Here is a 57,671-nt window from a genome sequence, read left to right on the forward strand (position 1 = left end):
CGCTGATGACCCCGAGCACTCGCCCCTAGAAGAGCTTGAGCATGACCTACATAGTACGGTTGCCTTTGCAATTTTACCGTTATTTGCTTTTGCAAATGCAGGCATATCATTAAAAGGGGCGGGTTTCGAGCAGTTGCTGCACCCTGTACCTTTTGGTATAACGGCAGGATTGTTCGTCGGTAAACAGATAGGCATTATGCTGATGTGTTGGCTAATTATTAAAATAGGTTTGGCACAGCTGCCTAATGGGACAAACCTTAAACAGATCTATGGTGTGTCGTTATTATGCGGCGTTGGATTTACGATGAGCTTATTTATCAGTGGACTTGCCTTCGGTGGTTCAACCGAAGGATTTGATCCTCGCTTAGGTATTATATTAGGCTCAATTATATCTGGTGTCGCAGGTTACCTATTATTAAAAGCTACTTTGAAGGAGGATGTGAATACTGCGACTTTAGATTTAACTAAGTCATAGGTCATACTCAGTTTTCATATTATGGATATAAAATTTACATAACTTAATAAAAATATTGAACTTGCTCTCAAACTCATGACAAGTCATAACAATCTAATAAAAGTATATTATTTATAATATTAAGTATTCAATAAAGTTTCTATTACAGTTTGTAGATCATGAAATTTAAACATAATTGATATCTATTAAGTTTTGTACCTATTCGTATGTATTATTTCTTTTAATGAGATTTAATTTTTTATGAGCTGTATAAATAAAATTAATTGTTAGATATAAATAAAACACTTTTAATAATTCAAATAATTTATTTGTTTACTAATTATAAGGACTCGATATGAAAAAGTTATTAGTAGGTTTACCTTTAACATTAATGTTAGCAGCGTGTGCAACTGATCCTGCGGCTACTCACGTCACAACTAATAAAGCGTACGATCGCATGGCTCCTGAGCAATTTATCTGTGAAGATAACTCAAAGGTTTATGCCAAATATTCATTAGATGGTACTGAAGCGATGTTGACCGTAGATTTGCCAAAAGCAGATTGGACGAACCAAAGTATCACTATGGATGCCGCCCAAGCTGCTTCGGGCTCACGCTTTGTTAATAACGATAGCAGCAATGTCACTTATGAATGGCATGCTAAAAATGATTTTGGACTAATGAATGTTATGTGGGCTGATGGTAAGGAATATATGGTTAAGTGCAAACGCCGTTAAAACCCTATTTTAGTCTATAGATATTAAAAGACAGCAATATGATAATTGCTGTCTTTGTTGTTTTGAAATCTATTAAGCGTTATACAATGGGCTAATTATTAGCGCTTGTATGTTTTATATTAGAGATTTCTAAAGACTTAAAGAGCAATCATCAAAAATGGACTTTTAAATATAGTTGTGACGTAAATAAATAATAAGGTGCATACCTTAATTGACCAAAGTTAATTTTCAGACACATTTATAACACTATAAAAAATATAAGATTCTTCAATCTATTTAAATTACTTCTGTTATAATACGCAGCTTGGTAAACCAGACGATCGCCGTTTTGAATAAAACCTTGCGTTTTAGGATAAAGGGAGGAAAGTCCGGGCTACATAAGGCAGCGTGCCAGCTAACTGCTGGGCGGGGTAACCCGACGACAAGTGCAGCAGAGAGAAGACCGCTTTATTAGATTTTATCTAATAGAGTAAGGGTGAAACGGTGTGGTAAGAGCACACCGCATGATTGGTAACAATTCATGGCAAGGTAAACTCCACGCGTAGCAAGACCAAATAGGTGTCCATTTTTTGTCGCCTGCAAAGGACACGGGTAGGTTGCTTGAGTGCACTGGCAACGGTGTACCTAGATGAATGATCGTTCACGACAGAACCCGGCTTATCGGTTTACCAATTTATTTTTTTTGATCTAGGGGTTGACGTCTTTATTATTATTTAGCATAATACCGCCCTCAAATGGCAATGTAGCTCAGCTGGTTAGAGCGCACGACTCATAATCGTGAGGTCGGGAGTTCAAGTCTCCCCATCGCCACCAAATTTGATAGTCAGTGCTATTCTAAAACCGATTACTTTGCTTATCACGCCAAGTAGTCGGTTTTTTTTTGCTAGTATTATCCTATTCGATGTTTAACAGCCCCAATTCAATCAACTCAATTTCATTAAATTTATACCGCTTACAAGACAGCTGAAAGCTGTTAGAATAGCTATAAGTACTATTTTAGATAAGTAATATTTCAGATAAGTACTATTTCAGATAAGTACTATTTTATATAGGTAAGATTTCAGATAAATACAATATCAGATTTTCTTTTAATTTATTTAATAACCTAGGTAGCTGCAAGACGTGACCGCATTATCAAACATTAGAAACTTTTCAATCATTGCCCATATTGATCATGGCAAATCAACTTTGGCTGATCGCTTTATCCAGACTTGTGGTGCTCTTCAAGATAGAGAGATGCAGGCGCAAGTTCTAGATTCAATGGATATTGAGCGTGAACGTGGAATAACTATTAAAGCGCAATCTGTGACTTTATATTATGATCATCCAAATGGCGAGCGTTATCAGCTGAACTTTATTGACACGCCAGGGCACGTTGATTTCTCCTATGAAGTGTCACGATCTCTTGCAGCTTGTGAAGGCGCACTATTGGTTGTTGATGCGGCGCAAGGTGTCGAAGCTCAGTCGGTTGCAAACTGTTATACCGCTGTCGATCTAGGGCTTGAAGTATTGCCCGTACTTAATAAAATTGACTTGCCGCAAGTAGAGCCTGAGCGGGTTATTCAAGAGATTGAAGACATCATCGGTATTGAAGCGATTGAGGCGCCGCGTGTCTCAGCAAAATCTGGTTTGGGTGTAGATGAGCTATTAGAAGCGTTGGTTGAAAATATACCTGCACCAACTGGCGATCGTGAAGCGCCATTACAAGCACTGATAATTGACTCTTGGTTTGATAATTATTTAGGTGTTGTCTCTTTGGTACGTGTCCGTCAAGGCACGCTTAATAAGGGTGAGAAAATACTGATTAAATCAACTATGGACTCGCATCTGGTTTCTTCAATAGGGGTGTTTAGTCCTAAGCCCGTTGAAACAGGTAAACTTGAAGCTGGGGAAGTGGGTTTCGTGATTGCAGGTATCAAAGACATTCACGGTGCACCAGTTGGTGACACAATTACGCATGAAAAAACACCTGATGTCGATCTAATCCCTGGATTTAAGCAGATAACCCCGCAGGTTTATGCAGGATTGTTCCCTGTTGATTCAAATGATTTTGAGAAGTTTCGTGAAGCATTACAAAAGCTTCAAATTAACGACTCTGCGCTATTTTTTGAGCCAGATACTTCTGACGCACTTGGGTTTGGTTTTCGTTGTGGTTTTTTAGGTATGCTGCATATGGAAATTATTCAAGAGCGTTTAGAGCGCGAATATAATTTAGATTTAATTACGACTGCGCCCTCTGTTATTTACGAGATTAAGCGCAAAGATGGGGAGACTTTATTAGTCGATAACCCATCAAAACTTCCTGACCCTGGCTTTATCGATGAGTTTCGTGAGCCAATAGCACGTTGCCAAATACTTGTACCTCAAGACTATCTGGGTAATGTAATTACGTTATGTATGGAGCGCCGCGGTGTTCAAGTTGATATGCGTTTTATGGGCAAACAAGTTCAACTCGTTTTTGATATACCACTGGGTGAAGTCGTCATGGACTTTTTTGATCGTCTAAAGTCAGTCTCACGCGGGTTTGCCTCTCTAGATTATGAATTTGATCGTTATGAAGCAGACAAATTGGTTAAAGTTGATGTCTTAATTAATGGTGATAAAGTAGATGCCTTGGCAATGATTTGCCATCAAGAACAAGCACGCTATCGTGGCAACCAATTGGTTGAAAAGATGAAAGAATTGATCCCGCGTCAGATGTTTGATGTGGCTATTCAAGCTGCAATTGGCAGTCAGATTATTGCTAGAAGTACAGTCAAAGCCATGCGTAAAGATGTTCTTGCCAAATGCTATGGTGGTGATGTCTCACGTAAGAAAAAACTACTTTCTAAGCAAAAAGAAGGCAAAAAACGCATGAAGCAAGTGGGCAATGTTGAAATACCTCAAGAGGCTTTCTTAGCGGTTTTACAAGTCGATAATCAGTAAACACACAATAATAACGTGTTGATACCAATCATCAAGCGCTGAAGGCAGCTATATGGATTTTGATTTTAACGTAATATTAGTTCCCATAACCTTATTCTTAGGGCTTATTTGGTTATTGGATAAAGTATGGTTCAAGCAGCATAAGCGTCAAACGGCGTCATCTTCTAAAGAGGTGCAAGCAGCACATGAGAATTTAGCTGCAAAAAAAGACGCGTATATTTCGGCGCTATCCAAATATGATATGAAGCATATCAATCCAGATGAGCTTCTAGACCCTACAGCTCTGAGCACTGCACCTATTGAAGTTAAGCAGACAGAACGTGAGTATCGAGAGGCCAATCGTCACTACCGTATTGCCACAACGGAACCTTCAACTCAATCCTCAAATGAGCATTTTCTAATTCGCTGGGCGCACGATTACTTTCCAGTACTGGCAGTGGTATTAGTGGTTAGGTCATTTATTATTGAACCTTTTAATATTCCATCTTCTTCAATGGTTCCTGCATTGTATACAGGAGATTTTGTTGCGGTCAATAAGTACGCATATGGTATCCGATTGCCATTAACTTACAATAAGGTAATGGATAACGGCAGTCCTGAACATGGGGATGTGGCTGTATTCCGTTTTCCTGAAAATCCTAAAATATACTATATCAAACGAGTGATCGGCTTGCCTGGTGACACCGTTAGTTTTAATAATGGTCAGCTATACGTCAATGGTGAGGCTATACCTACTGAGCAGGTGGACTTTTCTGCAGATAAAGCATTGGTTGAACGACTCTATACACCAGTAAAAGGAAGTGATCCAAGTCGTGAATGGGATTTATCGCCCGAACAGGCAGTACAAAATGCTTTCAAAGAAGAATCAGCGGCCAGTTATTATCGTGAAACGCTAGGTGAACATGATTATCTACGTCGCTACTTAGCTCCAAATCTACAACACGCTGCCTATTCAGAATTTTTGGATCAACCTATCTCGCACGCTAGCAACTGGGAGGTATACGTTCCTAAAGATAGCTATTTTGTTATGGGTGACAATTCAGATCGTAGTGAAGATAGCCGTTTTTGGGGGTTTGTTCCAGACAGTCATTTGGCGGGCAAGGCAGTCTACGTATGGATGCATAAAAAACCAGGTTTGAATTTACCGACATTTAGCTACAACCGATCCATTGATTAAACTCGTTGCTTGTCTAAATATGTAGTGATATAAGAGTAGTTTTTGATACATATATAATAAAATAGTTATAATCTTTTGCTATAAACGCTTTGCAGTCAACCTGTGAGGACACGGCCTAATTTGATTTTTAACGTCTTATTTTTAGACGTCTTATTCAAAGAATGATTATTTAATAGAATAACTGCTAAATATATAAATGGTGTCTCATTCAATATTTTGAGACGTGAAAATATTTCAATGAAGTAAAATGTAATGCCTAATAAGTTACCACCCCAACAGAGATATACTAAATTTGAGCAAGGTCTTTTAGTGCTCGAAAATAATCTTGGGTATAAATTTAAAGATACCAGTTTAGCGAAACTTGCCTTAACGCATCGATCATATGATGGCAAAATAAATTACGAGCGTTTAGAGTTCTTAGGAGATGCTTTACTAGGAATGATAATAGGTGAAGCTTTATATTATCAATATCCTAATCAAAATGAAGGTCGTTTAACCCGTATGCGGGCGACTTTAGTACGTCAAGAATCACTCGTTATTGTGGCTCAAAAGCTATATTTATCCTCGCATTTAATACTGGGCGTGGGTGAACGTAAGGGAGGTGGACGTGAACGTGCTTCTATTTTAGCCGATGCTGTTGAATCTTTGATTGGGGCAATTTATTTAGACAGCCAAAGCATAGATACGGTAAAGGAATGTGTTTTAGAGTGGTTCTCTGAATTAATTGATAATGTGAATGATCAACGTGTTCTTAAAGATGCTAAGAGCCGTTTACAAGAATGGCTACAAGGTTATAAATTTGAGCTACCTAACTATGCGTTGTTAGAAACGCAGGGTAATGCGCCTAATCAAATATTCGTGGTGCGCTGCGAGGTAGAAGTGCCGCACAGTACGCCTATCATTGAGTCTGGCGAAAGTAGACGTATTGCTGAGCAGAAAACGGCGGAGAAGATGATTAACCAATTAAATAAGTTGGTTAGCGAGCGAATTGTTAAAATCAAGCCTTAATACCTTATTAGATTTAGAAGGGTAGATTACAACAATTATATTAAGACGCATATATCGTATTTTCTATATAATCTCATTTCTTAAATTTTACACTTATAACTCGTTTATTATTACTTATAACTTATCTATTATTAACAGACACTGAATAACAGTCACTTTTACTTCTCCGATTGTCTTGTACTACTTTAATTGTAGAATAAAGTTTAAGTGAACTCACGACACGAATTTTGTTCTTTTCAGCGTCTATATTCATATGAATATCAATATTAAATATCGGATTAAATGGTTTATGAATAACACTTCAAATGATCAGGATCTAAAACAAGATACAGAATCAACTATTGATAGTTTTTTTGATAGTACACCTTTAGTAGAGGATTACCGCGCAGGTTATGTAGCAATAGTAGGGCGGCCAAATGTAGGCAAATCCACATTGATGAACCATCTACTGGGTCAAAAGCTTTCTATTACTTCGCGTAAACCACAAACGACACGCCACCGTATACATGGCATTTTATCTACCACTGACATGCAAGCTGTATTTGTCGACACCCCAGGTATTCATCGCAATGAGGTACGCCTTATCAATGAACGCATGAATAAAGCGGCTATATCTTCATTAATCGATGTTGATTTAGTGCTGTTTGTCGTCGATGGTGAGCAGTGGCGTGAAGATGATTTACTAACCCTCGATAAAATTGGAGAAACTAAGACCCCCGTCGTATTGGTTATTAATAAAGCTGATACTATCAAGGACAAAGGGTCTATTCTACCCCTTATAGAAACTTATCATGAAAGCTTTGATTTTGCTGATATCGTGCCAGTTTCAGCGCTTAAAAACCAAAACTTGGAGCGTCTGCAATCGGTGATTAGGTCACATCTTCCTCAAGGTGATCCTATTTATGACACCGAACAAATTACAGATCGAAGTGAGCGTTTCTTAGCCAGTGAGATCATACGCGAAAAAATTATGCGTCAAGCAGGGGAAGAAGTCCCATACGATTTAACCGTTCAAATAGATGAGTTTAAAGACGAGCATGCGCATGTTGATCCAAAAACAGGACGTAAACGAAAGGCAATGACATTTATAGATGCCACTATCTTTGTTGAGCGCAATGGTCAAAAAGCGATTGTTATTGGAGATAAAGGCTCAAGAATAAAGCAGGTCGGGATTGCCGCACGTGAGGACATGGAAGCTTTATTTGAACGTAAAATTATGCTAAATCTTTGGGTTAAAGTAAAACAAGGGTGGTCAGATGATGCCCGTGCATTGAATAGCTTAGGGTATTAAGTGATTGTCTATTAATAAATACTGATTTAACAACTATTGACCGAAAACACAGAGGGGTCGCTGATGCGTAATGAGCCAATACATGCTTATAGTTTACATCAACGGCCTTTTCAAGAAAAACGAACCATTTATTATTTATTAACCAAGGAATACGGGATATTACATGGCATCGCTCAAAAAGGTATCCCGCAATTTGTTCCACTTACCTTATTTGCAACAGGTAAAAAGTCCTTAAAAACCTTTCAGCAGATTACTATTGATCAAGCGGCGCTTAAAGCAAGTGCTCAAACAGCATCTCATACAAACGTCCAATCTTCACTTGCTAAGCATTCTACGAGCTATCAATCAGCTGAGCATGAGTCAGTAAATAAACCGCACGCTCATCAGACTACGATTAGTTTAGTAGGCCAGCAGCAATATGCAGCTTTATATCTGAACGAAATCACCATCAAGCTGCTTCCTGTAGAAGATAGTGTTCCTAGTGTATATGAACAGTACCAACACACCATTGCTCAATTGCATCAATCCTTATCCATGACTGAGTTGAAGCTTATTTTACGTAATTACGAAACCGTGCTTTTTCACGAGCTAGGTTATGCAATTGATCTTGATCAAGACAATCAGCAGGACACTATCCATCCCACTAATTGGTACCGATACACCCCAGATAGTGGTTGGCAGGTACTTGATGTAAATGACATTGATGTAAATAACGTTAAAGCGGGCAATTTAGGTAATTCAGACATAAAAACGCTAGCTATCAAGCCAATATCAGGGAAAGAAATAATAAATATGCGTGAAGGCGTTAGCTTGCAAACACTAAGTAGCTGGTCTATTTTACATCGTCAGCTTATAGATGCTTTGTTTGATTATCAGCCTCTGCATAGCCGGGTACTTTGGCAGCAGTTTAACCGTTATCAATAGTTGATTGTAGGAACTTAAGCGGTGGTCATTGTTTAGTGATAATGTACTTTGATTAACTATGTATGGTTTGTACGTCAAGTACGATTAAGGACAGTCAGTTTTTTTAAAGGCATAAGGTTTGTAGCGAAATAAACCCTGCTGATTTATAGAGATTTGATACATATCTGTTGTTTTGCCAGAGGTAGGGCAATACTTAATGTGTCCAAAATGCCCACGTGGTGAACCAGAATCACCATAAAATTTAATATAATTTCTTCTACCCGCTCTAAGATAGATGCTGCCATAATCTAAATTTAGCAGCTGCTTTGATATAATTTTATTAAGGCGTTTATCAAATTTATTATTACCATCGTTGTCACTAAATATTAAAATAGCATGATTAGCGTTTTTATCGCATACGTTATCTATGGTTGCTGGACATAATATAATATTTTGACTCTGAATAAGACTTTCTGATTTTGCAATTCTGTATGATTGAATAATGTAACTTCTAATCTTTTTTGATTCCCAGCTATGCAGGGTCGAATATAAATTGGGTATGGCAATAGTTAGTAATATAGCTATGATAGAGATTGTAAATATTAATTCAAAAAGGGTAATGCCCTTTATTGTTTTAATTAATGGTGTGTTTTTTGATATACTTTTACGCTTAATTGCTATACCTTTAATGCTCTTCAAAAATATACCTCGTTCATATATAGCGTCTTAATATTGTCGGTCGATACATAGCCATTAAATGGTGATTTAATATTCCGGACTATATTATTAGCTTATATAAATTTAAAAATTAGGTATACTAATCTATTTAAGTGCGCATATCTACTTATCTATCATATTTAATGAATATATAATGGCACATATATTCTGTAAACTATATTTATTAGAACGATAGACTTAAATTGATTTATATTTTAATGTCAAATTTTGTTACATTTGGTGAAAACTTAATGTAAATGATAGAACATTTGCAGGCCTTGTAATAAAATAGTCCGCAGAGAGTTATAGACACTTTTATTAACTTTAGTGTGTTTATAATGAAACTTTAAATATTTCTTATTTAACTTTATATTAACTTTTTATTAAGCTTTTGAGTATAGCAGTGATTATATTTGTACATGATTAGGTAGTTTGTTCACAAAAACTTGTTGTAAACTATTTTAATTGTATATAAGCTATCATATGAATGTTTAAATAGTATCTAAACCTATGCTAAATTGGGTGTGATGCTGCAAATTAGTGGTATATAAAGTTTATTCATACAATAATTGTCCTTTGGAGGAAGTTTATGAAACTTAATAAAATGACCTTAGCTATAATTGCTGCAGCTACTGCACCAATGATCGCTTCAGCTGGTGTAACCGTTAGTCCATTATTACTAGGTTATCATTATACCGATAACGGTGATACTGTAGAAGAAATGGAAAAAAAGCTTGGCTTCTCTGAAGAAAGCGATCTGTATACAGGTGCTGCTCTTGGTATTGAATTAACACCTTCTACTCAATTCCAAGTTGAATATGGTGTTTCTGATTCTGACGCTACTACTAACGATGGCGATGTAAAAATTGGTAAATCAGAGCATGAAATGATCTCTGGTAACTTCTTAGTAGGTTTTGATCAGTTTTACGGTTATAACGACAGCCCATTTCGTCCATACGGTTTGATTGGTGCTGGTCAGTCTAAAATTGAACTTACAAAAGATTCAGGTGCAACTGCCTCTACTAAAGATACTATTGGTAACCTAGGTTTAGGAGCTATGTATCGTGTCAATGATGCTTTAAGCTTACGTGGTGAAGCGCGTGCAATCCATAACTTCGACCATGATTGGTGGGAAGGTATGGCTTTAGCAGGTCTTGAAGTCGTTCTTGGTGGTCACTTAGCACCAGCTGTTGCAGCACCTGTACCACTTGTTGAACCTACACAACCTGTATTCGTTATTGAACCTGATAAAGACTCTGACGGTGATGGGGTGTTTGATTCTAAAGATCAGTGCCCTAATACACCACCTAACGTTGTGGTTGATAGCGTAGGTTGCCCAGTTCAAGAACAATTGATTGATGAACTGAAAATGGAACTACGTGTATTCTTCGATAACGACAAATCTGTAATCAAACAGCAGTATATGCCTGAGATTGCTAAAGTTGCTGAGAAGATGCGTGAATATCCTAACTCTTCAGCTAGAATTGAAGGTCATGCTTCAAAAACTGGTCCATCAGCTAGTTATAACCAACGCTTATCTGAAGCACGCGCTATTGCTGTTAAAGGTGCTTTAACTAATCAGTTTGGTGTTGCACCAAACCGCTTAAGCACAATTGGTTATGGTTATGAGCGCCCAATCGCGCCTAACGATACTGAAGAAGGTCGTGCTATGAACCGCCGTGTATATGCTGTTATCACTGGTAACAAAACAATGACTGTTGATAAAACTATAAACTAAAATTATTAGTAATTTCCTAATTATTTAATAATGATTTGTTTAGTTTCAAAAAAAGTCACCAACTTGGTGGCTTTTTTTAATGCTCTAGATTTAATAGTTAGCAACTCATGTCAACACATATTTAAAACTAATTATTAACTGTCATATATTAGTGTTATACTGCACCCCTTAAAAAGTAGTTATTTATTACCCGCAAAATATTGAGTCTTTAAAATTATGTCAAATGAAATAGAAAATTTACGCAATATCGCTATTATAGCTCACGTTGATCACGGTAAAACCACTCTTGTTGATAAACTATTACATCAATCAGGTACGTTCGATGATCGTGCAAATATTGCAGAACGCGCAATGGATTCAGGCGCAATTGAGCAAGAACGAGGCATTACGATTCTTGCAAAGAACACAGCCATCAAATGGCAACATCCTGATAGAGATACAGAATACCGAATTAATATTGTAGATACTCCAGGTCACGCCGACTTCGGTGGTGAAGTTGAACGTGTCATGTCGATGGTAGACTGCGTTTTACTTGTAGTTGATGCTATAGATGGCCCTATGCCACAAACGAGATTTGTTACCCAGAAAGCTTTTGAACAGGGTTTAAAACCTATTGTTGTTATTAATAAGATTGATCGCCCTGGTGCTCGCCCTGACTGGGTTATGGATCAAATCTTTGATTTGTTTGATAATTTAGGTGCTAGTGATGATCAGTTAGACTTCCATATTGTCTATGCTTCGGCCTTAAATGGGGTCGCAGGTTTAGACGCGGACAATCTTGCAGATGACATGACGCCACTATTTGAAACCATAGTAGATGTTGTTGAACCACCACAAGTAGATGCTGATGCACCGTTTCGTATGCAAATCTCTAGCCTTGACTACAACAACTTTGTTGGGGTTATCGGTATAGGACGTATTGAACGTGGTCGTGTAAAAACAAACACACCAGTAACGGTTATTGATAAAGATGGTAAAACACGTAATGGCCGTATTCTAAAGATTATGGGCTATCATGGTCTTGAACGTATTGAAGTTGATAACGCTCAAGCGGGTGATATTGTATGTATCACAGGTATTGATCAACTTAATATTTCAGACACCATATGTGATCCTGATCATGTCGAAGCGTTACCGCCTCTAACAGTCGATGAACCTACGGTTTCAATGACGTTCCAGGTTAACAATTCGCCTTTTGCTGGTCGCGAAGGGAAATTTGTCACCTCACGTAATATTCGTGAACGTCTAGATCGTGAACTTATTCATAACGTTGCATTACGCGTAGAAGATACTGATTCAGCAGAGAAATTTAAAGTTTCAGGTCGTGGTGAGCTTCATTTGTCAGTACTAATCGAGAACATGCGCCGTGAAGGTTATGAATTGGCTGTATCTCGTCCTGAGGTTATCGTAAAAGAGGTAGATGGCAAACTTCAAGAGCCTTATGAAAATGTTATATTTGATGTTGAAGAAGAGCATCAAGGCGCTATTATGGAACAAGTTGGGTTGCGTAAAGGTGAAATGTCAGACATGCAGCTTGACGGTAAGGGTCGTATTCGTATTGAAGCGACGATGCCAGCACGAGGCTTAATTGGATTTCGTTCTGAGTTTCTAACTTTGACCTCGGGCTCTGGTATTTTAACCTCAAGCTTCTCACACTATGGTCCGCAGAAAGCTGGTGAAGTTGGTGGTCGTACAAATGGTGTATTAATTTCTATGGCTAATGGCGTTTGTTTAGGTTACGCATTATTTAACTTACAGAAGCGTGGTAAGCTCTTCGCTGAGCCTCAGCTTGAAGTTTATGAAGGTATGATTGTTGGTATTAATTCACGTAGCGATGACATGGTGGTTAATCCAACTACAGCTAAGCAGCTGACTAACGTACGGGCGAGTGGTACTGATGAAGCCTTAACATTAGTTCCGGCGATTAAGCTGACATTAGAGCAAGCGCTTGAGTTTATCGAAGATGATGAATTGGTTGAAGTGACACCTAAGTCTATCCGTCTTCGCAAGCGTTATTTGACAGAAAGTGAGCGTAAGCGCCACGGCCGTAAGAAAGAGAAGTAATGGATAGTGAGTATTATTAAGTTGTTGATATATTTAATATTAATTTAGCTTACAAATTAAATACAGTAACGCTTATATCTCAAGGGTTAACATAGCACACTTATGTTAACCCTTATTTTTATAAATTTTATTTGGAGAACAGTTTATGAGTATGATGTCAGAATTTAAAGAATTTGCCTTGAAAGGTAACGTCATGGATCTTGCGGTAGGTGTTATCATTGGTGGCGCATTTGCTACCATTACGACTTCATTGGTCGAAGATATCATCATGCCAATAGTGGCGTTTATATTTGGCGGAGAATTAAACTTCGAAAATATGTTTGTTATTTTAGGAGACAAGCCAGAAGGCGTAATGATGTCATATGAAGCTTTAAAAGAAGCAGGTGTACCTGTTTTAGCTTACGGTAACTTTATTACTGTACTTATAAACTTCTTAATCTTAGCATTTATTATTTTTATGATGATCAAAGGAATGAACTCACTTCGCCGTAAAGAAGAAGCACAAGAAGATGCGCCTGAACCATCAGAAGAGGCTTTATTGTTACGTGAGATTAGTAGCAAGTTGAATAAATAGATAAATAGATAAATAGATAGATAGATAAATAGATAGATAAATAAATAGTTTGTATATAATTATTTAGATATTTGCGCTTCGTAATATACTTAACGAAATCTAATGCTATAAATGATATTTGGAAGCGTTGAAACTCAAATTTATAGTCAAACTAAAGGGGTGAACATTATTGACATGTTCACCCCTTATATTTTTATTAGTTAGTTCTATTGAGCGATACACATAGCTTATATAAACTATTCAGGTAGTACGATCACATTATCATTGGTATTAATTAAAATCTCTGAAGGCTGATCTACAATAATTCTAATCTGATTGTCAGTTTCTACCTGTGATTTATAATAATTATCTTCAGCGACGGTACATCCTAAACATCGATTCATGGCCTCCCAAGGCTCTGCGACCATTTTCTGCGCTGCCATATCACTGTTACCGCCCGCAATAGAGAAAGGAAGGCTTACGACATAAGCGGCCGTCCCAACGATGGCATTGACCAGTTGTAGGGGTTTACTAACCACCGTATCTACAACCATAGTTTCATAGGAGGGGCCGAAGTCCTGTTCATCAATCTCTATGGCAGCAAGACTTGGCGTCGCTATCGTTAATGCTAATCCAAGTGCGGCAATGGTACTAAATTTACTGTTTTTAAATTTAATGGTGCTGGATTTAAATGACATGTTATATCCTTAAGAGAAACTCAAGTTAATAATTCTTGGATTCGTCAACAAACTCTAGGCTTTGAAATTTGTATAAAAGTTTATTAAAGCAAGTTGTGTCTTCTTAATCAAGCGATGAATCAATTAATTCAAAACTAAATAAATATGAGGATCAGTTAAACATTCAAATATGGACTGGCGGTGACTATTTGTATTCAATAAGTAGAGAAATTTTGGACACTTAGTCTTTCTAAGATATAAAATTCATCAATGCAGTGGAATAAAGTAGTCCTAATATATGAATGTTTAACAGACCCTAGTTCAACCTTATACTAATTTAAATGCTGACAGTTAGGACAATAAGTACTTGATCGTCCTGAGATAACGGTCTTTTCTATAGTGGTGTCACAATTGGGACAAGGTTTATTAGGTTTGCCATAAATATTTAACGTTTGTTGAAAGTATCCAGTTGTACCTGCAGCAACTGTAAAATCACGTAGCGTTGTACCACCCTTTGTGATTGCACGTTTAAGAATTTCTTGTATATGAAAGGCAAGCTCATCCAGTTGTTGTTTATTTAATGTATGCGCAGGCGTACTAGGATGTATCTTAGCAAAAAACAAACTTTCAGTTGCGTATATATTCCCAACACCAACGACAAATGTTTTATCCATAATAACCGATTTAATTGGGCGTTTGATAGGCTGTAAAAGACGCTTTGAGCTCTTTTTAGACAACGTGTTTTGAGTAATACGGTGAATACGATCATAAAGGTAGTCACCCGTAAATGCATCGCTTAATGGCTCCGCGCCTAGATGATCAAATAGTTTATTAGCATAGTCATCAAACCACAATACTGCCCCAAATCGGCGAGGATCATGATAATGAAGCTGAACTAGGGGCTGATTGATCGCGTCTGGTTGATGTAGATTCAGCTGAAACTCAATTATTAGATGATCGTGTTTACGTTTTTCAGTGCCAGCTTCAAATTGCTGCAAGCTACCAGACATACCTAGATGAATGATCATCTTTTTAGTATATATTAAATGATCTAACTTATTACAATCTTTGAACGTGGGTTCATCTTTAGTAAAAGTTAAAATTAGATATTTCGCTCGACGTTCAACATGTGTTAGTACATAGCCTTTAAGTGAATCTAAGTCGCTAGGTATCGGCCAGCGTAATTTTGGTTGAAAGATTTGGATATTTTGAACTTGTGCGCCTAATAAGGGATCAAGGCTTGATTTGGTAGTTTCAACTTCAGGAAGTTCAGGCATAACGATGGTGCTCATCAAAACAACAGCTTTGTACTTACTGTTTACTTATTAGAAGATATGGGGTTTAAATAACTTTAGGTAATGAAGCAATAGTTTCTGTAATAAATAATATTTGATAGCATAAAGCTTCTCGAACCATATACTTAAATTTATACAGCGCGTCTTGCATGTAGAATACCGGGCTGCTGTTCGAGCTTAGCCAAAAGCTTGGACAATTGAGATAAGCCTGTCACTTCAAGTTTAAACTTTAAATGAGCGACATTATCATCATCACTATTGGTATCAACCCCTCTGATATTGATGTTCTCTTTATCAATTACTTGAGTTAAATCTCGTAGTAAGCCTCGTCTATCATAAGCTTCTACAATTATCTCGACAGGTTGGAAACTGGTTTGCTGAGAAACCCATGAGGCAGGGATCTGGCGTTCAGGCTCTCGCTCAATCAGTCGAGCGTACTCAGCACAGCCACGGTTATGAATTGATACGCCACTACTCAAGGTGATAAAGCCAGCAATTGGTTCCCCATAAATAGGCTGACAACAGTTAGCAAAACGCACCTGTATATTATCTAATCCATCTATATTAATTTTATAAGCATCTAAAGTGCCGGTTACTTTTGGATGGACACTTGGCGTATATTCTTTTTCTTCTTTGTCAGAAACTAAGTCAAGCTCACGAGATATGTGACCGGTTAGCTGATGCAGGCCAATATCACCAGTAACCAGCGCCACTAAGATATCATCAGGATTATTAACGTTAAAATGCTTGACGTAATCTTTAAGGTTGATGCTGTTCGGATGTAGAGACAAACGCGTCAGCTCTTTGGTAAGCATTTGTTTACCAATTTCTAAGTTTTTATCACGGTCTTGTTTATTAAACCATTGGCGTAATTTGGCGCGCGCCCGCGTCGTATGAATGTAACCAAGAGAGGGTACCAACCAATCCCGGTTAGGTTCACGCGAAGATTTGGTTATAATTTCTACCTGCTCACCTGTTTTCAATTGATAAGTAAGGGGAACATAGCGCTGGTTTACACGGGCAGCTTGCGCACTATTACCAACTTGCGTATGGACATAATAAGCAAAGTCCAATACGGTTGCGCCTTTTGGCAATTCAGTGATATCTCCGTCTCGACTAAAGACATAAATATGTTCAAGCTCGCCAAAGTCATCTAGGGGCTCTTCATCTTCATCATTATCAAAGTCATCAATGAGTTCACTGGGTAGGTTTTTATTGGTGGTATCACTACCCGCTAGCAATAGCTGACGTAAAGAATTTATTTTTTGATTCAGATAAGTATCTTGTTTGGTTTTGCCACCTTCTTTGTAATTAACATGCGCACACATGCCAAGCTCTGCTTCAAAATGCATTTGATGTGTGCGAATTTGAATCTCTAAGGATTTATGATCAGCAATAACCGCCGTATGCAGTGAACGGTAACCATTGGCTTTAGGATTAGTGATATAGTCATCAAATTGATCGGGAATATGACGCCACATGCCATGTACCAAACCTAGAGCGTGATAACATTCTGCTTGGGTATCTACTAGGACTCGTAGGGCCCGTATATCATAGAGCTGATGAAAAGACAGGCCTTTGAGCTTCATCTTGCGGTAGATTGAATAAATATGTTTCACACGCCCAGATACCTCAGCCTTGATACTAGCATCTGCTAAAACTTTTTCGAGCGCGTCTTGTACCTGTTCGATATAAGTTTCACGCTCACTACGCTTTTCGGACAATAGCTTAGCAATTTCTTTATAACGCTCTGGCGCAAGATATCGAAAGGCAAGATCTTCTAATTCCCATTTAATTTGAGCAATGCCCAACCTGTGTGCTAATGGCGCATAAATAGTCATGACTTCGCGGGCCACACGTTGGCGACGTTCTTCGCTAGCATAAGACAGCTCTCGCATCGCAAACGTACGTTCTGCAAGTTTAATGAGTACGACACGCACATCATTGGTCATGGTAATCAGCATGCTATAAATATTTGATAATTGCTCACGCTGATTTTTAGCAAAATGATCTTCTAAACGTTTATTACTCTCAATCGTATCAGAGAGCTGACCCATTGCGAGTGCATCTTTAACCAGCGTTGCAACTTCACTACCAAACTCTTCTTTAATACGTTCGCTTGAAATAAGTTTGGTACGTGCTGCACGATACAGCATTGCCGCTGTGAGGGCATCTTCATCTTGATAAAGATAGGTCAAAATATCTGTCATACCAATACCCGTCATATATGCAGTAGAGCGCTTTCCAGCTTCTGCCTGACTTGATTTGGTACCTATAATTTCGCATGCTCTAGCCAAATCAGGTAAATCCTGAATATCGACACGCTCAGAGACAGCCTTTAGCCACGCTGGTAAGTCAATAATAGTATTAATGGCTAAGGTGTCATCTTTGGCAGGCTCATCAGTAAAGTTGCATTTAGCCTCAGACTCTAAGGACATTGACTCTGAATATGCGGGGTCTTTATCATTATGAGAGTAGGTGAGACTATCAAACTTAACCCTTTCAATTAAGTTTGCATCGTTTAGGGGAAGATAGTCTGCTTGAATAGAGCGATCCATAGCGGTCGTCAGCTTAGAGGTAGCCAACTGCTTTTTTAGGTCTTCGTTCAATAGATTAAAGGAGGTGCGTGAACCTGGTTTATAGTATCCATGTTGTTGCTGTGCAATCATCTGTGCAGCTAGGGAAGCACTGTCTTCTGTAGTTGTCTGACCATCTATTAATGGCAATCCATCACGAACCTTTACCAAACCTTCCTCCCTAAACATAGATTTATAGCAAGCCACACAGCTAAGCTTTATTCTATTAACAATTTATATCCAAAATACTTTATAACTTATCGTTTTATAATTAATCGCTTTATACCCATTTCGATTCAGCCCCATATGATGTAGATCCAGTCGCTCTTAAACTGAAATTAGGGTCTGTTTAACCATCAATAGTTATATCTAACCATCAAAAATAACATTTCTGAAAATTAGAATATTAACCACTCATATAATTAAATTTCAACACGATAAGAGAGGAATAAGACTATAAAGCTCTATTATTAAAACTTGATGTTATGGTACCACTCAATTATCTCTAATATGCCTTAAAATTCAATACGAGCTATGTTAGCGGCTGTCATACGCCAGTAACAATACTAACCTTTACTAACCTTTTCAAAACGTGCAATTGATTCCACATGGCCGGTGTGACAGAACATATCCATGACGCCTGCATGAGTTAAACGATAGCCTTGTTCGATTAGCGCTTTAGTATCGCGAGCAAGCGTTGCAGGATTACATGACACATAGACTATACGCTGTGCATCAAAACGAGGAAGATATTGCATCATCTCCCATGCTCCCGAACGAGGAGGATCTATTAAGATGGCATCAAAGCCTTGCTGGGCCCACGGTTGGTCACTAAAATCCTGCGTAAGATCTTGATTGTAAAATTCAGTATTAGTAATCCCGTTTCGTTTGGCGTTGTCTGATGCGCGCGCAGTCATGGCATCAGAACCTTCAACACCAATTGCCAGACCTTGCTTACCATCGGCGCCGCCAACTAGACGAGCTAAAGGCAAGCTGAAGTTACCCAAACCACTAAATAAATCTAAGACACGTTCACCAGGTTGTAACTCAAGCAAATCACATGCCAGTTTGGTCATTTTGCGATTAACCGATAGGTTAACTTGAGTAAAATCAGTTGGTATGAACTCATAGGTTAAATCAAACTCAGGTAGCTGGTAGTACAAACGCCCAAATTGCTGCGTGGTATCATCTTGATCATGTAAGGCGATGCGCTCAATGCTATCGGGTCCTTTAGGTTGCAAATAAAGCTGCCAGTTACGTGCTTTAAAAAAAGCTTTGAGCTTATCAATGTCTTGTGAGTCTAAGGGCTTGAGGTTTCTTAAAATGAGCGCGACTGGTTGAGTACCATCTGGTAGTTGTGATTGAGTTTCACCCATCGCAAGTTCAATTTGCGCAATATTTGAGCGGGCGTCAAGAGAGCTTATTAGTGCCTTTAGGTTTTCAATTTCAAACCCTATACGCTCATCTAAAATATGACATTCATTTAATTCTGCTAAGAAGTTGCTATTACGTTCCCTAAACCCTACTAATGCCGTTTCTTTTTTAGGGACATAACGCACACCCATACGCGCCTTAGTGCGATATCCTAAGCGGTCACCAATGACAGGCGCAAGCCAATTATCAGGTTGCACACCCGCTTGATGCTCTAGCAGTTCGGCCAATACCGTCTGTTTGAATGCAATTTGTCCGTCTGGTTGCCAGTGCTGAAGGCTACACCCGCCACATACGCCAAAATGTGGACAAGGCGGTGTTTGACGCTCAAGATGGGCGTTATCAATCAGTGCTACCGCATCGCCTTCCTCAAAACTTTTACGGCTATTGGTTAAGCGTACTTGTACGCTTTCATTGGGTAACGCAAAGCTTACGAACACTTTTTTACCGTGTTTATCTTCAATATGACCATCATCAGTGCCGTATTCATTACCGTAAATAGCTACGCCGCGACCATCGTGGGACAGCCCATCTATCTTAAAGGGAAGTGGGGGTGCATCTTTTAATCGCCGACGCACTCTTGAGCTTGGTTTAGATAGCTTTTTGCTTGGGGCGTCAGCAATAATTTGTTTTTTAGATGTGTTTCTTGAGGGATTATCTTGCATCGTATCAGTATCGGTGGGCTGCATAGACCTGCCTTTAGGTTTGAAAGTACTTATAAGAAATGTTCAACAGACCCTAAACTACATGAATGTATCAAGGATAAGTATTTAAAACAGTTATATATAGAATTATCTGTCTTGTAATTGAGTAAAATGAATAAACAGATAGGTTGTAAATTACTAATAGGTTGTGAGTTACTAATAATATATGGAGATGATTTTAACACATTAATAGCAGAGTGAATGAACTGCGCTAGGAGACTAATGTAAAATAAAGGGGACAAAGAAAATTTAGTTTACTTAAAGCCAGTTGTCCAAGAAACTTTGATGACGCACATCGCCGTTTTCTTCAAGTTTTGAGGATAAATAAGAACGGGTTTGCGACTCCCATGCGATATAGTCATCATTGCTAATCTTACCAGATAAGCGTTGCCAACGAAGATAGATGAGCCATGTATTTAATACATCAGATTCACAATAAACAGCAACAGAATCTAGTTTATTATCGCGAACCAGATCGCCCACCATACTGCCTTCAATGTCTGTCTTTCCAGGAAAGCCATACAGACTTGCAACCACATCCATTGCCTCACGTCGGCTAGCTCCATATTGACTAAACCTGTCCATCAAATCTAAATGGCGAGTATGGAAGCGATTTACATAATTATCAAAGCGCATGTTTTGGAGTCTATCGCCTTGTTCGAACAATAAGGGAGCCGATATTTCATATTGCATGGCACGATAGATAAGTACGGGAATATCAAACCCCGAACCGTTCCAGCTGACGAGTTGTGGCAAGCTAGTAACGTCTTTAAAGGCGCGAAAGAACTTTTCGATAATTTGCCGCTCGCTCATAGTTTCAACTGTCAAAGAGAACAGCGACAAATTGCCGTCTTTGATATATAACGCGGATATACAGACTATACGCTGTAGAGGCAAACGCATAAATTCATGTCCAGCTTCTTGAACACGTAGGCTCGTTAGCGCCGTTAGGGTTTCTTCATCATTGAGTGACGCAAGCTCAGGATACACACGTCTTGCCCCATCAATATCAGCAATTGTCTCGATATCAAATACCATTAGTGGTGAGCTTAGGAATGGCGAGCTTGAGGACGGCGAGCTTTGGAATTCCGAGCTGGGATAAGACGAGTGGGAGAATTTGTTTGCCATTAGTAGACCTTAATGCAATCAATGAATGAAATGACCTTCAAAGTTTTTTGAAAGTTATTCAGCGGTGAATAACCCCGTTGATAAATAGCGATCACCGCGATCGCAAACGATAAATACGATAACAGCCTCTGGCTGAGTGTCTTTAATTTCTTTTGCAACTTCAAGAGCGGCCCATGCGGCCGCTCCAGAGGAGACGCCAGCAAGTATGCCCTCAGTACGAGCAAGTTTGCGCATATAGACTTCGGCAGTATATTGATTGATATCGATAACGCGGTCTACCACACTAGCGTCATAAATTTCTGGACGATATGCCTCTGGCCAGCGGCGGATGCCAGCGATTGAAGACTCATCATCAGGCTGAAGCCCTATTATTTGGATATCTGAGTTTTGCTCTTTGAGGTATTTTCCAGTTCCAGATATGGTGCCTGTTGTTCCCATAGAGCTTATAAAATGGGTGATGCGCCCCCCAGTTTGCTCCCAAAGCTCTGGGCCCGTTGAGTAGTAATGTGACGCACTATTATCAGGGTTTGAAAATTGATTAAGTAGAACGCCCTTACCTTGTGCTTGTAGTTGTAATGCTTGATCACGAGCCGCTTCAATACCCTCATCCACTTCAATAAGCGTGGCACCATAGGCTGCCATCGCATCTTTTCGCTCTTGGGTGGAATTGGTTGGCATCAATAGCACCATCTTATAACCGCGCATAGCAGCCACCATGGCGAGTGCAATACCTGTATTACCACTTGTTGCTTCAATTAACGTATCGCCAGGAGCAATATCACCACGCTTTTCAGCTTGTAATATCATATTAAGTGCAGGACGATCTTTGACGGAACTGGCAGGATTATTACCTTCAAGTTTAGCCAAAACTTGTACATGCTCATTCGCACCTTCAAGTTTGGGCAGCCGCTGTAGTGCGACTAAAGGCGTATCACCGACAAAGTCCGATAAGGTTTTAATTTTTGAGATTGGATCTGCATTGAGGGCAGGGGTATCTTGTGAGACAGGATTAAACTCTGACATAAAATCTCTCAATATTCATTTGAAATTGGGTTTGTAAAAATTTGGTTTGTGAAATAATAGCTCAGATTATATCACTTTGTTAAACACCAAGTTATCTGCAATAAGTGCAAAAACTGTTACACTTAGTCTATATAGCCCCTATATTTATATTCGTGCATTTGGGTGCTTATGTTGTATAAGCTTATGTTTAATAAGCTCAAGTTGCAAAAGCTGATGTTGTAAACGCCACTGCAAAACAGTAGGTATCATAAAGGTTTAACTATAATGCGAAAGAAGTTGCTAAAGACAAGTAGTGCCTACTCTCAGCTCATCCTAATGGTTTTTATACCTATCGTGATATTGGCAGCTGTTGGCGCGTATCTTGTTAAAACCGAATCTGATCGATCAATCCGATCGCAACAGCGAAGCCTTGCTATTGCAGCATTGGTGCGATATGAACCCATGATTGAGAGTATATTGCCAGATATTATAAGCCATCGGAACACATCTGAGGGTTATCCAAATGCTGATGCTAACGATGATATTATGAAAGGTAATAGTAATGCTCCTATTACTGATACGGCCAATGACGGGAATATTAGAGATAAGGGTATTGGAAAAGGGGATATTGGAGAGGGTGATGTTGAAGACGAGGAAAATATTGCCTCTCCAGGTAAACATATTGCTTCTGTAGATGAAATTAATTCTATAGATGAGATACATAGCAGCATCGGCTCATTACTTACCTCAATGAATAACAACCAACACATTCAGCGAATTGCTATCTTCAATGATCACGGTAGTATAATTGCCTCTTCAGGTAACCATGAGCCATTGAACGGACCCACCCATTGGCATGATTCGGAAAAAGAAAATAGTGCGTCACCAACTTTTGCAGAAAATATAGCGCAAAAGATAAGTGAAAATAATTCTACATTTATTGAAAGTATCCCAACCTCAATGGGTACGGCTTATGGGCATTTAATCGGCAACTATGCAGGGCAGCGCTATTGGATGTTCATAGAGATGGATGATGAACCTGTAACCATCGCTAGGTTAAAAGTATGGTTGGGTCTCGGTATCACCGGACTGTTTACCTTAATTATTCTATTATTAACCCTAAATATTTATGCCAAGCGCTGGATTGCGCCTATCTATGACTTGCGGCTCCATCTACAGCAAATCACCCCTGAAAATATGTTCCATCCTGTCAATATTAATTCAAGCGGCGAGCTGAATTTATTGCAACAAGATTTGGTTAAAACATTGCGCCGCTTGTATGCAGGCTTTCAAGATTTAAAAGATCATGCGGATCAAACGGAGGCAGATTTAAGGGATGCTTTTGATGAGATGGAGATGCAAAACATTTTCATACGTGAAGCACGCGACCAAGCTATAACAAGTAGCCAAGCAAAATCGGCTTTTTTAGCCAACATTAGTCATGAGCTGCGCACCCCTCTTAATAGTATTGATGGTTTTATTAACTTATTAGCGCGTCATGGAGATCTAACCTCAGAACAGGATATGTATGTACAAACCATACGCAAATCTTCTGCGCATTTATTAGCACTTGTTAACGATGTATTAGATTTTTCTAAAATTGAAGCAGGCAAGCTGGTATTAGATAAACATGAGTTTAGTCTATATTCTACTATCTACGACGTTATGGACATGCTATCCCCATTGGCAGCTGAGAAAGGTCTGCGTATGGCGGTCATGTACTATAACGATGTGCCAAATAGCATTGTCGGCGATGCATTGAGGGTTAAGCAAGTCCTTACCAATTTAGTAGGTAATGCTATTAAGTTCACGGATGTTGGTGAGGTTGTGGTGCGCGTGGGGATAGATCATGTTGAAGCGCTAGAAGCAGATGATTTATCCTTTAGTCATAGCACTAAAGACGAGTCTTTAAATAAAATGTCTAAAGCCAATATGGGTATGATTCACATCGCCATTCAGGATACTGGACAAGGTATTCCTGATAATGTTAAAAAAGAGCTATTTAAGAGCTTTAGCCAAGGTGATCCTTCAATCACCCGTCAATATGGTGGAACAGGGCTCGGTTTAGTCATCTCAAAGCAATTGACGCGTATGATGGGTGGTTATATTGGTTTTTATGACAATAACACCCAAGCTGAGAGAGATGGCCGGGCACTGGTTGATGCAAGTTATGTCGTACCTACAGTCACTAAACATCAAGTCAATACAGGAACTACCTTTTGGTTTAGTATTCCTTCAAATATAGTGCTAGATGACCCAGGTGATATTGTGTTCGGAGCCAACCTTGATGAGTTAGAAGGTGAAGAGGAATTAAAGCTTCCTGTTTTACATCCATTCGGCGAAGGCGCGCATCAACAAGACCAGCCTATTGAGATGCTGACTTGGATTAGCCACACACCTACCATGCAGGTATTTTCAGCAATGCTTCGGCCGCTGAGTATTAATGTTAGCGTCGCTCGATCACTTGCTGGAGCGCTCGAGAAGCTCAAGGAAAATAGCAATCGCTGGGACTGGGTCATTATTGATGGCGGTGATAGTCAAGGTAGAGAAGATAGGGCGGCGTTATTAAAACAAATTAGACTGCATTATCAGGGCAAACTTGCGATTTATGGATATCAAGTGTCTCTGGATGCGACCTTGCTGGAGCGCTATAAGGCTTCTGCATTGTATCAACCACTCGATAAACGTCAGCTTTATCGTCTGCTTGACACCAGCTCATCTGATAAGACCGCGATGGTGGCAGCGCCCACATGGAAAGGGATAACCGTACTGGCGGTAGATGATCATTTGCCAAACCTACTTGTCTTAGACGCCTTGTTAAATGAGCTTGGCATAGAGGTAATCACTGCCAATAGTGGCTATGATGCTATTGATATCATTAACAAACAGATTCTGTTCGAAACTCATCAATTAGCAACTGGAGATAACGAGGAATTTGAGCAGACAACGGATAGCCAGAAATCTAATCGCTTAAAGTCTGATAGCTTGAAGTCTCAGAGCATACAGTCAAGTCGCTTAACATTTAATAACCAGCAGCCTAGCCATCATAGAAAAATAGATTTAATCTTTATGGATGTACAGATGCCGCGCATGTCAGGCGATGAGGCCGCGAGTAAAATACGTCAGTTAGAAAAAGAAGCTCGAAAAGAGTTCAAGGATTATCAGCGTCATATACCTATTGTGGCCTTAACCGCACACGGTATGGCAGATGGTAAAGATAAGCTGATAGCTGCGGGTATAGACGATTATGTGGGTAAGCCTATAAGTCGTCCACAGCTACTACAAATCTTACAGCGCTGGCTGGGTAAAAGTAGTGATATATTAACCAGTGAGCTGAGTTCGATGCAGCCAATGTATAAAGATGCGCTAACTAATTCAGATTTAGCTGATCATGTTGATGCTGAGGATTTGATGGTGGTGGACTGGAAAGATGCGCTTGTACGTTCAGCCAATAAACCGGAGCTTGCAAAACAGCTGCTAACGATGATGCAAGAGTCTGTGCCTGATGAAATAGAAGCATTAGAAGCTGCTTGGGAGATGAAAGATCGTGAAGAGTTAGCGCAAATAGCACATCGTATATTGGGTGCTAGCCGCTACTCTGGCGTCCCGCAAATAAGGCAGGCCAGTCAAGACTTTGAAGACAAATGTTTGTTAAACGTGCAGCATACCACGCCGGCTCAGTTTGCGATGCTCGAAACATATTATGACGCGCTGATAACGGCGTTACAATCGCTGCAAGCTCTAGATATTCAAGCTCATATCAAGGAGCAGATGGCGGCTAAAGATGATAAGCCGCTTAGCGAGAATGACATGATTTGGAAAATGATCTAATGATGTGATTCAGTCAAAAACCAAATCCTATAGTTAAAGAAGTCTAAAATGCAGACAAGGCAACCAAATTCAAGTACTACTCATGTCGGCTTAGCGAGGCAACACCGTAACCGTTTAGTAGTTCGCTGACTATATTTTAATTTGAACCCCAAATAACTACGACTTTAAAAGGTGTCACCCTAATGTCAAAAATTTCTCAAAAAAACTACCAATTGTTAACGTTGTCTGAGGCGAACGATATTCTAACAGTAACGTTAAATCGACCACATAAAAAGAACGCCATGAGTCTAGATATGATGCGTGAACTTATTGATGTTGCAAAATGTCTCAAAAAAGACCGTACAACACGCGCAGTTATCATCAATGGATCGGGAGACATCTTTTGTGCTGGTATAGATTTAGGTGATTTAAATAGTCCCAGTAACGCATTGTTTGGGTTGTATGAGCTGATTAAGCCCGTTCAAAGTATTTTTCAGCGGGTGAGTTTGATATGGCGTGAAGTTCCTATGCCCGTCATCGTTGCCACACATGGTTATTGTATTGGTGCTGGCATGCAGGTAGCCCTCGGGTGCGATATACGCATAACCTCACCAGAATGTAAGTTCTCTATCTTAGAAGCTAAGTGGGGACTGGTACCCGATATGGGGCTTACGCAATCTGCCTTTCATGTCTTGCCCGCCGATGTGTTAAAAGAATTAACTATGAGTGCCCGCATGGTAGATGCTCATGAAGCCAAAGAGTTTGGACTAGTCACCCATATTGACGATAATCCTTACGAACGTGCTCAAGCATTGGCTGAAGAATTTTCCAATAGATCTCCAGATGCCGTATTGGCAGGTAAACGGGTGATTAATTGCATGACAAAACAAAGTGCTGGCGCTTTATATAAAGAAAAAATGTGGCAACTTAAACTGATGGGAGGGGGACGTAATCGTAAACTTGCCATTAAAAGAGCCAAAGACAGCAGTGTTGAATTCTTAAAACGACAGTTTAGTTAGTTATCATCAGGTACAGCATGCGTAATTTTAATTAAATCATAGAGTGAATCATTAGGTAAAAGTAAACATATTGGGTATCATAGCCGCTTATTTAGTTTTTAGTCGTTAGGCCTTTAATCGTTGATCGTTATGCGTTTAGAGTTATGCGTTTAGAATCGTTAGGCCATTATATAGGCTACGGTTAAAATATAGCGATTCAATCAAGTCATCGATAACTGCTCAGGATTAAACCAAACCCTACGATCTAAATAAAGACTGATATACCCTTTATTTAACACGTCATGTAAGAGCTTGAACATCCTTAAATATTAGATTAGCGTGCCTTTATGTCTACTAATTCCAACTATCAGAACCGCCCATTAAAAAGTAAAAAAGCATCCGACCCAAAGCTGCCAGTTGCTTGGATTATGATGTTAGGACTGATTGTAGCTATCGGTCCTTTATCTATTGATATGTATTTACCTGCCCTGCCTACTATGGCGGATGACTTTGAGGTGAGTACCGCTCGTATTGCAAACTCTGTACCCGCCTATTTTGCGGGGCTAGTATTTGGTCAATTGATTTATGGGCCACTAAGCGACCGTATAGGGCGGGTAAAACCTTTATATTTTGGCATGACCCTTTACGTTATCGCCTCAGTAGTTTGCGCGACGACTCAAAGTGAGTATGTGTTATTTGTGGCGCGGACTATGCAGGCTTTAGGCGCGTGTGTTGGCGCCGTGGTAACGCGTGCGGCAATCAGAGATACCCTTGCGCCCAAACAGATGGCAAAAGCGTTTTCAATAATGGTGCTGGTAATGGGTTTGGCACCTATTTTAGCCCCATCGCTTGGTGCTGCTTTTTTACAGTTTTTCGATTGGCATGCTATATTTTGGTTTTTAGCAGGTTTTGGGGTTTTAAATTTATTTTTAACTAAGTTCTTTTTCAATGAGACGTTGGCGGAGGAGAATAGAAGCTATCGGCCATTAAATACCATATTTGGTCAATATATAGATTTATTAAAAGATGCTTCTTTTGGCTATCCTGCTGTAGGTGCTGGTTTATTAATGGGCTCTATGTTCGTTTATATCAGTGCAGCGCCTGAGCTACTTATGGATGGGTATGGTTTGACTGAAGCCCAGTTTAGTATAATCTTCGGTATGAATGCTGCAGGTTTTATTTTACTGACGCAAGTTAATCAGTTCTTAACCAACCGCTTTCGTCTGATTCACTTACTGCGTTTCGGTGCAGTTATGCAGGCCATAGCTTCAGCGTGTTTGTTACTGCTCGGTATTATTTATGGAGAGCAAGCTTGGCTACCTTTGGTTCTGGTTAGTATCTTTTTTTGTATTGCAGGATTAGGATTAACACAGCCCAATGCGTCCGCAATTGCCTTGGCTTTTCAGCGTCATCGTGCAGGTATGGCAAGTGCACTACAAGGCTCATTAATGTTCTTTGTGGGTATCTTTGGCGGACTGTTACTTAATATGTTCCCTGTAAATCCTGTATTCAAACTCGGTGTTACCATGTTTATATTGATGAGTCTTGGTACCTTTTTAATCTTTAAAATTGACAGCTCGCTAAATTTAGATGACGCGGATTAAAGTCGATTAATAAAAAGTCGATTAATAAAAAGTCGTTTAAAAAAGTGAACGGTTGAGAGTATGGTAATTAGTTAGCCAAGTAAATAACTAGCAGATCAAATAACTACCAAACTGGACGGGCATGCGGGGTGGGCCAATATGGATGCATAAAAGAGTTGTATCGACCATGACTATATCCCCAAGGATAGGGAGCATACAAATAATCAAGATTTCGTTGACGCAAGTAATTGTAGCGACCGTCTCTATAGGCTTCTTCTAACGCCTCTATTCCTTTTAATGGACATACAGGCTGCCAAGTATACCCTTCACGCCCAAGCTTATAGGCATTTAGAGGCGTACAATATGACTTTAAACCCTCTTGACGTCCTTCTTCCCACAACATTCGATTGGGCGCACTGCCTAGTACATTCGTACAAGCATCAAGATGATTGCCAAAATAATCTCCCGAGCGGCCAAGTTCACCATCTTCAATACCAAGAACCTTCCAATTTGTAGTTTGACACTGCTGAGGGGATAGACCCTGAGTCGTGGCGCATCCTGTTAACACCAAAAAAGCAACTGCTAAGTGGTAACGGCTTAATATAATATGTGATAAAGTCATGTTATAAACCTTGAGTTTAGATAATGCTATCTCTTAAGTGTACCTTTGAATCAATACTTTATGTGTAAGTGTATATTATTTTAGGGTTCGTCGGATATTTTAGAGTTGATAGGCAATTGTTAGCCAATAATCAAACCACACTTATTATAAAAGATAGTGTTTTTGAGGGTTTAAATCCATAAGTTATTATAAGTTATTATAAGTTGTTGAATTAATGATAATTTAGGGCGTGTGGAACATTTAAATGTGGAACTGTCAGGTGCTATTTTTTAGTCTATATGAAATAATATTTTCGACACCTAGTCATTCTAGTTTAGAAGATTTTGCAATATATTAACAAAAAATAGCCCTGATCCCCTCTCGAGTACAGCTCTCGCCTTGCGAACGGGCAAAGCAGTGCTTTGCTCGATAACCGTTCTTAGGGCTGATGCTAAAGTCGTTCTAAACGATGTTGTTAATCTAGCTAAGGTCCAATACGCTTCAGGCATTATCGTCGATTAACGCCTAGTTTGGAACACAGTTTGGATTAATTGGTAGCTATCAGCATTCCTAATATTTGAATACTCCAACATGCCCTAAGCGTATACAAAACGTAGAGTTTTTATTTGGGCATTCATATTTATAATCGGATAAAGTCGATATGAAAACAGTATTAGTAGCAAACCAAAAAGGTGGCTGTGGAAAAACCTCTGTTGCCATAACATTAGCATCCGCTTTGGCAAATCAAGGTCAAACCGTGGCGTTAGCAGATGCAGACCCGCAAAAATCGAGTTTGCAATGGTTAAAATATAGACCAAAGTCTGCTGCTAAAATTTATGCCATAGACTGGCAAGATGAAGAAGATATTGGTGATTTACCCAAAAAAGTAGCCAAAAGTTTGGGTAAAAAAGATTGGTTAATCATCGATGCACCGGGGTCGTTGAGTGCTGAACGTGCAGAGTCTCTTATTAGTGAGGCCAAAGCAATACTAATCCCAGTATTACCTTCTATTTTTGATGCGGATAGTACCAAAAAATTCCTAAAGTCCATTCAAGACATAAAGCGCATACGTAAGGGTAAAGTAGATATACATTTACTGGCTAATCGAATACGCCCTCAAACCAGTACCAATCAAACTTTACAGAGATTTTTTGATGAGCTTGAACAGCAGCCTATAGCGTGGTTAAGTGAAAGAAGCCTATATCCACAAATGGCAGAGCAAGGGCTAAGTGTCTTTGATCACCATCAAAAGCGTTATCGAGATATCCAAGCGCAGTGGCAACCGGTTATGGATGCCTTAATGCCTAAAATTGCCAGTAAATACGAACGTGTTTTAACTGATGCGACCATACCTTCGAGTTTAGAAGAATTGTCGCGTCACTCTTCAACTGATAAGAAAAAACAGAAAGGCTCAGAACCTGAGATTACTTGGTATGAATAGTGGTAAAATCATTTTTATTTTTTTTACTTAGTCGTTTATAAAGCTTACGTTATTCTCATATCATATGGGTTATAAAATAACTATTAAGTTTTCATTATAGGTATCTTTAAGGTTTTGGTGTTTGTATGGGAATGGGTGGCTGGATAGCAATCGCGATTGTTTTGTTCGTACTGGGCAGTATTATGGCATTAAAACCTAACGCGGTAGATGTGCGTCTCGACAAACTTAGAATGGCTGCGCGCCGTTTGGGTCTGCATCCTAAAGTGATCGGATGTCCTGACTGGATTCGAGGGGTTAATAACGAGTATGGGCATGGAATGATAGGACAGTATGCGATTATCGTGGACGATATAAAGCTGCCCGAGACACGCTATCAGGTCATCGATGGTTTGTTGCGATCTGATAGCTCAGTAATCAATAGCTCATTAATCAATAGCTCAGTAAAAAATAGTGCTAAAAGCCACCAACCCTCTACCATTCAACATGTTTTCAATACAAAAGATGAGATACCTCATATTAACCATGCTCTAGATAACCATGCTGTAGTTAGCTATGCTCTAGATAAAGAGCCGCTTGAATTACCTGAGAGTATCCAACCATTAGTCAAAGCGGTATATAGCAAAGCAAATAGCATGGTTATATTTTGGCATGATAGCGGCTATGTTAAGCCCAATACTAATCCAAATTATAATCCAGAAAATATAGAACCTGATCTATTAGTAATGAAAGAGCGGCTTCAAGATTGGGCTATACAACTCTCCCTAAAACAATGATTTTATATTTAAAACAAGATTATTAATTAATAATAAGCAGTGCCCCTTGAAAATCTTTGTTGACAGCGCAACAGTTAGCAGTGTAACGTCTTATCAGTTCACGTGATTTGTATATAAAATATTCAAAAGAAAAATGTATTAACTCTATGAAAATTAGGGCGTTACCCTAATGTTTATCACCACGAATTTATTAAATAATACTTTCTAAGAAAAGTAATCTAGGATTGAAATATTAATGGCAAAATCCACACGTAAGACTAAATCTGCTCCTGCTGCCAATGCCAAAGGAAAAGCATTGGTGATTGTGGAGTCACCTGCAAAGGCAAAAACAATTAATAAATATTTGGGTGACGATTTTATTGTACGCTCAAGTATCGGGCATGTTCGAGATTTACCGACCAATAGCGGCGCGAAGAAAAAAACCACGAAAGATGACAATTTATCAAAAGAAGAAAAAGCCCAACAAGCCCTAGTTCGCCGAATGGGTATAGATCCTGAGCATGGCTGGAAGGCCGTGTATGAAGTGCTACCAAATAAAACCAAAGTAATTAAAGAGCTTAAAGCACTCGCCAAAGATGCGGATAAAATCTATCTTGCAACGGATTTGGATAGAGAAGGAGAGGCCATTGCTTGGCACTTACGTGAAGTAATCGGTGGGGATGACAGTAAGTATCGACGCGTGGTATTTAATGAGATTACCAAATCGGCCATACAAAATGCTTTCAAACAACCCAGTAAACTTGATATCGACCGTGTCAATGCACAGCAGGCACGCCGATTTTTAGATAGAGTCGTTGGGTTTATGGTCTCGCCGCTACTCTGGCAAAAAATTGCACGCGGCTTGTCTGCCGGACGTGTTCAGTCAGTGGCTACACGCCTAGTTGTAGAGCGTGAGCGCGAGATTCGTGCCTTTATCCCAGAAGAGTATTGGCAGATACATGCTGATACTACGGTTAAAAGTGACACTAAGAATGCTGCTGAAGATACGCCTATCCGCCTAGAAGCAGTTAAGCAAGATGGTAAAACACTTAAGCTTAGTAATAAAGAGCAAACTGATGCGGTACTAGAGGTTTTAAAGCCTGCTAAATATATCGTTAAAGAACGTGAAGAGAAGCCTACACAGTCCAAACCCAGTGCGCCGTTTATCACCTCGACGTTACAACAAGCAGCAAGCACACGTTTAGGCTTCCCAGTTAAGAAGACCATGATGCTCGCACAAAGGCTATATGAAGCGGGTCATATTACGTATATGCGTACAGATTCCACCTTCCTTTCTGCCGATGCGCTATCTACCGTACGTGGTTTTATTGAAGACAATTATGGCAGCAAATATTTGCCGCCAAAGCCAAACTTTTATGGCAGTAAGCAAAATGCGCAAGAGGCGCATGAAGCAATCAGGCCTACCAATGCCAAACTTAAATCAACTCAGTTAAAAGGCGTTGAGCGCGATGCCATTCGTTTATATGAGCTAATCTGGCGTCAATTTATAGCATCACAAATGCCGCCTGCCAAATATAAATCTGTTAATCTGTTTGTTGAGGCAGATAATGTAGAATTAAAAGCGCGCGGCCGTACCATGGTCTTTGATGGCTATACCAAAGTTATGGCGCCTTCTAAAACAGAAGACACGTTATTGCCGGATGTCAAAAAAGGTGACGAGCTTAATTTAGTTAAGCTTGATCCAAGCCAGCATTTTACTAAGCCGCCCGCACGTTATACAGAAGCAAGCTTGGTCAAAGAGCTTGAGAAAAAAGGTATTGGCCGTCCCTCTACCTATGCGTCTATTATTTCAACCATTCAAGATAGAGGGTATGTCAAACTTGAAAACAAACGCCTATATGCTGAAAAGATGGGTGATATTGTTACCGATCGCTTGACGGAAAGCTTCCCTGAACTCATGGATTATACCTTTACCGCAGGGCTTGAAGACGAGCTTGACCATGTGGCAAAAGGGGATGAAGATTGGAAAGATGTTTTAGACAACTTTTATAGTGATTTTAAAAATAAGCTTGAGCATGCCAAAGATAAAGAGGGTATGCGTCCGAACGATCCTACTGATGTGCCTGATGTGCATTGTGATTTATGTGACCGTCCCATGCAGCTACGTAATGGCTCAACTGGGGTTTTCTTAGGATGTACAGGGTATAATTTGCCGCCTAAAGAACGGTGTAAAGGTACCAAAAATTTAATGCCAGTCGAAGCTTTTGCTAATCTTGATGACAGTGAAAGTGATGATAATGCTGAAGTTAAAGAGCTGATGGAGAAAAAGCGCTGTCCAAAATGCAGCACTGCTATGGATGGTTATATTGTAGATGGTGGCCTTAAACTGCACATCTGTGGTAATAACCCTGACTGTGACGGCTATGTGCTTGAAGAAGGTAAATTTGAGGTACCTGGATCTGATGCACCGACTATCGATTGCAACAAATGCGATGGCCAAATGGAGCTGAAGACAGGCCGGTTTGGACCATATTTTGCGTGTAATAACTGTGATAATACCCGTAAAGTTCTAAAAAATGGGGAACCTGCGCCGCCGCGTATGGACCCTATAGATATGCCAGAGCTTAAATCAACTAAGCATGATGATCACTTTATACTTAGAGAAGGGGCGGCAGGATTGTTCTTGGCGGCTTCTAAGTTTCCTAAAGTACGTGAAACTCGTCCTCCTAAGCTTGCAGAACTTCGTGCTATCAAAGATAAAATGGAAGATAAGTTTCAGTATTTGTTTGAAGGTCCAGACGAAGATCCAGACGGCAATCCTACTATCCTGCGCTGGTCACGTAAGAAAAAAGAGCAGTACATCGGCTCTGAAAGTCTTAAAACGGGTAAGGCCACAAGATGGGGACTGTTCTGGCGTAAAGGCGAATGGGTAGAAGAGTAATTTGGCACTATTTCAATATAAGCCTATAAACTAGCTCAGTACTGATTTTATCTATTAATACAAAAGCCCAGCATTTAGCTGGGCTTTTGTTATTTCAAATAGTTGAGCATATAACATTTGAACATTTGGGTAGGGTATATATTATATTTAATGTTAACCATTAACCATTAACCGTTAACCATTTCAATAGGATCGCAGATCTTCATTAGAGCTACAGTTAAGCAAGATTAGCTTTCTTTTTGCTCAAGTTTTGCATTGAGCTTTTGTTGTCTGCGCGCTTCAATGACGTCGCTCGCTTCGGCACCGATATGTGCTTCACCACGCTCTTTAGCCAGTTTTATTTGATATTGGCGTTCACGAAAGCGCGCGCGTTGCTCTTCAGTCGCTTTATCAATACAATGCGGGCACGATTCGCCTTTTACATAAGCAGGGTCTTGCTTGTCTTCTTCAGTAATAGGCATACGACACGCATAGCATTGGTCGTATTCGCCTTTTTCTAAGTTATGATTTACTGAAACACGGTTATCAAATACAAAACAGTCACCTTGCCACAGCGACTGCTCAGGAGGGACTTCTTCAAGATATTTTAAGATGCCACCCTCTAAATGATAGACCTCATCAAAACCTTGTTCACGTAAGTAAGCCGTCGATTTTTCGCAGCGTATGCCGCCTGTACAGAACATCGCTACTTTTTTATGTTTATTGGGGTCAAGCTCTTGCTTAACGTACTCGGGGAACTCTCTAAAGGTATCAGTCTTTGGATTTACTGCATTCTTGAACGTACCGATTTGCACTTCATAATCATTGCGCGTATCGATAAGTAAAACATCAGGGTCACTTATCAAATCGTTCCATTCTTCAGGTTTAACATATCGACCTACAGACTCTAAAGGATCGATGCCTTCAACACCCATTGTTACAATCTCTTTTTTAAGTTTAACTTTGGTGCGAAAAAAAGGCTGAGTATCTGTAAAGGATTCTTTATATTCAAACTCACCTATAGCAGGGATATCTCTTAAGTAGTTTAAGACCGTATCAATACCTTTACGATCGCCCGAGATAGTGCCGTTGATGCCTTCAGAAGCAAGTAATAACGTACCACGAACGTCATTATCTAACATTAGCTGTCTTAGTGGCTCACGATAGGCTTCATAGTCATCAAAACGGACGAATTTATAAAGTGCAGTCACCACAATTGGGTTATTCGCATCTTGAGTTGTTACTATGTTCATTGTTCTCTCCTGCTGGCTAGGTCGTAAACCTAGTGCGTGAAATATGTACACTATAAAATATAGTGTACAGTTTGATGTCATTAATAAGAGGACATCCCGATATTAATTATCTAATGAATGAATATAGTTTGTTCAAATTAGTGTTTTAAAAGCATATAAGTATGTTTAATACTGCATGGTTTTTTAACCATTCGATTGAACCGAACTCTCTTCTCCTTGCTCAAATGTTTCAGGGTCATCAACGGGTTCAGGTTCACGTTCGCTTAAAGAGGCCTCTGGCGGTTCGATATCAGATGGAATCTTACGATTAGTTATCTCGCCACTGGATGCTTCAGAATCATCATCTTTTTCAGAAAGATTGATCACTTCTTGCTTTTGTAATTTAGATTTGGCTTTATTGTTGACACTCACCCATTGATATGGCGTTGATTTTAATTGAGTCCGCATAAAGTTAATCCAAATAGGTAGCGCTGCGACCCCGCCATATTCACCTCTACCCAAGGTAGAAGGCTGATCAAATCCTACCCACACGACAGCTACTTTAGTGGGATGAAACCCTGCAAACCAAGCATCTTTCATGTCATTAGTCGTACCTGTTTTTCCACCTAAATCGCTACGACCCAGTGCTCGAGCGCGTTTACCAGTACCAATTTGAATCACGTCTTTAAGCATACTGGCCATCTCATAGGCCACATTAGGTTTCAAAATTCTTGGTGCTTGTTCTGCCACACTATATTGAAAAAGCGTCGGTTTTAGTCGGTCATTAATAGGCGATGCATCATAACGTAATGCCTCAATCAACTTCTGTGTTTCTTTATCTATTGAATTATCATCTTCATTAGCCGCATCCGCCTCAGTCGGTTCAGCATCTGTAGCTTCAGTATTAGGGTCATCAGCATCGTTTCGTTCTAAACCTCCTTCTAGCTTTTGTAAGGTGGCTTCCCGCTGTTCTAGTGCCTCTTCTTGCTGTTTTTCATAGTCCTCAATGAGTGACTCATTTAACTTTTCGAGTTTGTCGTTAAAACATGTGGCGCATGCACGTTGCGGATTGGCTTTATATAACAGTTTACTATTAAAATCATAAATCTGGTCAATGAAGTAGGGCTGGATGCGGTGGCCACCGTTTGCAAAAGCTGCATAAGCCGTTGCCATTTGTAATGGGGTTGCTTGTCCCGCCCCTAACGCTAACGATAGAGTAGTGGGAAGCTTTTCTTTATCTAAGCCAAAGTGGTCTAGTAGTTGACGTGCCTCGGACGTACCCACCGCTTGCAATAGACGAATAGAAACCAGATTACGTGACAAATATAACCCGCGGCGCACGGTCATGTCGCCATAAAAACGGCCGTCGGAGTTTTTTGGTTCCCAGTCCCCTACACGTAGTGGACCATCAGACACCATGGTATCTGGACGATAACCTTTTTGCAGAGCAGCTGCATAATTGAGCGGTTTAATGGTTGAACCGGGCTGACGCCAGCCCTGTGTGGCTCGGTTAAACTTACTATAACGATAATCAAAACCACCAACCAGCGCTGTGATGGCCCCTGATTCAGGATCTAAAGCCACAAGACTGCCTTGCACATCAGGAATTTGCGTCAATCGCCATAGGGTTTTGTCTTCATTTGCAATCAAGCGCACAATATCATCTTTAGATACGATATCTGCAGCACGACTCGGATAACTACGAATACGGTTGGCATCTAAATAGCGTTTTGCCCACTGCATACCTGACCAAGGTACTGTGACTACCTCACCATTTTTAAGTTCTGCCTTGAAGCTTCGGTAATCAACGTCAGTAACCTTAGCAGGGAGCATATTCCCAAAGGTTATAAAATCAGATAAAGGCTCACCATTAGCTTCTGCTCCACGCCACCCATGACGATGATCGTAACCTATCAAGCCTTTTTTGATGGCAGTATAAGCGTCGATTTGCTCTTCGCTATTCACAGTCAACTTAACCCGCCATCCTGAGTTGACCACATTTTCACCAAAACGTTTTACTAGGGCGTGACGGGCCATTTCTGCCAAATAAGGCATATTAACATCAAGTTTTTCTCTATATAGCCGCACCCCAATCGGTTGGCTGATAGCATCATCATGTTCAGATTGGCTGATAAAACCAAGATCTAACATATGTCCGATAATCAGGTTACGGCGCTCTAACGCTTCATCTGGATTAGATACAGGGTTATTTTGTGAAGGCGCTTTTGGTAAACCAGCTAGCGTTGCCATTTCGGCTATCGTTAAACTATCTAGAGATTTACTATAATATTTTTTAGCGGCAGCTTTAATGCCGTATGCCCCTTCACCCATATAAATTTTATTAACGTATAGCGTGAGAATCTCTTCTTTATCTAATTCGTCTTCGATTTTACGAGCAAGATATAATTCTGTCAGTTTACGATTAAAAGTACGTTCTGGACTTAAAAAATAATTCTTAGCAACCTGCATGGTAATAGTAGAGCCGCCTGTTTGGCGAGTATCATCGGTAATGACTTCGGTAATAGCGCGGCCTAAACCCTTAACACTAATACCACTATGCTCATAAAATGATGAATCTTCTGCTGCCAAAAAAGCATTTATTAAACCCTTAGGAATCTCATCGTAACTAACCGGTAATGACATACGATTGCCATACTGACCTACCAGCTTGTCATCTTTACTATAAATCTGTAAAGGCATCTCAAAGTTTGAGCTTCTCATCTCGGTCACACTAGGCAGACTTGGCGAGATATACATAGCCATCCCATAAAAGCCAATAGGAAAAGCCAAAGCCAATATAATGACAAAAGCAATAATCGCTAATAATGCGTTTATAAGGTGATGAAGAAAACGAAAAGATGTAGATTTTTGAGACATAGCGACTCTATATTTTAAAGACAAAAGAATATGAAAGACGAAAGATTGTTTAAAACTAAAATAGTAGACTCAGAACTAGCGAAATGAGTAAAAAATTTCATTATTAAAATGGGGTTAATTATAAAGCAAACGAAGAGGTTGTTATAGCGCAAACTGTAAAGTCACTATGAAATACTACATTTCGAATAAATATAGTGCACAGTCACCATCAAAATTTTAAACCGCTATAATGCGATGGCTATTATACGATAAATGTATTATATAACGAGACTTATGGTTATATTAGATACCGTATATACCAGTTAATTCATAATATGGAAAATAACAATAAGATAAATAACAATAAGATAAATAACATTGTTAACGATGTTTTAATTAAAGACTATGATTAGTTCAAAGTCATCATGTCTGCATCAGGCTTGTACATAATAGTGATGCGCGGCTAAAATAAATTGTCGATTAAAAAAATAATATTAATTAAATCAACAATTTAAAATAATAACCCATATAGAAGCTTATTTAGCAAATAATTGGTGAAGAAAATTAATATTAGATAAAATAACTATGTAGGTTGACAAAACCTTTACAATTAAATAATGTAAACACAAAGTAACTCAAGATTACCGATTGTTATTATTTCGTAAAATTATTAATTAACTTGCTTGCTCTTAACTCGGGTACGCTTAGCTCAATTAATGCCTAATTCTAATAAATTTAACTAGGGGCTGTATAGAATTGATTCATGGAACTGGCAGTGGCTATTTTTTAGTCAATATGCAGGGAAATTCTCGCAGCTTAGTTGTTCTAAGTTAGATAATTTCACAATATATTGGCAAAAAATAGCCCTGCCCTGTAAGGCTGATGCTAAAATTGCCCCAAACATTGTTGTAAACCTAGCTAAGGTCTAGACATTATCAGCGGTTTACGCCTAGTTTGGAACAATTTTAGCTGTCAGCAGTCCTAATTAATAAATTCTATACAACCCCTAGTATCGAGTATAGATAACTCTTTTAGAAATATAACTTTTAAGTTATTTTTTAAATAATTTGAATAATAAGTAATTAAATAATTAATTTATGCCATTTAGTTTATAATTTGAATTAATAACGGGCATACAATTATCAAAAGGAATTTTTAGTGAGGCTATTTTCTTCAAAAAGCCGTCCACTCTTAGGTGTGGATTTGAGTGCTACCTCAATCAAAATGGTTGAGATAACGCACCAACTAGGAAGATACCACCTAAAAAATTACGGTGTAGACTATTTAGCTCAAGGTATTATAGTTGATGGTAATATCAGAGATATAGAAGCTGTCGGCAAATCCATATCACGGTTAGTACGTTATCTGGGCACTAAAACACGAAGTGCCGCTGTTTCTGTTTCAGGGGCAGCTGTTATTACTAAGCGCATTGATATGGAAGCTGATTTAAGTGACATCGAGCGTGAGGCTCAGATTCGCCTTGACGCCGATCAATATATTCCTTACCCATTGTCTGAGGTGAATCTTGATTTTGAGGTATTAGGACCATCTACGATTGATACCAATCTGGTAGAGGTGCTAATTGCAGCGTCACGTTCTGAAAATGTGAATCAGCGCGTAGATGCTTTAGCATTTGGTGGGCTTAATACCAAGGTAGTGGATATCGACTATTACGCTATAGAGCGTGCTTACCAGCTGATATACGATAGTCTGCCAAATTTTCCAAAGACAGTAGCCTTAATTGATATAGGTCATGACCATACGACGCTATATATTGCCAAAGATGGCGAATTTGTTTACAGCCGTGAACAATTATTTGGCGGTGTTCAATTAACAGAGGCCATCCAACAAAAATACGACCTAAGTTTCGATGAAGCCACGCGTTCCAAGCATGATCAGTCTTTAGGCGCGGACTATCGACATGACATTTTCATGCCCTTTATTGATAATCTCATCCAACAAGTCCATCGCTCCTTGCAATTTTATTTTTCTTCAAGTCAACAAACTCAAGTCGATCACATCCTATTAAGTGGGGGCAGTGCTTCATTGCCCGATTTGTCGTTTATTGTTCAGCATAAACTTGAAACGCCTGTATCTATTATTGATTCATTTCGTAATATGACCATTGATGAAGGTATAGATAAGAAACAACTGGCTTTAGATACGCCAAGTCTTTTGACGGCATGTGGGCTTGCTTTAAGGAGTCATGATTAATGGCTGAAATTAACCTTCTCCCCTGGCGTGAAGAGCGACGAGAACGCAAAAATAAAGAGTTTAGAATAATCTTACTCTTATCAATTTTACTGGCTTGTTTACTTGCATTTGCAGTGTGGACTTACTTCACCAACGAATTGAATGAACAGTTTGCTGCTAATGACTATGTTGCTGAGCAAAATTTAATACTGGACAAGCAGCTTAAAGAGATCGATGTTTTAGAACAGCGGCGGGGCGAAATTATAGCTCGCACCGGGGTTATTCAGGACTTACAGGGTAGACGACCAGTGCCGGTTCGTGTCTGGTACGACGTGGCGCGAGCGATTCCAGAAGCGATGTATATTAATGTTTTTGAGCGAGAAGATAATATCTTGTCCTTTACAGGCAAAGCTGACAACCCAAATGTGGTTTCAAGTCTGGTTAGAAACCTTGATGCAAGTGATTGGTTGGATAATTCAAGGGTTAAATTCATTAAACAAGACGTCGCAGCATACGAAACAGGGGTACCTAAAAATCTTAATCGAGACGATGAAACGGTATCGCCTGAGTCAAATTTTATTGATTTCGTCGTAACGTCACAAATTGTTGAGTTCAAAAATGGTGAGACATTTGAGCCTGAAACTGACTCAGAGAAGGTGGGTGAGTAATGGCTAAATATACTTTCGATAAACCAATAAATACAGGCTTTTTTAACAAACGCCGTTCAATGAATCTAAAAACATTTTGGCGTAGCTTACGTAATTTGGATATGCAGAACTATGGCAGTTGGCCGCTTGCTATCAAAGTATTCGTAATTGCGCTGATTATGTTGCTAATAGCTGCTTTAGCTTATGCCCTACCTATCAGTCAAAAGATTGAAGAGATAAAAGCTGCTGAAGCCGAAAAACAAATACTGTTGGATTCATATCGAGTTAAAGAGTCTAAAGCACGTCATTTAGATGCTTACGTGACTCAAGTTGCTCAAATGGAGATTGAGTTTAATCAACTGCTAGATCAGCTTCCTAAAAATACACGGGTATCTGAGCTGGTAGAAGGTATTAATATGACGGGTATTGGCAGTGGTATTCGCTTTCAAGACATCTCTATTGAACCAGAAGTTGAAAAAGAATTATTTATTGAACAACCCATACGTATTGTTGCCATCGGTGAGTATCACCAGTTTGGTGCTTTTATCAGTGGGTTAGCCGCGTTACCACGTATTATTACTATGCACGATTTTGAGGTATCGAATTCCAAACCGTCGCTTGAAACCTTACCTGAATTAACACTGAAGTTAGATACAAAAACGTATCGATCAAAAGACATCATAAATAGCAATCAAGACATGACTGAAGATACAGAAGAAACAGAAGAAGTTATCGAAGCAAATACAGCGGAGGGGGAGTAGATGTCGACTAATAAACCATTACTTCACTTTCCAGCAGAATATAAAAGCGAGCTGCCTAGCAAGTTATCTTTAACTCGCAAGCAATCTTTAACCAATAAGCTTTCTTTAACCAATAAGCATTCTTTAACCAATAAGCATTCTTTTAAAAGTATCAAAATTGCCCTGTGTTGTACTGCCATAGCTTTGGTAACTGGATGCAATGATCGAATTGAAAATACTGAAAATGAGATGGCGGCCATACGGGCATCAGAATCTATTCCAATAGAACCTATACCGGAGCCTGTATTGGTCGAGGACTATATATATGAGCCGGGTAATATGCGTAGTCCATTCATGCCATTAAGTTTGATGTATCAACAACGCACTGTCACCGAAAGTGATGTTGCGCCTGATTTGAACCGCAGTAAAGAAGTACTAGAGAGTTACGAGTTATCACAACTGGTATATCGCGGAATGGTGGTATCGCCCGAAGGAGTACAACATGGACTTATACAGCGCCCTGATGGGGTTATTGAAAGTGTAGAAGTGGGTAATTATATGGGACTAAATGATGGCCGGATTGTTGAAATAACACCGACTCAAATTAACCTAGTCGAGATAATACCTGACAATCGAGCAGGATTTGTAGAAAAACCTGCCTCTGTGGTTTCACCCATTTAACACCGCTTTAGGGATTTAAAAAATGATAATTAGTAATAAGACTACTCGTCTAAAACATCTTAACCAGTCATGCTTTGCTATGACAGCGATAGCCTCGACAGTAGTTATGGCAAGTGCCACCGCTCATGCTAACCAAACTTTAACGTCATTGAGCGTGACAGAGCCTACAGCATCTACCACGTTGTTAAGACTGGATTTCAGCGAGACTCCCACAGTTCCTGAAGCTTATCAGTTAGAAGACCCAGCACGGCTTGTGTTGGACTTCTCAGAGGTGTCAAATGGACTTTCTCGCTATAACGATTTGAATCAAGGGCTGATAAAAGACATTACTTCACTAAGTAATGACTCAACAACGCGCTTAATTATTGGGTTAGATGGTAATTCACCAAAAGATTTTATGACCCGCGTTGAAGACAACGCTTTATTGGTTAATATATCACGTCCTGTTACCCCAAATACACAGGCAGCGCCTGTTATGAGCGGATCTAGCGATGCTTACGCTAATGAAGTCATCGCTGCCACCTCATTGCCTAATGATGTTCAGAATGTACAAAATGCGCCCTCTGCTTATGTTCAAACAGCTTATCAGCCCGTATCAAATCAACCTGTATATGGAGAGCCAGTAGACGCTTATATACAAACAGATCGTGCCGCTCAACCTAAAGATAGTATGGTCGTAAAGGTAAACCCACTATTAAATCCCGCTTATGCCAATACCACACAAATTTATAACTATTCAGGCCTTAATAATGTGACATTTACAGGGTCAGGTGATGGCGGTGGTGTGATCAATATTGGTTTGGTGAATGAAAGCATTCCTATCGATATTCAGCGTCAAGGTAACAAAATCCTCATGCGTATGACTGGGGCGACAGTCCCCTCGAATCTCGTGCGCCAGCACAATGTAACAGGCGGTCTGGTATCGTCAGTCAGTGCGCGTAACAGTGGTAAAAATGGTGTGGTCACCATTGCTATGAATGATGACTTTGAATATCAAGCATTTCAATCAGGTAATTTAGTGAACATCACTGTCAAGCCGCAAAAGATGCTACGAGAGCCAACTATTGAAGAAAAGCAATATACAGGTGAACCCATATCAGTAGATTTTCAGAACGTAGAAATACGTAGTGTTCTTCATTTATTGTCACAGTTTACTGAATTAAATATCGTTGCCAGTGATAATGTGAGTGGTAATATTACTTTAAATTTAATCAATGTTCCTTGGGATCAGGCGTTAGATCTTATTCTTAAAAGTAAAAACTTAGATATGCGTAGTAATGGTAATGTCATCTTAGTAGCCCCTGCTACAGAGCTTGCCGAACAAGAGGCGCAAGAGCTTGAAGCGCAGCGTAAAGTTGAAGAATTTAAACCTTTAAGAACTGAATATATTCGTTTGAACTATGCCAATGCAGCCGATTTAATGAACCTTATATCTCAAGGTCGTAACTCAGGTGTAGATAACGAGTTAGGTCGAAGTAATAGAGATTCAGGGTCATTATTATCCGATCGCGGCACCGTAACGGTGGATACTCGAACTAATACTTTAATCATCAAAGACATATCAGAGAGCATTGAGAATATCAGGGATTTGATTGATAAAGTCGATATCCCCGTACGTCAAGTGATGATCGAAGCACGTATTGTCAGTGCCTCGGATAATTTTAGTAAAGAGATGGGTGTCAAGTGGGGTATCTTATCTAATGGTGCTGCAACCAATCGTGATTTGTTAGTGGGTGGTAGCGATCAGACTTTAGCTGATCTTAAAGACTTTACTTATGAGACTTCTAATATCAACGGTCAGCAGCAAACTTATCCCAGTTATTCGATATCGCGTCCTGATAACTTAAATGTGGATTTAGGCGTACTTAATCCTGCCGGTCGAATCGCATTTGGTTTGCTTAGTATGTCAGACTTAATGATTGATCTTGAGCTTTCTGCCATGCAAGCAGATGGCAGAGGTGAAGTTATTTCTACCCCTAAGATTTTGACGATGGATAAGCAAACAGCGAAAGTATCATCCGGGACCAAAATTCCGTATCAAGGGGAGTCAGAGGGCGGTGGTACAACCACACAGTTTGAAGAAGCGGTATTGAGTTTGGAGGTCACCCCAAATATTACACCTGAAGGCAAAATATCCTTAAAGCTAGATATCGAAAACGGCAGACCCAATCCCACTAGTGATGGCACCATCTTAATTGATACTGACATGCTCAGCACTAACGTAATAATAGATGATGGTCAGACTATCGTATTAGGAGGGATATTCCGTAATCAAATATTTGACAGTACAGAAAAAGTACCTTTCTTAGGGGATATGCCGTATGTGGGACGTCTATTTAAAAAAGATTTGCGTAGAAACGACAAACAAGAGCTTTTAATTTTTGTGACACCAAAGCTTATAAATAATGGGGTTAGCCGTTTTTAACATTAAGCTTTCAACACTCATAAGACAATTTTAGTCATTATCACTAAGTATGTACTAAATCTCTCATCTTGAAATGAAATGTATAGAATAGGCAGTCTTTTGACTGCCTTTTTTGTAGCATACAGTTTAATAGCAATCAGTTTAATAGCGGTCAGTTTAATAGCGGGCAGTTTGAGAAAGTACAGCTCCTAATACAAACTTAATAAATCCCTTATAAATTGAAAGGGTTTTAGGATACATAATAGTTATTAAAATGTAGGTTTGATGGTCTAGAATATATATAAATATGTAAAACTCAATGGCCCATTGGCATTCAATTTAAAAATAACTGTATAATCTGTAATTTTACGTGAGATATGATAATGCAATCATCATTGCCATCATTATTTATTGTAGGCCCTATGGGAGCAGGGAAAACTACGGTTGGTAAACTGCTGGCTAAACACTTTAATCGTCAGTTTTTGGATAGTGATCATTATATAGAAGAACAAACAGGCGCTGATATTCCTTGGATTTTTGAAAAAGAAGGGGAGACAGGTTTTCGCGAACGAGAATCTCGTGCTATTGAAGAGCTGACTAAACTGCCGTCTATTGTTTTGGCTACAGGTGGCGGTGTGGTCATGCAGCCACAAAATCGAGAATATCTAATAAATCGTGGCATCACTATTTATTTACGGGCGAGCGTAAATGTTCAAATGAAACGAACTTCAAAAGATAAATCCCGTCCTTTACTGCGTGCTCCTAATCCGCGTGCAGTTCTTGAATCGTTATTTGAGGTTAGGGATCCATTGTATCTAGAAGTTGCCGACATCATTGTAGAAACGGGTGAGGGCTATCCTAGACATATGCTGCGTAATGTTGTGGCCGCTATCAATCATAAATATCCTGAATTTTTAACGACGTAATAATGGCCTAAACTTAGTCGCCATTTTTAAGAGCCGTATTTTAGTATATGGGTTGTTAGGCGTTTAAGACATATCACTCATTATTTTAATTTAGCATTTTACCAACCTATAGCTATACCTAAGCAATTATAAAAAAAGCTTTGACTAAAAAAGATATAGAGAGACATATGAAAACTAATTTGACCGTACACACTCAAAGCCACGATTATCCCATTGTGATAACGAGCCAATGCGATATGGCCACTGAAATATCTCCTTATATCAAAGGCAATCAAGTGATGATTGTGACAAACGATACAGTGGCACCTTTATATCTGGATGATTTAGTTGCAGGTCTCAAAAATCAATTTAATGTCATGTATGTGATACTGCCTGATGGTGAGCAATACAAAAACCAAAAGCATATTGATATGATTTATGATGCATTAATGGACAATCATTGTAGTCGTGATGTTACGCTTGTGGCCTTAGGCGGCGGCGTTATTGGTGATATGACTGGATTTGCAGCGGCCTCATTTATGCGCGGTGTTGATTTTATCCAAATACCGACGACGTTATTGTCGCAAGTTGACTCAAGTGTCGGCGGTAAGACTGGCATTAATCATCCCAAAGGCAAAAACATGATAGGTGCATTTTGGCAACCTCAAATGGTGCTTGCAGATATGCATACATTGACCACGCTGCCAGAGCGAGAATTGTCAGCGGGTATGGCTGAGGTTATAAAATACGCGCTTATTATGGATGAAGCTTTTCTCAACTGGCTTGAACAGAACATGACAGAATTGATGTCGCTCAATGAAAATGTATTGGCAGAAGCTGTGGCTAGATGTTGTCAGTATAAAGCTGATATTGTGGCTCAAGACGAGCGAGAAGTAGGCAAACGCGCCTTACTAAATTTTGGTCACACATTTGGTCATGTTATAGAGACTCATGAGGGTTACGGTCAATGGCTGCATGGCGAAGCTGTTGCTGCTGGTATGGTACAAGCCGCTCGATTATCGCAGCATATGGGCTGGATAGCTACTACCGATGTGATGCGTATCTGTGCAGCAATCGAAGCTGCTCATCTGCCTACTCATCCGCCTCGTATTGATACCCAAACGGCTTTAGGACTTATGCAACATGATAAAAAGGTTAAATCAGGACAAATTCGACTGATTTTGTTAAAATCTATAGGTCATGCAGTGGTTACCTCAGAGTTTGATACAAAACTTCTCGAAAAGGTATTGGCCAAATCTGCAAGATAAAGTAACTAATATCGGCTCTTAAATAACCTTCTTTATTAGTTATGGATATGCGCTTTTAATAATATTTGACTCTTTGACTGGACTTGCTCTATGGCAATTACCAAAAAACCTGCACCTATGAAAAACTCTGAAAAAGCTTTAAAACCTACTAAGACTAAAAAGCGGGTGATTATCAGTGTATGGTTCATAATGGCGTTATTAACCGTAGCTGCCGCATTGGCATTATGGATGTTTAGTGCCACACCGTCGAGCCCTACTCAAACGCAAAATGAAAGTGATGATCTAGAGATGGCTGAAGAGCCATCGGATACTATGTCCAAAGTCACACGTGTTGAACCTCTGCATGAATTAGATGCTGATGTTAGACCCATATCATTTGATGCGTTAATCCATGATTTAAGGGACTATCCACCAGAATTCAAAGACTCAAGATACCTTAAAAAGCATAAGAACAAATGGACCGTTCAGGTCATGGATGTGTCTGAACACAACATCATTACGGACTATCTAAACGGTCGTGATGATCGTAAAAAGTTCGCATACTTTCGTTATCGTGATGAAAACAACAAACCTCGTTATGTTGTAACTTATGATGTTTTAAAAACACCACAATTTGCTAAAGGTAAAGCCAGCAGTGTAGATTTTGGCTTACCTGAAAATGTTCGGGTTATTCCTGAAGAGATAAACTCGTATCTAGATATTATTGAAACCTATGAATTGTCAGGACCCATTAAAGATTTGTCTTCTAACCGTACTCGGGGTGTTAGATTAAAACCCACAGAACGCCAACTAGCATCACGTCGCCGAGCAGCAGCTCAGAATAAGCAAGATCAATCCGCTGAGCAAAATTCTGAACCGTCTGATATTGAATCTTCGGATGATAAAAACGATACCTTATCCGTTCAAGAAGATCGCGACTCGGTAGATGCGGTAGAACAAATTATAAATGATGATTTTAAAAACAATGCTTCTAATAATCAAGGCGAAGATAGGAAAATTGTTCCTTTAAGTGAGTCAGACCCTAATGCAAGTACAGGTAATAATTCAAACGACTCTGCATCCAATTCACGTAACAACAATTCAAACAGCAATTCGAATAATAATTCGAACAAAGCCAATAACAAGCCTAGACCCTCATCGAATACGAATAATCAGCAACAGGAGCCACAGCCAAAACCACAACAAAAGCCGCAACAACAAAATACAGCACCTTCTAAGCCTGAGCAGAATAAACAGGTCGATAGTATTGAAGCGATAATTCAGGAAAATAACTAGGGGCTGTATAGAATTGGTTAATTAGGACTGCTGATAGCTAAAAATTTTTCCCAGCTGTGTTCCAAACTAGGCGTAAACCGCCGATAATGCCCGAAGCGTATTGGACCTTAACTAGGTTTACAACAACGTTTGGGACAATTTACGCATCAGCCTTGAGAACGGTTCTTGAGCAAAGCACTGCTTTGCCCGTTCGCAAGGCGAGAGCTGTGCTCGAGAGGGGGCAGGGCTATTTTTTGCCAATATATTGCGACATTCAATAATTAAGGGATCTAACTTAGAACGACTAAGCTGCGAAAATTGCCCTGCATATTGCCTAAAAAATAGCCTCTGCCAGTTCCATGTATAAATTCTATACAGCCCCTAAATAAATGCTGTGTGCTTAAAACTATTAACTTTTGACCCTAATATTTGAAAAGTGCAATATAATAATAAGTCGCATTTTATAAGTCGCATTTTATAATAGCATGCAGGTACGTTCCTTAAATAAGATTAAGAATTGATGAATATGATTATAAGTTGTGAAAAATTTTGCCAAAAGCGTCTAAATTCATAGAATATAAGAATAAATATTCACATCGGTCATGAAATTTAACTGGATTTTACATAAATGTTTCTCTAGTATGGTTGATATTGATGTTTAGCAATGTTATTGCAGGTATTTTAATTATTGATAGTGAGTGAATAGGTTTTTCAATTTTACTTGTAATTAGTCTGCTTCTCATGATTTATAGCTATGTTCAACCACTCTATATTTAGAAACGTTTTTAATAAAAAACCAGCTACGTTAACGGCCTAGTATTGTTAACGACTTAATTTTTTAACCTGTATTAAACACTTGCATCCTAACCGTAAATTACTTTTATGCTATTTAATAGTTATGGCAAGTAAATAGTTAAAACAGTTTGAAAGTTAGTCTAGAATAAAAGTTAAACCAAGCCAGAGTTGTACAACTCAAGCGTTTATTAAGTATGGTCGCAAGTATCAATCAAGTACCTTAGAATTGAATACTGCTAAAAGTCATTACCGCCTGCTAAACATTTTGATATTGATAAACAACTAAGTCAGCCTAAAATCATAATTTTTATCTTGGCTAGCTTCATACATCAGCTGTCACTATTCTTACAGCTGCGCATACCTAAAGTAATTATGCATAACGCTTTATATCGCGTTATACCAACAAAGGACACGCCATGACCCAGACTTTTAAAGCCAATCCTACCTCTTTGAATTATCAGCATACTCAATCACAGCCATCTATCGAAGATAACAAAACTTATTTAGCCTCTCCGGATGACTTTAAAGACAACTGTGGTTTTGGTTTGGTTGCTCATATAGAAGGTGAGCCAAGTCATCATTTAGTCAAAACAGCCATTCACAGTTTGAGCTGTATGACACACCGTGGTGGTGTCGCAGCGGATGGTAAAACAGGGGATGGGTGTGGCTTGCTACTTGCAAAACCTGTAGAGTTTTTTAATGCCGTTGCAAATGAGCTTAATATCGAATTAACCGAAAATTATGCCGTGGGTATGGTTTTTTTAAATGAAGATGAAACGCTAGCTGCACATAGTCAAGAGGTATTGAATAAAGAAATAGAAGCTCAAGGTTTGACAGTAGCAGGGTGGCGAGATGTGCCAGTCGACTTATCTATAGTTGGTGAAATAGCACGCGAGACCCTACCAGTATTTAAACAGGTTTTTGTAAATTCAAAAGAGGCTATAAAAGACGAAGATTTTAATAGAAAGCTATATGTTGCTCGAAAAAAAGCAGAGATTTCACTTACTGATGATCCTTTGTTTTACGTCACCTCTCTAAATTGTCAGACGGTTATATATAAAGGTCTGGTAATGCCATCAGACTTACCTGCATTTTATAGCGATCTACGTGACAAACGTTTGCAGTCTCATATTGTGGTGTTCCATCAACGTTTTTCTACCAATACATTACCGCGTTGGCCGTTGGCGCAACCGTTTAGATATTTAGCCCATAATGGCGAGCTTAACACCATTACCGCAAACCGCAATTGGTCGGTTGCCCGTACTCCGAAACTTGAGACCGAAAAACTTCCTGAGATAACTCAATTGCATCCGCTCGTGAATCGTACCGGTTCAGACTCTTCAAGTTTAGATAACATGCTTGAAGTGTTAATCAGCGGCGGTATGAGTTTATTTCATGCCATGTCTATTTTGGTACCGCCTGCATGGCAGAATGTCGATAGTATGGATACCGATCTGCGCGCTTTTTATGAGTTTTACTCTCAGCATATGGAGCCATGGGATGGGCCAGCAGGTCTGGTTATTCAAGATGGCCGCTATGCGGTATGTATGTTAGATCGTAATGGTTTACGTCCATCACGTTGGGTGACTACCCAAAACGGTTATATCACTGTGGCGTCTGAAATAGGGGTTTGGGACTATGCGCCAAATGATGTGATTGCTAAAGGCCGCGTTGGTCCTGGGCAAATGCTGGTTATTGACACTCTAAATGGCGAAGTGCTAGATGATCAAGTTATCAGCAATCGCTTGAAAAAAGCGCATCCATATCGTAAGTGGTTACGAGAAGAAGCCACTAGAGTGCACGATAATGAAAAGATTGAAGAGACGCTACTTGATGAAGGCTATCGAGGTGAACCGCTTAAATCGCTTCAGAAGATGTTTAACATCACCAATGAAGAGCGTACTGAAATTATTCGTCCGAATGCAGAAAATGGACAAGAACCAGTCGGCTCAATGGGTGATGACACTCCAGTAGCTGTATTATCTAGTCAGATACGTAATGTCGCCGATTTCTTTAGACAACAATTTGCGCAAGTGACCAATCCACCGATTGATCCGCTGCGTGAATCTATTGTGATGTCACTGCAAACTTGTTTGGGTGCTGAAACGAATATCTTTAATCCGACGCCGCGTGATGCGCATCGTATTATATTGTCTACTCCTGTCTTGTCGCCAAGTAAAATGCAGCAGCTAGAAGGCCTTGAAGATCCGGCATTTTTGAGTCAAAGAATAGATATTAATTATGATGAATCTTTGAGCTTAAGCGATGCTATCAAGCAAATCTGTGAAACGGTTGAACAGGCAGTTCTAGACAACAAGACCTTGATTATTCTGTCAGATAAAAACATTCAAAAAGGTAAGATTCCTGCCAATGCTGCAATGGTCACGGGCGCTGTGCATCATTATCTTATCCAAAAAGGACTGCGTACCGATGCTAACTTAATTATAGAGACTGGCATTGCGCGTGATTCTCATCAAGTTGCCGTGCTTATTGGTTTTGGGGCAACCTGTGTTTATCCTTATCTAGCATATGATGTTATCGCTGATCTTGTGGCTTCAGGTGAGTTGTTAGGAGATCCAATTCAAGCGCGTACTAACTTCCGTAAGGGTGTGGATAAAGGTTTATTAAAAATCTTATCTAAAATGGGTATTTCTACCATTGTTTCATACCGCGGCGCTCAGTTATTTGAAGCGGTTGGACTGTCTGAAGAAGTGGTTAATTTATGCTTTAAAGGGGTTCAAAGCCGTATTAAAGGCGCAACCTTTGAAGATTTAGAAAAAGATCAAAGACTATTGGCAAAAAATGCCTTTAGTCGACGTACCCCAATCGATCAAGGCGGTATGCTTAAGTTCGTATTTAATAAAGAATATCATGCGTTTAATCCAGATGTAATCAATACACTACATAAAGCGGTCCGTACGGGTGATTTTGAAAATTATCGTGAGTACGCAAATCTTGTTAATAACCGCCCTGTTGCCACATTACGTGATTTACTTAAATTAAAGCCTGAGAGCAGTATCGACATATCTGAAGTGGAAGGTATTGAAGAGATTTTGCCACGTTTTGATTCAGCGGGTATGTCTTTGGGCGCATTGTCCCCTGAAGCACATGAATCCATAGCTTTGGCGATGAATACCATTGGTGGTCGTTCAAACTCAGGTGAGGGCGGTGAAGACCCAACTCGTTATGGTACTATGCGTAACTCAAAAATCAAACAAGTTGCGTCAGGTAGATTCGGGGTTACGCCAGCCTACCTACGATCAGCTCATGTGATGCAGATTAAGGTAGCTCAAGGTGCTAAACCTGGGGAAGGTGGTCAGCTGCCAGGTGGTAAGGTGAATACCTTAATTGCGCGTCTTCGTTACTCAGTTCCGGGTGTGACGCTGATTTCACCACCACCGCATCATGATATTTATTCTATTGAAGATTTAGCACAGCTTATCTTTGACTTAAAACAGGTCAATCCAGATGCGTTGGTTTCAGTCAAATTAGTCTCGCGTCCAGGGGTAGGCACTATTGCAACTGGTGTGGCTAAAGCTTATGCTGATTTAATAACCATCTCAGGTTATGACGGTGGTACAGCAGCATCACCTTTATCTTCTATTCACCATGCCGGCTCACCTTGGGAGCTTGGCCTTGCAGAAGCGCATCAGTCCCTACGTGTTAATGGCTTGCGTGATAAAGTTCGTATGCAGACCGATGGCGGTCTTAAGACGGGGCTTGATGTGGTGAAAGCGGCTATATTAGGGGCTGAGAGCTTTGGTTTTGGTACCACTCCGATGATTGCCGTTGGTTGTAAATACCTACGAATCTGCCATTTAAATAACTGCCCAACGGGTGTTGCTACGCAAAAAGCCGGATTACGTGATGAGCACTTTATTGGTGAAGCAGAAATGCTGATAAACTTCTTCAAGTTTATCGCGACAGAAACCCGTGAATGGTTAGCATTTTTGGGCGTGCGTAGTATGGAGGAGCTGGTGGGACGAACCGATCTTCTTGAAGTTTTAGAAGGGTTTACTCCAAAACAGCGTAATCTTGACTTAAGACCGTTACTTGAGGCGCACCCTGCTGCTCAAGGTAAGCCGCAGACTTGTCAAGTAGAACGCAATAAGCCATTTGATAAAGGCTTATTAGCAGAACGCATGGTTGATGATGCTATTAGTGCAATTCGTCAAGGTAAAGGCGGAACATTTAGCTATCAAGTAGGCAACTGTGACCGTTCTATTGGTGGACGTTTGTCAGGTGAAATTGCTCAAGTATGGGGCAATATTGGTATGTCAGATAAACCAATTAATCTGCATCTAGCGGGTACAGCTGGTCAAAGCCTTGGCGTTTGGAATGCTGGTGGATTAAACATCGAGCTTGAAGGCGATGCTAACGATTATGTTGGTAAAGGTATGGTAGGGGGTGAAATCGTTATTTATCCGCCAAAACACTCTAACTTTGCATCGCAAGATACAGCCATCATTGGTAATACTTGCTTATATGGCGCAACGGGTGGAAACTTATACGCATCTGGTACTGCTGGCGAGCGATTCGGTGTTCGAAATTCGGGCGCGCATGCTGTTGTTGAAGGGGTAGGCGATCACTGCTGTGAGTATATGACAGGCGGCGTTATTACCGTACTTGGCAAAACAGGTCTTAACTTTGGTGCGGGGATGACGGGCGGATTTGCTTTCGTATTGGATTTGGACAATACGTTCTTTGATCGCTGTAATCACGAGCTAATCGATTTACACCGTATTTCAAGTGAGCAAACGGAGGAGCACCGTAGTTTCTTAAGAAGTATCATTGAAACGCATGTAGAGAAGACGGGTAGTAGTTGGGGCCGTCAAATCTTAGCTGACTTTGAAAACTATGCACGTAAAGTGTTTTTGGTGAAACCAAAAGCGGCCAATATTACCTCACTACTACATAGCACGACAGCGGATCCTCAATAACGCAGGCCCATTTATTGAATTAAAAGATTAAAAGTTATCATCACATATATTTTGTCCAAGGGAGGAGGTCATCCCTCTTGTGGCAGGTTTTATAGGCACTCTTATCTGTCAAATTTTTATTATATTTGACTAGATAAGTGCGCCATAATTCCAACTTAAGGAGACAAAACCCTAATGAAGCGTATTATTAACAACTTTCAGTTTCTAGATGTGCCGCGTATGGATCCTGAAAAAAAAGATATTGTGACACGCTCAACAGAGTTTGTAGAAATTTATACACCATTTGAATCACAAGAAGCTGCTCAGCAATCGCACCGCTGCTTAGAATGTGGTAATCCATATTGCGAATGGAAATGTCCAGTACATAACTATATTCCAAACTGGTTAAAACTTGCCACCGAAGGTCAAATATTTCAGGCCGCTGAACTGTGTCATCGTACCAATACGTTGCCAGAAGTATGTGGCCGCGTATGCCCACAAGATAGATTGTGTGAAGGCGCCTGTACATTAAATGATGGCTTTGGCGCTGTGACCATTGGTAGTGTTGAAAAATATATTAACGATACCGCTTTTGCATTAGGATGGCGTCCTGATATGAGCGGAGTTGAATGGACAGATAAAAAAGTGGCGATTATTGGAGCTGGGCCAGCAGGTTTAGGCTGTGCCGATATATTAGTTCGCGCTGGGGTCAAGCCTGTTGTCTTTGATAAACGCCCTGAAATTGGCGGCTTATTAACTTTCGGTATTCCAGAATTTAAAATGGAAAAAGAGGTGATGCGTAATCGCCGTACCATATTTGAAGGCATGGGTGTTGAGTTTCGCTTAAATACTGAGATTGGTACAGACATTACAGTCGATGAATTGTTGGCTGAATATGATGCTATCTTCATGGGTATGGGAACATATACCTATATGCGAGGTGGTTATCAGGGTGAAGAGTTAAATGGTGTTTATGATGCCCTAGATTATTTGATTGCTAACGTTAACCGCTGTAATGGCTGGGAGCAAGACGAAGAAGAATATATTGATTTAAAAGAAAAACGCGTTGTAGTCTTAGGTGGTGGTGATACCGCCATGGACTGTAACCGTACCGCTATTCGCCAAGGTGCTGAGAGAGTAGTGTGTGCCTACCGCCGTGATGAAATCAATATGCCAGGGTCATTACGTGAGGTCAAAAACGCAAAAGAAGAAGGCGTTGAGTTCTTATTTAATCGTCAGCCTACTGAAATTATCGGTTTAAATGGTGATGTTACCGGCGTAAAAGTGGTGACTACTCAATTAGGTAAGCCCGACAACCGTGGACGACAACGTCCTGAACCCATTCCAAATTCAGAAGAAATTATTGATTGCGATGCGGTCATTATGGCATTTGGATTCCGTCCAAGTCCTGGAGATTGGTTTGAATCAGTAGAGGTTACAACTGATGATTCTGGCCGGGTTGTTGCTCCTGAAGAGCAGCTATATAAATTTCAGACCAAAAATCCCAAAATTTTTGCCGGTGGCGATATGGTACGCGGTTCTGACTTGGTCGTAACCGCAATCTGGGAAGGGCGCGAAGCGGCTAATGGAATCTTAGACTATTTAGAGGTTTAAGTTTAAGCGCTAAAGTTATTCAAACTTGAGTCATTGTTGATTAAATGTTGAAGCTTGAATTATTTAAGCTTGAATTTGATGCCTAAAAGTAAACGCTTTAATCGACGTTTTATTTATGTTTATAATATAACCCTCTATAGTGAGGGTTTTTATTTGTTTATTTATTTGTTTACTTATATGTCTATAAAAACGCTTTCTTACCATAACTTCAACAATTAAGAGATTATATATGCCAATTAAATCCCCTGCTGAACGGCCCAAAAATGGTAAAGAGGCTTTAAATTGGCTTCGTAAAGGTAATGAGCGTTATGTTAACAGCCTAACTTATATAGATGAATCACTGAGTGGGCGGCCAGAACTGGTTGAGGAGCAGCATCCTTTTGCGATTATATTAGGCTGCTCTGATGCCCGTGTGCCTGTTGAGATTGTGTTTGATCAAGGCTTGGGAGACTTGTTTGTTATTCGAGTGGCTGGTAACGTAGTGGCACCGTCACAAATTGGTTCCATCGAGTTTGCAGTTGAGAAATTCAATACAAAATTAGTCGTCGTATTAGGTCATTCAAACTGCGGGGCAGTGACTGCTTGTGTTGAAGCATTGATGGATCCGGAGAAATACTATACCCCAAATTTACAATCCATAGTCGATCGTATTCGTCCTAGTGTCTATAATTTGCACGAATTGGCAACAGCAACTGGCGCTGACGTTGATGCGCAAGAGCTTATTGACCGGTCTATCAGTGCTAATGTACGTATGTCTGTTAGTCAGCTTAAGCATGGTTCTCGACTATTAGAAGACATGCACCGTTCTGGAGAGCTACTTATCGTTGGCGCAGAGTATGATCTGACGACAGGACAAGTTGAGTTCTTACAGGATTAAGTCGTATAGATATACAACGCCTTTACAGCTCCTATACGGCCACTAGCTATTAATATGATCTTTATTTAAAACAAATAAAATAAGTGAGGATACTATGTCAACTACTCATATTGATCAGCCCCAATCATCACAAACAGTCGCTGGTGTTCAGCCCATTGCTACTCAAACTGAAGGATACACTTTCAATCACACCATGCTACGTGTCAAAGACCCAAAGGCCTCCTTGGTATTTTATACAGGCGTGCTTGGCATGACTTTATTAACCATCAAAAAATTTCCAGAAATGGAATTTGATCTATATTTTTTGGCCAAATTAACGCCAGAAGAGCGTCAAAATTTACCTAAAGAAGATGATTTGGCGATATACACGTTCCGCCAACGCGGTATTTTAGAGCTGACTCATAACTATGGAACTGAAACAAAAGAGGGGCGTATTTACCATGATGGTAACGAAGAACCTCAAGGCTTTGGGCATATATGCTTTAGTGTTCCAGATTTAGATGCAGCCGTTAGGTGGTTTGATCAAAACGATGTCGAATTCAAAAAACGTCCGCATGAAGGTAAAATGAAGAATGTGGTGTTTATCAAAGATGTTGATGGATATTGGATAGAAATCGTTCAAGCTGAGCTTATGGGGTAATGGGCTGCATACAGCATCATGTTGATTATAAATGTGGTTAAATTGAAAAATTGAAAACATCAGCCAGTATGATGGTTAATAGCGGATTAATAATGAGGGATGTATTGGATGGCAGAAGTTAGTGTAGGGGATAAGGTTGGCGAGAAGATAGACGAGTATCAAACCATCGCATCAGCAGGCAACCAAATGATAGATGGCTTT

38 protein-coding genes, 1 tRNA gene, 1 other RNA gene and 2 pseudogenes (2 of these 42 cut by a window edge) are annotated in these 57,671 nt (G+C 39.7%); 32 read left to right on the forward strand and 10 right to left on the reverse strand.

What is annotated here, in order from left to right:
- The 10 genes and pseudogenes from nhaA to recO all read left to right on the forward strand — a co-directional run.
- Nucleotides 1-475: the end of a Na+/H+ antiporter NhaA gene (nhaA, locus tag AC21OH_RS00250; protein ID WP_487370585.1), read on the forward strand. Its footprint begins 725 nt before the window's first position; only the last 475 of its 1,200 coding nucleotides appear in the window; its start codon lies beyond the left edge, outside the window; the stop codon is at nt 473-475.
- A gap of 334 nt (nt 476-809) precedes the next feature.
- Nucleotides 810-1,190 (forward strand): MliC family protein, encoded by a 381-nt coding sequence (locus AC21OH_RS00255; protein WP_487369623.1) that lies wholly within the window; start codon nt 810-812, stop codon nt 1,188-1,190.
- A 304-nt stretch (nt 1,191-1,494) separates the two neighbouring features.
- Nucleotides 1,495-1,866: RNase P RNA component class A (gene rnpB, locus AC21OH_RS00260), an RNA gene on the forward strand.
- A gap of 60 nt (nt 1,867-1,926) precedes the next feature.
- Nucleotides 1,927-2,003 (forward strand) — tRNA-Met (locus AC21OH_RS00265).
- Nucleotides 2,004-2,312: 309 nt separating this feature from the next.
- Nucleotides 2,313-4,115, forward strand: coding sequence for a translation elongation factor 4 (lepA, locus tag AC21OH_RS00270; protein ID WP_487369624.1), 1,803 nt, complete (start codon nt 2,313-2,315; stop codon nt 4,113-4,115).
- A 52-nt stretch (nt 4,116-4,167) separates the two neighbouring features.
- Nucleotides 4,168-4,287 (forward strand): annotated as a pseudogene (locus AC21OH_RS00275) (signal peptidase I); the annotation flags it as partial.
- A gap of 69 nt (nt 4,288-4,356) precedes the next feature.
- Entirely contained in the window at nt 4,357-5,292 is a 936-nt protein-coding gene (lepB, locus tag AC21OH_RS00280; protein ID WP_487369767.1) for a signal peptidase I, read from the forward strand.
- A gap of 252 nt (nt 5,293-5,544) precedes the next feature.
- Nucleotides 5,545-6,300, forward strand: coding sequence for a ribonuclease III (rnc, locus tag AC21OH_RS00285; protein ID WP_487369625.1), 756 nt, complete (start codon nt 5,545-5,547; stop codon nt 6,298-6,300).
- Nucleotides 6,301-6,589: 289 nt separating this feature from the next.
- The gene (gene era, locus AC21OH_RS00290) at nt 6,590-7,591 is read left to right on the forward strand and encodes a GTPase Era (protein WP_487369626.1); all 1,002 of its coding nucleotides are present in this window, start codon (nt 6,590-6,592) and stop codon (nt 7,589-7,591) included.
- Nucleotides 7,592-7,654: 63 nt separating this feature from the next.
- Nucleotides 7,655-8,515, forward strand: a complete 861-nt coding sequence (recO, locus tag AC21OH_RS00295; RefSeq protein WP_487369627.1) for a DNA repair protein RecO — start codon at nt 7,655-7,657, stop codon at nt 8,513-8,515.
- An 84-nt stretch (nt 8,516-8,599) separates the two neighbouring features.
- Here recO and AC21OH_RS00300 read toward each other — a convergent pair whose 3' ends face one another.
- On the reverse strand, nt 8,600-9,193 hold the full coding sequence (locus tag AC21OH_RS00300) for a prepilin-type cleavage/methylation domain-containing protein (RefSeq protein WP_487369628.1): 594 nt from the start codon (nt 9,191-9,193) through the stop codon (nt 8,600-8,602).
- 607 nt (nt 9,194-9,800) lie between these two features.
- On the opposite strand from AC21OH_RS00300, the gene AC21OH_RS00305 reads away from it, so the two are divergent.
- The 3 genes from AC21OH_RS00305 (at nt 9,801) to mscL (ending at nt 13,587) form a co-directional block, all read left to right on the forward strand.
- On the forward strand, nt 9,801-10,949 hold the full coding sequence (locus AC21OH_RS00305; protein WP_487369629.1) for an OmpA family protein: 1,149 nt from the start codon (nt 9,801-9,803) through the stop codon (nt 10,947-10,949).
- Nucleotides 10,950-11,165: 216 nt separating this feature from the next.
- A complete protein-coding gene (gene typA, locus AC21OH_RS00310) occupies nt 11,166-13,013 on the forward strand; it encodes a translational GTPase TypA (protein ID WP_486534747.1) in 1,848 nt (615 codons plus the stop codon).
- 145 nt (nt 13,014-13,158) lie between these two features.
- Nucleotides 13,159-13,587 carry a large conductance mechanosensitive channel protein MscL gene (mscL, locus tag AC21OH_RS00315; RefSeq protein ID WP_486534746.1) on the forward strand — a complete coding sequence of 143 codons (429 nt, stop codon included), beginning with the start codon at nt 13,159-13,161 and terminating at the stop codon, nt 13,585-13,587.
- A gap of 236 nt (nt 13,588-13,823) precedes the next feature.
- Here the strand turns inward: mscL and AC21OH_RS00320 are convergent, their stop codons facing one another.
- The 6 genes from AC21OH_RS00320 to cysM all read right to left on the reverse strand — a co-directional run bounded on the left by AC21OH_RS00320 (nt 13,824) and on the right by cysM (nt 22,400).
- Nucleotides 13,824-14,264: a hypothetical protein gene (locus AC21OH_RS00320; protein ID WP_487369630.1), complete on the reverse strand. Its 441-nt coding sequence runs from the start codon at nt 14,262-14,264 to the stop codon at nt 13,824-13,826.
- 311 nt (nt 14,265-14,575) lie between these two features.
- Nucleotides 14,576-15,520: a bifunctional DNA-formamidopyrimidine glycosylase/DNA-(apurinic or apyrimidinic site) lyase gene (mutM, locus tag AC21OH_RS00325; protein ID WP_487369768.1), complete on the reverse strand. Its 945-nt coding sequence runs from the start codon at nt 15,518-15,520 to the stop codon at nt 14,576-14,578.
- Between the two features lie 149 nt (nt 15,521-15,669).
- Nucleotides 15,670-18,303 carry a RelA/SpoT family protein gene (locus tag AC21OH_RS00330; RefSeq protein ID WP_487369631.1) on the reverse strand — a complete coding sequence of 878 codons (2,634 nt, stop codon included), beginning with the start codon at nt 18,301-18,303 and terminating at the stop codon, nt 15,670-15,672.
- Between the two features lie 377 nt (nt 18,304-18,680).
- On the reverse strand, nt 18,681-20,234 hold the full coding sequence (rlmD, locus tag AC21OH_RS00335; RefSeq protein ID WP_487369632.1) for a 23S rRNA (uracil(1939)-C(5))-methyltransferase RlmD: 1,554 nt from the start codon (nt 20,232-20,234) through the stop codon (nt 18,681-18,683).
- Nucleotides 20,235-20,507: 273 nt separating this feature from the next.
- Nucleotides 20,508-21,377, reverse strand: coding sequence for a 3'-5' exonuclease (locus AC21OH_RS00340; protein WP_487369633.1), 870 nt, complete (start codon nt 21,375-21,377; stop codon nt 20,508-20,510).
- A 54-nt stretch (nt 21,378-21,431) separates the two neighbouring features.
- On the reverse strand, nt 21,432-22,400 hold the full coding sequence (cysM, locus tag AC21OH_RS00345) for a cysteine synthase CysM (protein ID WP_486534742.1): 969 nt from the start codon (nt 22,398-22,400) through the stop codon (nt 21,432-21,434).
- 264 nt (nt 22,401-22,664) lie between these two features.
- Here cysM and AC21OH_RS00350 point away from each other — a divergent pair, with 264 nt between their 5' ends.
- From AC21OH_RS00350 to AC21OH_RS00360, 3 genes are all read left to right on the forward strand, one after another.
- On the forward strand, nt 22,665-26,210 hold the full coding sequence (locus AC21OH_RS00350; protein ID WP_487369634.1) for a histidine kinase dimerization/phospho-acceptor domain-containing protein: 3,546 nt from the start codon (nt 22,665-22,667) through the stop codon (nt 26,208-26,210).
- A 182-nt stretch (nt 26,211-26,392) separates the two neighbouring features.
- Nucleotides 26,393-27,208, forward strand: a complete 816-nt coding sequence (locus AC21OH_RS00355; protein ID WP_487369635.1) for a crotonase/enoyl-CoA hydratase family protein — start codon at nt 26,393-26,395, stop codon at nt 27,206-27,208.
- A 326-nt stretch (nt 27,209-27,534) separates the two neighbouring features.
- Nucleotides 27,535-28,791, forward strand: a complete 1,257-nt coding sequence (locus AC21OH_RS00360; RefSeq protein WP_486534739.1) for a multidrug effflux MFS transporter — start codon at nt 27,535-27,537, stop codon at nt 28,789-28,791.
- Between the two features lie 103 nt (nt 28,792-28,894).
- Here AC21OH_RS00360 and AC21OH_RS00365 read toward each other — a convergent pair whose 3' ends face one another.
- Complete coding sequence (locus AC21OH_RS00365) at nt 28,895-29,392, reverse strand: DUF2799 domain-containing protein (RefSeq protein WP_487369636.1); 498 nt, start codon at nt 29,390-29,392, stop codon at nt 28,895-28,897.
- A gap of 640 nt (nt 29,393-30,032) precedes the next feature.
- Here AC21OH_RS00365 and AC21OH_RS00370 point away from each other — a divergent pair.
- From AC21OH_RS00370 to topA, 3 genes and pseudogenes are all read left to right on the forward strand, one after another.
- Nucleotides 30,033-30,674 (forward strand): annotated as a pseudogene (locus AC21OH_RS00370) (ParA family protein); the annotation flags it as partial.
- Between the two features lie 263 nt (nt 30,675-30,937).
- Nucleotides 30,938-31,585, forward strand: a complete 648-nt coding sequence (locus tag AC21OH_RS00375) for a hypothetical protein (RefSeq protein ID WP_487369637.1) — start codon at nt 30,938-30,940, stop codon at nt 31,583-31,585.
- 235 nt (nt 31,586-31,820) lie between these two features.
- Complete coding sequence (gene topA / locus AC21OH_RS00380; RefSeq protein ID WP_486534736.1) at nt 31,821-34,466, forward strand: type I DNA topoisomerase; 2,646 nt, start codon at nt 31,821-31,823, stop codon at nt 34,464-34,466.
- A gap of 227 nt (nt 34,467-34,693) precedes the next feature.
- Here topA and trhO read toward each other — a convergent pair whose 3' ends face one another.
- Nucleotides 34,694-35,698: an oxygen-dependent tRNA uridine(34) hydroxylase TrhO gene (trhO, locus tag AC21OH_RS00385; RefSeq protein WP_487369638.1), complete on the reverse strand. Its 1,005-nt coding sequence runs from the start codon at nt 35,696-35,698 to the stop codon at nt 34,694-34,696.
- A 183-nt stretch (nt 35,699-35,881) separates the two neighbouring features.
- On the reverse strand, nt 35,882-38,554 hold the full coding sequence (locus AC21OH_RS00390; protein ID WP_487369639.1) for a penicillin-binding protein 1A: 2,673 nt from the start codon (nt 38,552-38,554) through the stop codon (nt 35,882-35,884).
- A gap of 1,137 nt (nt 38,555-39,691) precedes the next feature.
- Here AC21OH_RS00390 and AC21OH_RS00395 point away from each other — a divergent pair.
- The 13 genes from AC21OH_RS00395 to AC21OH_RS00455 all read left to right on the forward strand — a co-directional run.
- Complete coding sequence (locus tag AC21OH_RS00395; protein ID WP_487369640.1) at nt 39,692-40,747, forward strand: pilus assembly protein PilM; 1,056 nt, start codon at nt 39,692-39,694, stop codon at nt 40,745-40,747.
- Nucleotides 40,747-41,394, forward strand: coding sequence for a PilN domain-containing protein (locus AC21OH_RS00400; RefSeq protein ID WP_487369641.1), 648 nt, complete (start codon nt 40,747-40,749; stop codon nt 41,392-41,394). Before AC21OH_RS00395 ends, AC21OH_RS00400 begins: the two co-directional genes overlap by 1 nt.
- Nucleotides 41,394-42,134: a type IV pilus inner membrane component PilO gene (locus tag AC21OH_RS00405; RefSeq protein WP_487369642.1), complete on the forward strand. Its 741-nt coding sequence runs from the start codon at nt 41,394-41,396 to the stop codon at nt 42,132-42,134. The genes AC21OH_RS00400 and AC21OH_RS00405 overlap by 1 nt, the downstream gene beginning before the upstream one ends.
- Entirely contained in the window at nt 42,135-42,794 is a 660-nt protein-coding gene (locus tag AC21OH_RS00410) for a pilus assembly protein PilP (protein WP_487369643.1), read from the forward strand.
- Between the two features lie 22 nt (nt 42,795-42,816).
- Nucleotides 42,817-45,219, forward strand: a complete 2,403-nt coding sequence (locus AC21OH_RS00415; protein WP_487369644.1) for a type IV pilus secretin PilQ — start codon at nt 42,817-42,819, stop codon at nt 45,217-45,219.
- Nucleotides 45,220-45,581: 362 nt separating this feature from the next.
- Entirely contained in the window at nt 45,582-46,124 is a 543-nt protein-coding gene (gene aroK / locus AC21OH_RS00420; protein ID WP_487369645.1) for a shikimate kinase AroK, read from the forward strand.
- Between the two features lie 167 nt (nt 46,125-46,291).
- Nucleotides 46,292-47,371 carry a 3-dehydroquinate synthase gene (aroB, locus tag AC21OH_RS00425; protein ID WP_487369646.1) on the forward strand — a complete coding sequence of 360 codons (1,080 nt, stop codon included), beginning with the start codon at nt 46,292-46,294 and terminating at the stop codon, nt 47,369-47,371.
- Between the two features lie 90 nt (nt 47,372-47,461).
- Complete coding sequence (locus AC21OH_RS00430) at nt 47,462-48,646, forward strand: hypothetical protein (RefSeq protein ID WP_487369647.1); 1,185 nt, start codon at nt 47,462-47,464, stop codon at nt 48,644-48,646.
- Between the two features lie 1,190 nt (nt 48,647-49,836).
- Entirely contained in the window at nt 49,837-54,360 is a 4,524-nt protein-coding gene (gene gltB / locus AC21OH_RS00435) for a glutamate synthase large subunit (protein ID WP_487369648.1), read from the forward strand.
- A 174-nt stretch (nt 54,361-54,534) separates the two neighbouring features.
- The gene (locus tag AC21OH_RS00440) at nt 54,535-55,953 is read left to right on the forward strand and encodes an FAD-dependent oxidoreductase (protein ID WP_487369649.1); all 1,419 of its coding nucleotides are present in this window, start codon (nt 54,535-54,537) and stop codon (nt 55,951-55,953) included.
- A 229-nt stretch (nt 55,954-56,182) separates the two neighbouring features.
- Nucleotides 56,183-56,830 (forward strand): carbonic anhydrase, encoded by a 648-nt coding sequence (locus AC21OH_RS00445; RefSeq protein ID WP_486534723.1) that lies wholly within the window; start codon nt 56,183-56,185, stop codon nt 56,828-56,830.
- A gap of 94 nt (nt 56,831-56,924) precedes the next feature.
- Nucleotides 56,925-57,470, forward strand: coding sequence for a lactoylglutathione lyase (gene gloA / locus AC21OH_RS00450; RefSeq protein WP_487369650.1), 546 nt, complete (start codon nt 56,925-56,927; stop codon nt 57,468-57,470).
- Between the two features lie 108 nt (nt 57,471-57,578).
- Nucleotides 57,579-57,671 carry the 5' end (the start) of a mechanosensitive ion channel family protein gene (locus AC21OH_RS00455; protein WP_487369651.1) on the forward strand. It continues 849 nt past the right edge of the window, so only the first 93 of its 942 coding nucleotides appear in the window; it begins with the start codon at nt 57,579-57,581; its stop codon lies off the right edge, out of view.

The sequence above is a fragment of the Psychrobacter sp. CX10 genome (genome assembly GCF_057621575.2).

Excerpts from the sequence above, each read along its gene's own strand:
- AC21OH_RS00255 (WP_487369623.1), top strand. The coding sequence starts at position 810 with ATGAAAAAGTTATTAGTAGGTTTACCTTTAACATTAATGTTAGCAGCG.
- lepB (WP_487369767.1), top strand. The coding sequence starts at position 4,357 with ATGAAGCATATCAATCCAGATGAGCTTCTAGACCCTACAGCTCTGAGC.
- rnc (WP_487369625.1), top strand. The coding sequence starts at position 5,545 with ATGCCTAATAAGTTACCACCCCAACAGAGATATACTAAATTTGAGCAA.
- era (WP_487369626.1), top strand. The coding sequence starts at position 6,590 with ATGAATAACACTTCAAATGATCAGGATCTAAAACAAGATACAGAATCA.
- recO (WP_487369627.1), top strand. The coding sequence starts at position 7,655 with ATGCGTAATGAGCCAATACATGCTTATAGTTTACATCAACGGCCTTTT.
- AC21OH_RS00305 (WP_487369629.1), top strand. The coding sequence starts at position 9,801 with ATGAAACTTAATAAAATGACCTTAGCTATAATTGCTGCAGCTACTGCA.
- typA (WP_486534747.1), top strand. The coding sequence starts at position 11,166 with ATGTCAAATGAAATAGAAAATTTACGCAATATCGCTATTATAGCTCAC.
- mscL (WP_486534746.1), top strand. The coding sequence starts at position 13,159 with ATGAGTATGATGTCAGAATTTAAAGAATTTGCCTTGAAAGGTAACGTC.
- AC21OH_RS00320 (WP_487369630.1), bottom strand. The coding sequence starts at position 14,264 with ATGTCATTTAAATCCAGCACCATTAAATTTAAAAACAGTAAATTTAGT.
- mutM (WP_487369768.1), bottom strand. The coding sequence starts at position 15,520 with ATGCCTGAACTTCCTGAAGTTGAAACTACCAAATCAAGCCTTGATCCC.
- AC21OH_RS00330 (WP_487369631.1), bottom strand. The coding sequence starts at position 18,303 with ATGTTTAGGGAGGAAGGTTTGGTAAAGGTTCGTGATGGATTGCCATTA.
- rlmD (WP_487369632.1), bottom strand. The coding sequence starts at position 20,234 with ATGCAGCCCACCGATACTGATACGATGCAAGATAATCCCTCAAGAAAC.
- AC21OH_RS00340 (WP_487369633.1), bottom strand. The coding sequence starts at position 21,377 with ATGGCAAACAAATTCTCCCACTCGTCTTATCCCAGCTCGGAATTCCAA.
- cysM (WP_486534742.1), bottom strand. The coding sequence starts at position 22,400 with ATGTCAGAGTTTAATCCTGTCTCACAAGATACCCCTGCCCTCAATGCA.
- AC21OH_RS00350 (WP_487369634.1), top strand. The coding sequence starts at position 22,665 with ATGCGAAAGAAGTTGCTAAAGACAAGTAGTGCCTACTCTCAGCTCATC.
- AC21OH_RS00355 (WP_487369635.1), top strand. The coding sequence starts at position 26,393 with ATGTCAAAAATTTCTCAAAAAAACTACCAATTGTTAACGTTGTCTGAG.
- AC21OH_RS00360 (WP_486534739.1), top strand. The coding sequence starts at position 27,535 with ATGTCTACTAATTCCAACTATCAGAACCGCCCATTAAAAAGTAAAAAA.
- AC21OH_RS00365 (WP_487369636.1), bottom strand. The coding sequence starts at position 29,392 with ATGACTTTATCACATATTATATTAAGCCGTTACCACTTAGCAGTTGCT.
- AC21OH_RS00375 (WP_487369637.1), top strand. The coding sequence starts at position 30,938 with ATGGGAATGGGTGGCTGGATAGCAATCGCGATTGTTTTGTTCGTACTG.
- topA (WP_486534736.1), top strand. The coding sequence starts at position 31,821 with ATGGCAAAATCCACACGTAAGACTAAATCTGCTCCTGCTGCCAATGCC.
- trhO (WP_487369638.1), bottom strand. The coding sequence starts at position 35,698 with ATGAACATAGTAACAACTCAAGATGCGAATAACCCAATTGTGGTGACT.
- AC21OH_RS00390 (WP_487369639.1), bottom strand. The coding sequence starts at position 38,554 with ATGTCTCAAAAATCTACATCTTTTCGTTTTCTTCATCACCTTATAAAC.
- AC21OH_RS00400 (WP_487369641.1), top strand. The coding sequence starts at position 40,747 with ATGGCTGAAATTAACCTTCTCCCCTGGCGTGAAGAGCGACGAGAACGC.
- AC21OH_RS00405 (WP_487369642.1), top strand. The coding sequence starts at position 41,394 with ATGGCTAAATATACTTTCGATAAACCAATAAATACAGGCTTTTTTAAC.
- AC21OH_RS00410 (WP_487369643.1), top strand. The coding sequence starts at position 42,135 with ATGTCGACTAATAAACCATTACTTCACTTTCCAGCAGAATATAAAAGC.
- AC21OH_RS00415 (WP_487369644.1), top strand. The coding sequence starts at position 42,817 with ATGATAATTAGTAATAAGACTACTCGTCTAAAACATCTTAACCAGTCA.
- aroK (WP_487369645.1), top strand. The coding sequence starts at position 45,582 with ATGCAATCATCATTGCCATCATTATTTATTGTAGGCCCTATGGGAGCA.
- aroB (WP_487369646.1), top strand. The coding sequence starts at position 46,292 with ATGAAAACTAATTTGACCGTACACACTCAAAGCCACGATTATCCCATT.
- AC21OH_RS00430 (WP_487369647.1), top strand. The coding sequence starts at position 47,462 with ATGGCAATTACCAAAAAACCTGCACCTATGAAAAACTCTGAAAAAGCT.
- gltB (WP_487369648.1), top strand. The coding sequence starts at position 49,837 with ATGACCCAGACTTTTAAAGCCAATCCTACCTCTTTGAATTATCAGCAT.
- AC21OH_RS00440 (WP_487369649.1), top strand. The coding sequence starts at position 54,535 with ATGAAGCGTATTATTAACAACTTTCAGTTTCTAGATGTGCCGCGTATG.
- AC21OH_RS00445 (WP_486534723.1), top strand. The coding sequence starts at position 56,183 with ATGCCAATTAAATCCCCTGCTGAACGGCCCAAAAATGGTAAAGAGGCT.
- gloA (WP_487369650.1), top strand. The coding sequence starts at position 56,925 with ATGTCAACTACTCATATTGATCAGCCCCAATCATCACAAACAGTCGCT.